This window comes from Paraburkholderia ginsengiterrae (genome assembly GCF_001645125.1).
Classification (GTDB): domain Bacteria; phylum Pseudomonadota; class Gammaproteobacteria; order Burkholderiales; family Burkholderiaceae; genus Paraburkholderia; species Paraburkholderia ginsengiterrae.
This window is the reverse complement of sequence record NZ_LXKA01000335.1, coordinates 1-57,671: the sequence shown is the minus strand read 5'-3', so window position 1 is coordinate 57,671 and position 57,671 is coordinate 1. Positions and strand designations below refer to the sequence as shown.

The following is a 57,671-nucleotide window of genomic DNA, read 5'->3' as shown; positions in this document are numbered from 1 at the left end:
GTGTGCAAGGAGTCGTGCAGGTCGTCGTCGACCCGGATCAACTGCGAGGTCCTGCAGGCCGGGCGCAACTACTGAAGTTTCATGGTTGCATCGTGCACGCTTCGCGCGAGCCATTGATTTTTCGGCGTTTTCTGACCGGGAGTCATACCCAGATCATAGACTGGCCAGAGAATGCTGAATTCGCGGCGATGCGCAACGCGGTTGTCGGAGTGGCGACTGCCCGCAAGACGCTGGTACTTGGCCTATCGATCCAGGACAACAATCTTCAGACACTCTTTGCGCGGGCAAAAGCGGCGCATGCTTGGCCATGGCCGTGTGCGCCTGCAGCCCCGGCGCATATTTTCTGCGAGGACACTATTCAGCAAGGGCAGCGTGACGTACTGCGCGTCGCCTACGGCGAGGCATACAACAAGGATCCCGGCGTTGTTCACGCGGCCACGTTGCTGCGCGCCTGGGGCGAGAAAGTGCTGATCGCACTTGTGCTGCGCCTTCTCGGCGACAAGCTCAACCGATTGATGAGGCTTGCCCTAACTGGCTTGGGAAAGGAAGCAATTGCGGACACGCTTGAGCTTTCGCTAAAAGCATTGCGAGACGACATTTCTGACCTCGCGGTCCCCTCTCCCGGAGGGGCAAATCGGACCGCGTTCGTCAATCATGGCATCGCGCTGTGGTCGCGCATGCTCTCACTATTCCGCGGTGGTACGCCACCTGCCGATCCACACGGCTACGAGACGCTGAGCAATTCGACGCTCAATCTTCTGACGGCCGACCAGAATGCCGTTGCCATGGGGCTGGGACGCCTGGGAGTTGCGTTGTCGCTGCTCCAGTGTGGCCGTACATCTGGCCTCTGGCAGTTGAGTCAACCGGTGTCTGACGCATTGACGTCCGGCGTGATCACGGCTCGCGCGCTTCGTCCGGACGCAGTTGATCGCCAACTCTTCGTCGTAAGGTCGGCTTCGGAAGCGATTGCGCTCCAGAGCAGAGGCGCTTTCGCCAACGACACTACGGTCGTCCTTCACGCGGATGATGTCTGGCATCAGATGGCGGGAAGCGGCGCAAGCGCGCGCCGCGTAAGCACGCCGCCCGGACGGACAGGGCGGGTCGGCGAGACTCATGTTAGTCTCGGTGCGTTACTGGCTCGCTGCGGTGATGCCGCGACGCTGCAGCAGGAATTTTTCACGGAGATGATGCTGTGAACGGCTCGCCACTCGTACAAGCCGTCCAGGAACGGCTCCGCCATGGGGGCTACAGTGATCTGGTTACGCCCTTGAAGGTTGCGGGTGTGGAGTTCTCATTTACCGGCGCAATGCGTGGGCGAGGCGGCAGAGCGCTCGATCTGGTGCTCCTAGTCGACACCACGACGGGAGACTTTGGTGATCGGGACGGTACGCGCGTCCGACACCGGGTGGAAGCGTTGAGCCGCGCGCTCGATATTGCGCGCTCACGCTACGTGGTAACGGTTATCCTCGCAGGCGCCGTGCTAGCCGAAGGTGTTGAAGCGTTGTCTGAGACCTGTCGCGTATTGCAGGTTGACAGTGCATCGCTCGACGATAATGGCAAGCTAGCGAACGAGGCGGCGAAACATCAGCTTGACGATCGTATTCGCGTACTTTTGCCATTGACGCTTCCTGCTCCACTCACAGGAGTGCAGGAAGGTGGCGGCCCATCGATGGAACAGCTCGTTCGCGCGCTTCCGGACGGGACAGACAAGGCTCTTGTCGATGCGGTGATCGTCGCATCAACGGCCGGTGAGAATGCCGTGACGGATGCTGCGGCTCAGATGATCAATGGCGCGTTCAAGTCCGAATCTGGCGAGGAACAACAGTGATGAGTGATCTTCTGCTCAAGGGCCTGGACATCAACAATTTTCGCAGCATTCGTGGGCAGATACATGCGCCGCTCGATGCCAAGGTCGTGCTGGTCCATGGCGAGAACGGTGCAGGTAAGACAAGCTTGCTATCTGCGGTCGAGTTGGCATTAACCGGGCGGGTCCAGTCGCTAGAACGCGCCGACCCAGGTTACGGCAAGCAACTGCTTCATCGTTCAGCGACGGAGGGTAGCGTCCTGCTGCGCACGCGCGGGGAAACCTCGGAGTACAGCTTCGAGGCTGTATTGAACGCCGCCGGTGCACAATCGATCACCGCATTCGACAATCAACGAGCCTCCTTCTTTCGGGAACGCGCGTTTTTGCCACAGTCTCTACTTGGTCAGTTACTGCAGATCTATCAGGATGCAGGCAACGACGCAGCATCACCGTTAGCGCAGTTCGTGGCCAACCTGCTCGGGCTCGATCAGCTCGACGCACTTGAAGCTGGACTGAAGCCGCTGGCGGATGTGCGCAACGTTCGCAAGAATGTGGATGGTTGGCAAGCGGCAGAAAATGAAAGGTCGCGCCTTGATCAGCTGCTATCAGATAAGCGGAAGACGTGTGACGGACTGAATGAGCAAATTCGGGTTGCGTTCGGCGATCTTTCGACGCTTTGTACGGCACTGGGCATTTCCACAACATTGACGGAGGAGGCGCTGAGTGAGGTCTCCTCGGCCTTTGCCGATGGCAAGGACGCGGAAGCGTTTGCTCGGCTGACAGATCAGCAGCGAAGACTGGCCTCAATTCAACGTGAAATCGATGCCGCGCAAAGTGCGATCAAGTCCCAGGCTGCAACGCCAACAGGCGCAGACGAATCCAGAAGGGCTTTTGAAAAGTGGGAGTCTGAATATGGAGAGCGGGTTAGCACACTTCGTGAGCGCGTCGAAGCGCTGCTACCCGATGTTTCACTTCCCAGCGAGCCCGAACAGTTCGCAGAAGCGGCGATTGTCCGCCTTGGTGCTGAGCAGAAGTTGCTTTCGGAGCGCACACTGCAGGCGCGGGCCGACATTTCCCGGCACGCAGTAGCTCAGGATGAGCGTAATGTCGCGCTGCGCCAGCGCAGCACAATCGACGAAGAAGTCGCCCGTCTGTCGAGCAATGCGGGTAGTCTGGGCTCGGCACTGGCTGAACTGACAGCCTTTATCTTGGACGAGACTTGTCCGGTCTGCGATCGAAACTTTAGCGAAGTGAGCAATATTCCGCTCAGTGCTCACGTCCACGACAAGGTTCGGACATTGTCGTCATCGGCAGAGCGGTTGCTTATCCTTGGTCGCACCCGTAGCGAAGCGCAGATTACGGTCGAGCGGCTAAACCGGGAAATTGAAGCGATTGCTGCGCGCAGGCTCGACGAGCAAGCACTGGCGGAACTCGACCGACGACTCGCCGCTGTTGGAACACTGAACGATGAACTCGGGAGAAATATTGACGCACTCCGCGAAGGCGGTCGATTGCGTGCAGCGGACGTTTCTGCGCGGCGCGCAGTGAGCGCGGCGCAGGCACACCACGTGTCGCTAGCGGCCGCGCGCGACACATTGAGCGAGTTCGCACTTTCAATTGCCGCTCCTGCACTTGAGGACGGTGAGTCCTTCGAGGCGGCCGCTGCGCGGCTGACGACGCTTCTCTCGTCCGAGGCAGCGCGTCTCGAGGAACGGCTTTCACTTCGGCGTAGGGGCGCGGACCATATCGCTGCCGTTCGTTCGGCAGTCGTACGCCGTAAGGACCTGGAACAGGGAATCGCAGCTGACTCTAAGGCGAAGCAGCACGCCGAGCATGCCCTCGCAAGGGCGCAGACTCTTCGTGAACAGGGTAATGTGATCAGAGCCGCTGTTGACAAGGTTCGGTCTGCCATCATCCGGCGTGAATTCAACGACCGGCTCAACCGGGTGTGGCGAGACCTGTTCGTGCGTTTGGCACCGGCTGAGCCTTTCGTGCCCGCATTTCGGATCCCGGAATCGTCTACGCAGAGGCTCCAGCCCAAACTCATAACGGAGCATCGGGACGGTGGGGATGCCGGCGGAACGCCAGGGGCGATGCTGAGCGCCGGAAATCTGAATACTGCGGCACTCACCCTGTTCATCGCACTGCACTTATCGGTGCCACGGGAACTACCTTGGCTAATTCTGGATGATCCCGTGCAGTCGATGGATGACGTTCACATCGCCCAGTTCGCGGCGTTGTTAAGGACTCTATCGAAGGAACACGGCCGCCAGGTCATGATTGCAGTCCATGATCGCCAGCTGTTCGAGTATTTGAAACTTGAGCTTAGCCCGGCCTTCCCAGAAGACAGTCTGCTCACGCTTGAGTTGTCTCGAGGTCCACGCAGGGACAGTGTTTGTATCTCGACACGGTTCTCGTTCAGGCAAGAAACGGCTGTTCTTGCCGCCGCATGATGCGGTCCGGTAGCGACGATGTCACTTTCAAGAGTAATGACGTCGCCTCAGCTACCGCATGCGAGCTGGCAGCAAATTGGATCGATGACACAGATGTGACGGCGTGCAAGACCGCGAGGGGGCAGTTCCCCTACTGAAGGACACCAACTTCTCGCTTGAGCGTAGAGGGCGGCGAACCGAACCGTTTGTCGCAGTGATTAAAATGAAATGGAGCTCGCTTGGCTAATATCACCGCTCTCGATCTTGAGAACGCATTAACTGGCGATCCGGAGACACTCGATATTCATCTCTCGCTCGTGGAACGAGATGTGACCATTGACGGACATCTGGTCAAGATCCATTGCCATTGTCTATCGGTCGATGCGAACGGCCGAGTTCAACCACGCAGGCTTGCGGAATTCATGCGCAACGCTGTAGTGGACTACGCGATACCTCGTTCAAAGCTCGCCCAAGCAAAGGCGCGGGATCAAAAGTACAACAGTACCGAGGCTGTCACGGAGCTGGTTGAACGTGCGAAGCGTTCATTCACAGATCTGGCGAAAACCGGAGAGGGTGGCGAGATGTTGTTGTTTTTGTTGGCCGAACGATTCTTGAAACTACCCCAGATTCTTTGCAAGATGGATCTGAAGACCGACACACGTATGCATTATCAGGGCGCGGACGGCGTATATGCGGGTGTGACGCCAGAAGGTACGCTGAAGCTTTTTTGGGGTGAATCGAAAGTTTATGATGAGGCGGCCGCGGCGATCCGTGACTGTTTGAGCTCCCTTGCCCCATTTTTAATTGAGCCTGAACATGAGGACGCGGAACGCGAGCGCGATCTACTACTTCTGAGCGACAAGGCTGACCTCAGCAATCCTGATATTACGAATGCGCTGCGCAAGTATTTTGATAAGTCATCACCGATGTCGAAGCGGGTTAAGTATTGCGGCGTGGCTCTGGTTGGATTTGACGCTCCGTTTTATCCGAAGGAGGGCGTGAGTGCAGTCGCGGATGAGATTGTCAACGCGTCTCGCGCAGCGCTGGCTGGCTGGCGGAAAAACATTGGGAAGCGCTTGAAGATCGAGAAGCTCGATCAGGTCGAAATCGAGATTTTCTGCGTCCCTTTGCCATCAGCCGATGGATTTCGGGAAGCGTTCCTGAAAACGATGGGGATCACAGAATAATGAGCCTGGCTGACCTTAATTCATGGCTTTTGAAAGAAGGTGTACGACCCGATCTTGACACCATCACGCGCCTCACGGTGCGTGGCGAACTAGACAATTTGGTTCTTGACGACGCCAATGAGGACGTCACCGCAATTGACTGGCCTCGATTGCTTTTCGCCGGCAGTATTCTGGCTCGTTCTGAACAGAGGCTCGATCAGGAGGCTGCTCTTCGGATCGCGACCGCTGCCGTTTCGCTCACAGACGATCAAGCAATAAAAGACACTGGCGCCGTTCTTCTAGGGAAGCTTTCTAATTTTCGAGCCATTACGCTAGCGATCAAACGAGAGCTCTTGGCGTCCGGGCTAGATGAGCGGCTCGGCATCGCGCTCCGCATAGAGTCGGATCGGCGGCAAATGGATCGATCGGTCCTAGTCGAGTCTAGTGGCGCGTGGTTGCAGGTAAACGACTTCCAACAACGCTTTTGGAACTATGCGAAAGGCAAAAGCTGGCTCTCGGCGTCTGCACCGACGGCCTCCGGCAAGACATTTCTAGTGCTCCAATGGCTTATCGACCAAGCGATCGCAGGTGATACCCGAGTCGTCGTCTATCTCGCCCCGACCCGTGCATTGGTCTCCGAGATCGAGACGAGCTTGAACGAATTGCTTGCTGGTGTCGAGGGCGTCGTAGTGTCATCACTGCCGTTGGCAGGAAAATATAAAGCCGCTCGCGCAGGAAATACCCGTGTAATTCTTGTATTCACGCAAGAGCGCCTTCACCTTCTCACCAACGTGCTCAATGAGGAGTTTATTGTCGACTTACTAGTAGTGGATGAAGCACACAAGATTGGGGATAGTCAGCGCGGCGTGGTCCTCCAAGACGCCGTCGAACGCGTCACCCGATGCAACATAAAGCTGAAGGCGGTCTTCATCAGCCCTGCGACGCAAAACCCAGGGGAGCTTCTCACGGATGCACCAGAAGGTGTCGATACTGTAACCGTCGACAGCGACTCTTCGACGGTGCTTCAGAACTTGTTGGTCGCGGTGCAAGTGCCGCGAAAATCTAAATTGTGGAAGCTTAGTCTTCGACAGCCGGACTCCTCGCTTTCGATCGGGACTCTCCAACTCCCTAGCAAGCCGGATGGCATAAAGAAGCGACTCGCTTTCATCGCCGCAGCTATTGGGGAACGAGGTGGCACGCTCGTATACACAAATGGCGCGGGCGAGGCAGAGGAAGTCGCTGATCTGATCAGTCAGCTTTTGCCTGCATCCGCGCCGGTCGATCCAGAACTCACACATCTCTCTGAGCTTGCACGAAAGGGGGTGCATCATGAGTTCCGACTGGCTCCGCTCGTTGAGCAAGGGGTCGCGTTTCATTACGGAAACATGCCGTCGTTACTCCGAATGGAAATTGAGCGACTCTTTCGGTCCGGAAAGATCCGTTTCCTCGTGTGCACCTCGACCCTGATTGAGGGGGTGAACTTGTCATGCCGCACAATCGTGGTTCGTGGGCCGCGAAAGGGCAAGGGTCATCCGATGGAGCCTCACGATTTCTGGAACTTGGCAGGTCGCGCGGGTCGATGGGGAGATGAGTTCCAAGGAAACATCGTCTGTATAGATCCTGAGGACCCGCAGGCGTGGCCTCAAGGCGTGCCCAATCGTGCGCGGTATCCGATTAAGCGCGAAACCGACGCCGTGCTGGAGCTCGGAGACGGTATGGCCGATTATCTGAAGAGACGCGGTTCATCCGATTTGACTAGCATGAGCGATGCCGATCAGTTTGAGCGGGTCGGCGCCTATCTATTGACTACTTACATGCGCCTCGGGTCGGTGTCAGTTGCTAGTCTCGCGAAGCGCCACAATGACATAACGATCAAGAAGCTTGACGATGCACTTGGTGCCTTAACCCCAGAGATCGAAATCGATGTGGCACTAGCCGCACGGCATCCTGGCGTGAGCGCAATCGGCCTTCAACGGCTGCTTGATTTTTTTCGTGCATATGCTGGTGATGTCGAAAACTTGCTACCGGCAGAAGTGGCAAGCAATGACAGCTACGACCGGTTCATCACTATCATGAACCGGATCAATGAGCAGCTATTCCCCGCTTTTGTACCGGAGTCACGCTTACGGCTTTACGCGCTGATCGTTGTGAAGTGGCTAAGCGGTTACTCTCTCGCCAGAACGATTCAGGACAGCATAGAATGGCATCGTGAAAACAATCGCCCATTCAAACTGCCTGAATTGATTCGCGGGACGATGGAACTTGTGGAGCAGATCGCGCGATTTAAAGCGCCGAAATACCTTTCGGCTTACATGGATGTGCTACATGTGCATCTTCGGCAGATCAACCGCGAAGATCTGATTGAAAATGAATTAGATATCGGAACCCAGCTTGAATTCGGCGTTTCCTCGAAAACTCTCCTTTCGCTCATGGAGCTCGGCCTTTCCCGGATGAGCGCAGTGGCTTTATATGAGAAGATTGCGCGCGATGACCTCAGTACAGACGGCTGCACGGCGTGGATCGTCGAGCGGGCAAATCGGCTGCGAGATATGGACATCCCGGCGATCATCGTGCGCGAGGTACGAGAACGTCTCAAGCTGCCTGACGAGGCCGCTAAATAACGATTCTCTCGATATTTGAGGAATGCATGCCAGCGAAGCCCATAACACTTGGTCCGATGTCCTTTGCGAAGAAGGGGGACGCCGCCGCGTTTTTGAAGGCGATGCTCAATCGCTATGACGTGGGTGACCGTGTTAGTGCAGCAGACTCGGTCATTCTGCGAGCCGTGGTAGAACGCCACCCCAACGCCGTCGAGAAGATTGGGAGCGGCATTGCCAATTTCAGCGTCCGTAGCGCAGATTTTGGTAGTAAATGTTTTTGGGTGAATCGAACCGACGGGAGCACGGAAAAATTTTCGATCTCAAGCATTTATGGAGGCTGAGTTAGTGCTGGCATGTCAGGCGTAGAAGAATTCGCTTACTGTCGCCGAAAAATCCACTCGAAGAAGTTCCCTCGGCTTCGGACTCGGCGATTTCATCGTAAGGGCGGAACAGCCGCAGAAAGCCGATGCGATTCAGCAAGACCTCGCGACGATGCTCAGCTAGGGAAGCGTCAGTGCGATGGATTCTCGCAACGCGGTCTATCCGATGACGGTCGCGTGCCCGCCACAGTGCCGGCGAGAGCGCCGCCTTATGGCACGAGTGTAGCGATCGGCAATCTCGTGACTACCCGTTGCCAGTGAGCCAGATTGCGTCCAACAATCCCGCTGGTCAGTTGAGTCGAAGCGCGCGGTGGCCCGATGGTGGCGCCACATTAACCAGCGCCGATACGTGAATGTCGGAAACGAGGCGTAGAGCAGCCTCGTCATCGTCGACTTCTGAGCGTCTGCAAAGGCCGACGATTTGTCATACCCGGTGCCCAAAAGAGCTGCCGTTGACGTTATGCGTGCTTGAAGGGCGGTTCAGGGTGGATCAGCTATGTTGGCGTATTTGACGCGCTCGAGCGGCCGGGCCATTAGGACAGTCCTGAGCACGTCGCATCAACGCGGCTGGCGAGCATTTGCGAGGTTTTGAGAGTGACAACGAACACTGAAGAGCTGGTAGTGGCGCTGAATGCAGCGCTGGTAGACTAGAATCAACGACTCTATTCAGCGATATCGGCAGGCATCGCCCGGTTACGTCAAGCTGAAAAATCGATTCAACCTTGCGCTGCGACCGGCCAACAGACCGCGGACTGCCGTCGCCACGCAGGGAGCAGGCTTGATCGTCAGTGTCATTCTTTGCTCGTCTTCGATTGTTCGGGCTGCGGGTCATGTCCGTGTTGCGTCGGCGCCCTCGTGCACGCATCCGGAGGCGTCACGGAAGTCACGTCGTTGCAGCAGCACGCATAGACCGGAAACCCGTATGAATTCGTGCGGATTATGGTCGTTGGTCCGTGCAACTGACACACCGCGTTCGCGTTCATGTCGCCTCCCGAAACTCATGGTCAATCGCTTATATCGTACACGCTGCGCGTCAATTCGGTATGGGCCAAGGACCAATGTGCCGCTGAGATGCAGCCAAATCGGCGCGCCAGCGCTATCTGCATCTAAGCCGTCCGCCGCATCGACAGGCCAGCCAAGTTTTTCCGAGACGGCGACTCGTGTGCTTGGGCTTGGGCTATCAGCTTTTGGCCCAGATTCAGGGGGGGCACGTGCGAGTGATCAACATCGAGTTTAGCCCTCCGCGTGACCGTGTAGGCGCAACGGAGCCCGGTCGGAAAACTCGATTGGTTGTCGAAAACAAAGACTGACGACCCACTCGCTTTGCCGAGGTTTCAGAATCCCGCAAAAGCTCACCGTTCGGAAGGGTCTTACGAGATTGAAATGCAACTAACGGTCTGACGCAATTACGTACGCTGCAACGTCAAATCCGGCTTTCCAGACTACGCGGCGCGGCAATCTGGCTTACTTATCTCAGAAAGGCCGGCCGCCTACTAGGCCCCGAGAAGGACTCGTCCGCATGCAAAGAACCGGCCCTTTTCAAGGCGTAAGTTTGTCCCCAGCATCGAACGCCAAGCTCGATGGTCACGGCAGCGTACGGAGCTGTCGCCGATCGGGTTATGAAATCGTTTGCGTTCCGTGTCGGCGGAACAGTTTTGTGAACAATACGCAGTGGAGGACCTGTTCTCTCGCTAATATCGGCGCTTCGCCGAGCCCGACATTACCGGAAAAAGTTCATGCAGACCAGCCTTAGAGCAATATACTTAGGTAAGCTAACGATTTGACATAAAAGAAATTAGCAACATTTGAACGGTCGTGCGTTTTTATGTGTTTATCAGACGCACGTCCACACGACGGTCAGCGTCAGCCAACGGTCAGTTACCGGGTCAGGAAGTCGTCGACGGTCAGCCGCAGCGGCGCGTCCGGCCGCGCAAGCAACTTTCTTTGTGCGACCGCGACGATGCGGTTGCGGCCGTTTTCAAATGTCTTGAGTGTGCGTGCCGCGTCGGCGTCGGGCGGCAGCCAGAAGTGTTCTTCGAGCGCGGCACGCGCGACCGCCCCTTCGACGTCGCGGCCGCGGGCCGACAGCATGAAAACCACGGCGCGTCCGTCCGGCGAGACGGCGGGCGCGCGATCAAGAACTTCCATGACACACCTCGACTATATCGTTCGCGGTCTTTGTATTTGTACTGCGCCGCGTAGCGATAAATTTACCAGAAGTCACAAGCCCGTCGATCACCAATGAAGTAACGGTCCGGCACGCCGCCGCCGCTCGTGGTTGCTTATCAACGTAACGCATTACCTGGATCTTCATCGCCCTGGACCCAGGTTGCCAAGCGGGTTTTTGTTCCCCGGCATGGGCGCTTGAAACCGACAATAGACAAGTGGGCTGCAAAAAACAGCGCACGATTTGAACTAAAACTTTCACGAAAAGTGATCACTTTAATTATGTCAAATCGAGGCGTGAGTCAGGTATCTATATCAAGACCGGCAGGCGCGCGAGCCATTCGACTTTCACGGTGAAGCACACCCACTCGCCGGCCCAGACCCGGACGAAGTTATGGATCAGGCCGCTCACGCCGCGTGGACTGGCCCACGGCGATCGAGTACCAGTTGCCGGGTCCCGTGATGGAACCGATAAACGTCGGATACATGCCTAGCATGTCTAAGTCTTCTCCCCGTATCTATTCTGTGTTCCGGCGGTCCAACGGTGACCGTCGCCACTCAGTTCGTTGTCGCGCTTGCCGGAGAATGGACCTCGAAGACCGCAATCGCGTGCCGCTGGGCGACGACCTGCTCCCCCAGCGAGAACGCCGCTTGCGCTGCCTGCTCGACGACGGCGGCATTGTGGCGGATCACCTGATCCATGCGGCTCACCGCCTCGTTGACCTGCCCGATCCCGCTGCGCTGCGTTTCCGAATTTTCGAAGATGCTGTCGTTGATTTCGACCACGCGCTGGATCGCAAGCCGCACGTCCCCCATGGCATGCGCCACCCGGTCGGCATGTGCGGAGCCACCCGAAATGGACTCCACCGAGTCGCGCACCAGCACCTTGATTTCCTTCGCCGCGCTGGCCGCCCGCTGTGCGAGGCAGCGCACCTCTCCGGCGACGACGGCAAACCCGCGGCCGTGCTCGCCAGCACGCGCGGCCTCGACGGCGGCATTCAGCGCGAGGATATTGGTCTGAAACGCTATCCCCTCGATCAGGGCTGTGATTTCCACGATTTTCGCCGAGCTGGCGGAAATTACGCCCATCGTGCCGCGCATCTGCTCGACGGCCGCCACGCTCGTATCGGCCGCGAGCGACGTCGCATTGGCAAACTCCGCGGCCTGGCGAACGTGATCCGCATTGCGTTGAACCGACAGGATCAGCTCGCTCAGGCTCGCCGCAGTCTCTTCGAGCGACTCGGCCTGTCGCCTTGCGCCGGAGGACAAATCCGCGCTGCCTTCGGCTATCTGGATCGATGCGTACTGGATCGCATCACTCGATCCCTTGATCGTATGCACCGTCCCTGCGAGGTGCCGGTCCATCGTTTGCAGCGCATCGAGCAACTGGGCGAACTCTCCATGCAGGCTCATGCCCTCGGCGTTGCCCAAACGGCCTTCGGCGATTTGCCGTGCAACGTCGAGCGCAGCCTTAAGCGGCGTCGTAATCGCCCAAAGCAGCCAGGCCGAAGCAGCCGTGGCTACGACAATGCCAAGTCCGATTGCACCTAGCACGGTCCATCGCAACGCATCGAACGTCGCGTTGCCGCCCTCCGCCAATTGCCGCGCCTGCATGGCGCTCAGTGCAACGTCGCGGCCGATTGCGTCGGACAATGCATCGCCGGTTTCCGTCAGCTCGTCAATCGAATAGGCCGCCATGTCCTGATTGCCGGAACGAAGCACCGCGACGATATCGTCCGATTGCGTCCGGAAGGCGGCCAATACCATCACTACCCGGTCGGCCAATCGGCGCTCATCCGCCGTCGCGATCTTCGCGGGATAGTAGTCGTGCCAGGCCGCATCGAGCTTCTTTTGCTCTTTGCCGATATCGGCCACGAGTTCCTCGGCCTTGTCCTGTTCATGCAGCGCCTGGATGTAGCGCATCTGCAGACGGATCTTGAGCGCCGCCGCCTGCATCGAGGCGAGATCCTCGATCGGCACGGTACTCGCCGAGTACATGCTGCCCATATCGGTGCTGAGCCTCGCCAGACCGCGAAGGCCCATCATGCCGATCGCCACCATCAGCGCGACGCAGACACCAAGCGTCAGCATGACCTTGAACCGGATCGTCCCCGCAAAAGCTCCCATACAGCCAGCCCTCTTATATTTGGATGACGAAATATAATGTCTTATCGGCTGGCCGCTTGCTACCACCGGTCACCCACTGATGCTTCAGAGATCGTCGACACGCGCCATTGCTTCAGGCTTTCTTGTTATACGCGCTGCACCAGCCCTTGCCTGCGACCTGCTTTCCCCCGAACATCGGGCAAGGCGCGAACGCGTCGCCTGGCTTGCCCTGATAGAACGTGCAGTTGCCGCAAACCTGGCCAACGGCATACTTCGCGTATTCGCCTTGTCAACTTTGGTTGCATCGGATTTGTAGCCGAGTGCCTGCGCCGTAGCGTCGGTGTCGGACACTTTCGGAGAATCGGCGAATGCAAGACGCGTGAGCGCCAGACTCGAAGCCACACCGGCGGTCGTGATCATAAAAGTACGGCGGGACTTTTTCATATAAGTAATCCTTTTTGTGGGATTGGCGTGCCGGTAAGGCACAGTAATATCAAATACGAATGGCTTATGAAGGAACCGTAGTTGTCGAGCGCGTCACCGTGTTCAGGCTTTCAGTGCTGCAAAGATCTCGCGCAACATCGCCTTCGCATCGCCGAACAACATGCGGTTGTTGTCCCTGTAGAAGAGCGGGTTTTCCACGCCAGCATATCCGGAGGCCATGCTGCGCTTCATCACGATCGACGTCTTCGCCTTCCAGACCTCCAGTACCGGCATACCGGCGATCGGGCTCGCCGGATCCTCCTGCGCCGCGGGGTTCACAATGTCGTTCGCGCCGATGACCATCGAAACGTCCGCCTCGGCGAAATCGGCGTTGATTTCGTCCATCTCCAGCACGATGTTGTAGGGCACCTTCGCTTCGGCCAGCAGTACGTTCATATGACCCGGCATGCGGCCGGCCACCGGGTGAATCGCGAAGCGAACGTCTACGCCCTTTTCGCGCAGCACACTGGTGAGTTCGTACACCGTGTGCTGGGCCTGCGCCACGGCCATGCCGTAGCCGGGCACGATGATCACGCTCTTCGCGTCGCGCAGCAGCTCGGCGGTTTCGGCAGAGTTCACCGACACTACCTCGCCGGCCGGCTGCGCGCCGCCGCCGCCCGCTGCCGGCGCGCCGCTGGCGGTACCGAATCCGCCGGCGATCACGTTAATGAAGTTGCGGTTCATCGCGCGGCACATGATGTACGAGAGAATCGCGCCCGACGAGCCCACCAGCGCGCCGATCACGATCAGCAGGTCGTTGCCGAGCATGAAGCCGGTGGCCGCCGCCGCCCAGCCCGAGTAGCTGTTGAGCATCGACACCACCACGGGCATGTCGGCACCGCCGATCGCCATCACCATGTGCATGCCGAACAGCAGTGAGATCGCTGTCATCACGAGGAGCGGCGGCATGCCATCCTGGATGCTGCCCGCATGAAGGAATGCCCGGCCGGACACGATCACCACCAACAGCGCTGCCAGGTTGAGCCAGTGCCGCGCCGGCAGCAACAGCGGCTTGCCGCCGACCTTGCCCGAGAGCTTGCCGAACGCGATGATCGAGCCCGCGAATGTCACCGCACCGATCAGAATGCCTATGTAAATTTCGACTTCGTGGATGGCCTTCTCGGACCCGGTGAAGTGGACCGAGGTGTCGACGTAGCTTGCAAAGCCCACTAAGCAGGCCGCCATGCCGACCAGGCTGTGCATCAGCGCCACGAGCTCAGGCATCTGCGTCATCTGCACCCTTCTCGCAGCGACAATCCCAACGGCGCCGCCAACGACCAGCGCGCCGACGATATACGGAATGCCCCCAGACGAAACGCGCGGCCCGAGTATGGTGGCCAGCACGGCAACGGTCATGCCGACCATGCCGAGCAGATTGCCGCGGCGCGCGGTCTCAGGATTAGCGAGGCCGCCAAGGCTAAGGATGAAGAGCATCGCCGCGCCGATATAGGAGACGGTAGTCAGGTTGGAAGTCATTGTTGTCGTCCCCTTATTTGCGGAACATCGCCAGCATGCGCCGCGTCACTGCGAAGCCGCCGAACATGTTGACGGCCGTGAGCGTCAGCGCGCCCACCGCCAGGCCGAGGATCAGCCCCGACGGTCGGTCTGCCATGCCGGGCTCGCCCAGTGGTGGCGCGACCTGCACCAACGCACCGATGACGATGATTGACGAGATCGCGTTGGTCACGCTCATCAGCGGCGTGTGCAGCGACGGTGTGACGTTCCAGACCACCATGTAGCCGACGAAGCAGGCCAGCACGAACACCGTGAAGTGCGAGAGGAACGTGGCCGGCGCGTACAGCCCCACCATCAGGAAGGCCAGCGCCCCGATGCCGAAGGCGATGGCCAGCGACTTCGCCGACATCGGTTCGCCGCTGCCGTGGCCCTTCTTCGGCGCGACTGCCGCCGCAGCAGCGGCGGGCTGGGGTGCGGGTGCTACGGCCGGCTGCCTGATCGGCGGCGGCGGCCAGGTAATGCTGCCTTCCTTGATGACCGTGAGGCCGCGGATGGCGTCGTCATCAAAATCGACGTTGATCGTGCCGTCCTTGGTCTTGCACAGTTCCTCGACTACGCGCAGCAGGTTGTTGCCATACAACGTGGACGACTGCCGCGCCAGACGCGAAGCAAGATCGGTGTAGCCGACGATGGTCACGCCGTGGTGCACCACCGCTTCTCCGGGCACGGTCAGCTCGCAGTTGCCGCCTTGCTCGGCCGCCATGTCCACGATGACGCTGCCAGGCTTCATCGTCCGCACCATTTCGGACGTGATGAGCTTCGGAGCCGGCTTGCCGGGAATCAGCGCCGTGGTGATGATGATGTCCGCGTCTCTCGCCTGCTGCGCGTACATCGCCCGCTGCGCCTGCTGGAAGCCCTCGCTCATAACCCTGGCGTAGCCGCCGCCGCCCGAGCCTTCCTCGTCGTAGTCCACCTTGACGAATTCGCCTCCCAGGGACTTGACCTGGTCGGCCACCTCGGCGCGCGTGTCGTTGGCGCGCACGATCGCGCCGAGACTAGCCGCGGTGCCGATCGCGGCCAGGCCCGCTACGCCCGCGCCGGCGATGAAGACCTTCGCAGGCGGGACCTTGCCGGCGGCGGTGACCTGACCGTTCAGGAAGCGGCCGAACGCATGCGCGGCCTCGATCACCGCGCGATAGCCGCTGATGCCGGCCATCGAGGTGAGCGCGTCCATCTTCTGCGCGCGCGAGAGCGTGCGCGGCAGCGAGTCGATGGCCAATACCGTGGCCCGTTTCGCGGCCAGTTGCTGCATCAGCTCGGGGTTCTGGGCAGGCCAGACAAAGCCAATCAGCATGCCGCCCTCGCGCATCGACGCGACTTCGTCGCTGCTCGGAGCGCGAACCTTGAGGACGATGTCGCTGCAAGCCCAGAGTTCGGAGGCCGATGCGATGACCTCGGCACCGGCCGCTCGGTAGGCGTCATCGTCAAAGTTCGCTGCGGCGCCTGCGCTGCTTTGCACGGCTACCATGAACCCGAGCTTGATCAGTTTCTCGACCACCTCGGGTACGGTCGCTACGCGCCGCTCTCCAGTGTCAAGTTCCAGAGGAATGCCAATCAGTAATGTCATAGGGCAAGTTGATTCGTCATACTGGTATCGGATGTCGCAAGGATTGCAGGCCTGACGGCAATGGCGAAGTCATGCCAGCCGCGTAGTCGCTCAGTCGTCCGCGCAGAACATCGTCGGTGTGATATTGGTGAAGTTCTTCACGTCGCCAACGACCTCAGCGGTTTTTGCCGACGAAAGGGCCATATTGATCCCGTCCTGATCGCTGAATCGCAGTATCGCTACGCATGAGAAGGGTTGCGGATCCGGCGATGGGAACAGGACCTCGGCTGATTGCAGACCAAACTCACTCCATGCTGAGCGGACAAGTGGAGCATGAGTCGAAAGGTAGTACTCGCGGTCAAACGTCCCGCCTTCTGTGCTCGGGTAACTCACGATCAGGGTAGTCATATTCAGTCCCGTGTTGAGATGCAGTTGAGAGTTGCGTTAGGTGGATGCGCCAGCGCCTTGCATTCGGGCCGGCATCGCTCGCGCGCGGCGCAGCATCTGCCAGCCGAACAACAACATCCATAGCGGCAGAACCAGTACGATGACCATCTCGCTGGCATTCGAAAACGCGTCGAGATCCGGAAACAAGCCGAGCAGGAAGAAGACCCCGAAAGCCCAGCCGACGATCTTGAGCAGAATCGATCCCTTCCATCCCTCCTTCTTGAGCACGTTGGCGGCAATTGGCGTCCAGAAGAGCACGAGCGGGCCCTCAATCCACCAGAGGCCGTTTTGTGTCCCGTTGGCTATCGCAGTCCATACTGCCGCCGCGGCGTTTCTCGTGGCATCGTCGCCGCCCGCGTAAAGATGGGCCAGCGGATGAAGGATCGCAAACTGCACGACAGCACCAGTCACGCCAACCATGACGTACAACACGACGGCCATCGCCACCATGTTGCCGAGCGCACCCAGCTCTTCGCGAAATACGTGCACAAAGTATCCGCCAATGACCAGGAAGGGCAGATAGAAGCCACATGTGTCTGCGACCATGCACCAGCGAAACACGTCGCGGGTATCCGGCGGCAACGCCAGCATCGATGCACCGTGCAGCACCATATCCGCATCCGGGCCCGTCACCACGAATGACAAGCCGACATTCGCGTACGCCAGAATTCCGCCGATGATTGCGCTCCAGGCCGTGAAGCGCATGACCCTATGCGAGGTTTGATTCATCATTGATCTCCGGGAAAGGTCAGGTTCGGTAAGGCGTGGGCGAGTTCAGCACGACTCTGCCATTTTTGGCGCGCTCCAGAGCGCAATAGCCGTAATAGACCGCCGGCATGAAGTAGGCCCACGAGCACAAGGCAAGCGTGTAGAAGTTGAAAAAGACGTTTGTTTCTTCGCCCGGTATTTTGTAAAAATCGTAAATGACCGCAATGCCCAGTGAAGTTACCAGAGCCACCCCCACGGCCAGCGCACGGAGCATCTCGCCAATTTCCAGAAGTCTTTTGATGAAGTACACAAGATAGATCGACAGCAGAATCCACATCGTCAGATAGTAGTAAGGCAAAACCCCAGCGATGAATTCCGCTCCCACGAGAGCGAACGTAAGCGCAAACGCGACGACGAATACCGCGACGTCCTGGCGAATCGACGGCTTGTAGCCATGCGTAATCGCCATCAGACCCGCGACGGCGATGATGGGTATGCCGAATCCTCGAGAAAATGCATCGAAGAAGTGCGCTACTTCATAGGAAACGGCATTTCCGGTAGCAAAAAATCCAATGGCGTTCGTCGCCGATGTGCCGACGATCCACATCTCCAGGCCGAGAAGATAATTTCGTTTCCTGACGACCTTCCAGCCGTAGAAAAATGAGCTTAATGCCAGCAAGGCACTGGAGAGCATAAGAATTGCAGATCTGAGGTCCATGACTAAACTCCCAACTTCCGGTTGCATCTGATTGGTCAATCTTTCTTCGGGTCAAGGCTTGCCAGATAGGTGGCAATAGCCTTGCGGTCTTCGGGCGAAAAACCTGTCGCAAGGTTTTTCATGACGCCTGTGGGTTCGCTGCGAGTGCCGGATGCGAACTCGTCGAACTGCGCGAGCAGATAGTCGTATCCCTGCCCCGCCAAACGCGGAAACTGGTCGTGGCCCGTCAATTGGGCACCGTGACAGGCGACACAGTTGCTCGCGGCCACCAGACGCTGTCCCCTTTCGCGCAATTGCGCATCCGGCTTGAAGTAGTGATTCGCGACCGGGGTCACACTGGCAAAATATTCAGCCAGCGATTTGATCTGCGGATCGCTCATCGTCATCGCGAGGGGCCCCATGTTCGGATTACGGCGCGCCTCACTCGCGAAATTGTGGAGCTGGGTCTCCAGATAGGGTGCCGGCTGCCCGGCGAGACTCGGATACCCCTGATGGAGTGAATTGCCCTTGACGCCGTGGCAGCCCATGCAGACGTCGGTCACATGCGGCCAGGGGCCGCCGTCAGCCAGGTAAGCCGTGGTCGATGCCGTGAGATAGCGCTGCAGCCGGTAAAGACCCAGCAGATCGGAGCCGAAAATGGCCAGTATCAGGGCAATAACCAGAGGAATGCCAATCAATAGTGTTTTCTTCATCGTTACCCTCCTACGCCCGGCGCAGCGCATTAAGCGCCTGAAGCGCGCCCTGATGGCCGGAGCGCACGGCGCCATCCATGTAGCCGGCCCACATATTCGCAGTCTCCGTCCCCGACCAGATCAGCTTGCCGCACGAGGGGCGCAGCGCCTCGCCGTGAGCGCTCCAGAAGCCGGGCGGAATGGCGGAAACGCAGGTCAGGGTCCAGCGATCGACCCGTCCCCAGTCCTGATCGTGGTAAGCGATGGGAGACAGCGCTTCATCGCCCCATGCCTGCGCGTAGAACTGCTTATGCATGGCCATTGCCGCGTCCCGCTCGGACGGGACCATCGCATTCTCAATGAACGCGTTGATGACCCCGATCTCTCCGGCGGGCGGAGAATTGTCGTAGGCCCAGAGAATGGGGCCATTGACCTGGAAGATGCTCCCGTTCATGCCCTTGTCGCGCCAGAACGGACGGCGATAGACCATGGCCGTCTTCCGTGCCGGGGAATTCGCGGGCCAGGCGCGCTGCAGGGCCGCACGCTTTTCCGGCAGTGGCGGATCGAACTGCACCTGATGACACAAAGCCGGATGGATGGCCATGATGACGGTCCGTGCCCGCACTTCTTCATGGTCGGTATGCAGGGTGACGACGTCGCCGTCCCATCCGGAAATCTGGCGGACTGGAGAAGACAGGCGGACCTTATCGCCCAGTTGCTGGGCCATCTTGATGCTGAGGATTTGCGAGCCGCCGATGAAGCGGGTTTCCTGGGCGCTGTGCTTGATGCTGTCGAGTTGCGAATAATCGCAATCCGCCGAATTGACCATCGAAAGGAAGTGCAGCAAGCCCATCTTCGCCGGCGCCGCGCCGCCCGAAAGCGTGATGCTGCCATTCCATGCGACCTGATCTTCAGGCTTGATATTCTGCTTTTCCAGCCAGTCACCGACCGAGAGCTTGTCCAGTTCAGCGACCTTCGGGGACGTCCACGGTGCGCCACAAGGCACGTCGCGCGAGAGTCTGCTGAGCTTGGCGCCAATCGCCCCGTCAGTGCCGAACGTGCCCTTCAGATCGATTGCCACGCGGCCGTTGCCGCCCAGAATGACCGTACTCCCGTCGTAATAGGTCGGGAAAGTCCCGACGCCCAGCTCGCGCGCGAGATCCGCAACGGCGGTCTGGCCGGGCCCGATCCATTGCCCGCCGACTTCCGAAACGTACCCGCGGGGGATGTTGTAGTTGAACGTTCGCCCACCCACGCGATCCCGGGCCTCAAGCACCAGAAAGGACTCGCAGCCCGCGTGGCGCAGGTCGCGCGCGGCGGTCAGTCCGGCCAGCCCCGCTCCTACGATAGCGACGTCGAGAATGCCGTCCGCGCCTGGCGCGGCCTTGGTGACTGCGGCATACGCCTGTTGGGTGCTCATGGCGAGCGTACCCACGGCAGCTGCCGAGGCACCGGCATATTTGAGCCATTGCCTGCGCTGCAGGTTTGCAGCGCCGTCTGGAGAAGATTTTTTTGCCATAGTGCCTCTGTCTACTTGATGAAGGCTCCCGCTCTGAGCGGGTGACCGAAACCGCTGCGCTCAGGCGCCAGTCTCCATATCCGGTCGATACACCGTGCTGCGCAACTTCTTTGAAATCCCTTAAGAATCATTCGCGCCCCTGGCGCGAGACCGCGCGATCCGCTGTTTCAGCGACCCAATATTAGTACATATAGACAAAGATAGGTCAATATACCAATATAGAGATCGAAAAGAATGCAGGGTATTCCCCTGTATCTCAAAAGATGCCTCGCGACATTCCACTTCCCGACGCCTGGCTGGGTACCAAAGCGCCGCGCCATGCAGGGATTCTGACGATCCGCCCAAGTGAGCGGGATTAGCCCGGCATCCGCCCGGACATCACAGCCGCAACTCCAAGTTTGCGTTCAGATTGACGACGCCAGTTCCGGCACGACAGTAAACAGGTCGCCCACCAGGCCGTAGTCGGCCACGCTGAAGATCGGTGCTTCTTCGTCCTTGTTGATCGCGACGATGACCTTCGAGTCCTTCATGCCGGCCAGATGCTGGATTGCGCCCGAGATGCCGACTGCCACATACAGTTGCGGCGCGACGATCTTGCCGGTCTGACCGACCTGGTAGTCGTTCGGCACGTAGCCAGCATCGACTGCTGCGCGCGAGGCGCCGAGCGCGGCATTGAGCTTGTCGGCCAGCGGCTCCAGAACCTTCGTGTAGTTCTCGCCGCTGCCCAGACCCCGGCCACCCGAGACGATGATCTTCGCGCTCGTGAGTTCTGGACGGTCGAGCTTCGTCACTACACGGCCGACGAACTGCGTGAGGCCGCTGTCTGTTGCCGCTTCGAGTTTCTCGACACCTGCGCTGCCGCCTTCGGATGCTACGGCGTCGAAAGCGGTCGTGCGGACTGTGATGACCTTGACCCGATCGGACGACTGAACCGTTGCGATCACATTGCCGGCGTAGATCGGACGCTCGAACGTATCGGGCGCATCCACGGCGGTAATGTCGCTGATCTGTGCAACGTCGAGCTTCGCGGCAATGCGCGGCGTGACGTTTCTGCCCGCTGCCGTTGCCGCAGCCAGGATGTGCGAGTAGTTCTGCGCGATGCTCAGCACCGTCGCTTCGACGTTCTCTGCAAGACCCTGTTCGAGTTGCGGCGCGTCGGCGAGCAGCACCTTCGCAACGCCGGCGATCTTCGCTGCTGCGTCCGCTGCGGCCTGAGCGTTGTGGCCCGCGACCAGCACGTGAACGTCGCCGCCAATTTTCTGTGCTGCAGCGACCGTGTTCAGCGTCGCGGCCTTGATCGACTGATTGTCGTGTTCGGCTATTACCAGATTCACCAGATTCGTCATTTTCGTCTCGCTCCTTACAGCACCTTGGCTTCCGTCTTCAGCTTCTCGACCAGCGTCTTCACGTCCGGCACCTTCACGCCTGCGCTGCGCTTGGGCGGCTCGGCAACCTTCAGCGTCTTCAGACGCGGCGTGACGTCCACGCCCAGGTCTTCCGGCTTGAGCGTTTCGAGCGGCTTCTTCTTCGCCTTCATGATGTTCGGCAGCGTGACGTAGCGCGGCTCGTTCAGGCGCAAGTCCGTCGTGACCACCGCGGGCAGCGTCAGCGAGAGCGTTTCCGCGCCGCCATCCACTTCACGCGACACGGTAGCCTTGCCGTCGGCCACCACAACCTTCGAGGCAAACGTCGCTTGCGGCAGGTTCGCCAGCGCGGCGAGCATCTGGCCGGTCTGGTTCGAATCGTCGTCGATGGCCTGCTTGCCGAGGATCACGAGCTGCGGCTGTTCCTTGTCGACCAGCGCCTTCAGGAGCTTCGCGACAGCCAAAGGCTGCAATTCAACTGCGGACTCCACGAGCACCGCACGGTCCGCGCCGATCGCGAGCGCAGTACGCAACGTTTCCTGTGCCTGCGGAACGCCACACGAAACTGCGATCACCTCAGTGGCCACGCCTGCCTCCTTCAACCGCACCGCTTCCTCCACGGCGATCTCGTCGAACGGATTCATCGACATCTTCACGTTGACGATGTCGACGCCCGTGCCATCGGATTTCACGCTGACCTTGACGTTGGCATCCACGACCCGCTTTACAGCGACCACCAATTTCATTGCTGCTCCTCGTTCAGTCCATTTGTGCTATTTACGCTCGTCGGCGGAATGATCGCTTTCGCCTTCCACACTTGTTCCACGCGGATAAAGTTTTCCCGATTGCGCGCCCTCGTTGACGCACTGCGCGGATAATCAACCCAGCGTGGCGGAAGCATGCCCTCCTCCCCGGCCTGCAGGAGCTCGGCCCGGACTTGTGCCCGGGTCTTACCCAGCGCCTGGCTGACTTCCGTGCCCGGGCGCCCGTCCGCACGAGCCGCATCGGTCTGCGCACTTGACTCGTCGGGCGCTCCACTTGAAACGGACACGAATTGCGGAGTCGATTGTTCCTGCGGGCGAATGCCGCCGCCGCTCGCGTGAGCAGAAACGGGGATGGACGTCAGCACAACCGCGAGTGCCGAACGGCTCGATATCGCAGCAGCTTTCATGTCGTACTCCTGATAGACAAACGGATTCGAACCCAGATTAGCGGCACTGCACACACAGTAGCCGCTATTCGACAGCTTCATTCGGGTACCATGGAGCCCCAACGCCGGGCCAATATATCGGCGTCGACGGGCTGGTTACTCTTTCGTCCACCCGTTCTGATAGAGCTTCCCTGCCAGCACGCCCAAACGCAACGTAAGGTGATAGTTCTCGCCGTCTTCGATCAGTGCGGAGCGCACATCGCGGAACAGCTTCTCGATCGGGAATTCGCGGGTGGTACCGTTGCCGCCGAAGAGCTGGAACGCCTCGTGCGTGATCTTCATCGCTTCTTCAGTCACGCTGACCTTGGCCTGTGCCGTAGCGTATGGATGGCTCTTTGGAGACAGACGTGAGAATGCGAGGCTGCGTCGCGCAATCGCACGCGCCATCTCCAGCCGCCGCAACATGTCGCCCACGCGCAGTTGCGTCATCTGGTGATCGATCAACAGCGCCCCGCCTTGCTTGCGCTCGTGGCAATAACCCAGCGCGAGTTCGAACGCAGCGCGGGCTACGCCCACGAACACCTGGCACATGTGCGTGCCGGCGAACGACCAGGTTGAGGCCAGATTGCCGAGATAATCATCCTGCAGCGCAATGGCGAAACGCTTGGGCACCTTTACATTGTCGAAGTAGATCTCGCCTTGCGGCAGCGAGCGCTGGCCAATCTTGTCGAGCGGTTTGCCGCGCGAAACACCCGGCAGATCGAGCGGAAGGATCATGCCGATCCCGTTCGTGAACGCACTTCGTTCCCCGTTGCCATAGAAGCCATCGCCATAATCCGCCGCCATGTATGCGAGCGCCACCTGCGCGACCGAGCCGTTCGAGATCCACGCGGAACTCTGCCCGTTGATGACGATTTCGTCTGCGCCCACCTTTGCCGTGAGATTACCCACCGGCTGTTTGCCGCCCGCGCTGATCTCGTCGCGGTAGAGAATCGCGGCATCGGTGCCGCGGTCGGGCTGCGTATTCATCCAGCAACCAATCTTGCCGGTGCACATGTCGATCAGTTCCTGATTACCGATCGACTGTGCCATCATCAACGGAGCGGGCGCCACGCCGATCGAAACGGCAAGCCCCGCATCACCCCAGCCGAGCTCTTCGCCGATCAGCGATTCGATGCGCACCGCCATGTCTGGCGGAAGTTGCGCAAGCAGTTGCGGATCGAGGCCCAGCTTTGCACTCTCCATCATGGCGCCCCAGTACGGGGACCCAGGCGCGATCACTTCCTCCGGCGTCATGCGGTCCAGTTCGCGACCGACGGGCTTCAGCACGTCGCGTGCGAAACGGTGAACCGTCTCCTGGATCGCACGTTCCTCCTCCCCCATCGGCGTTTCGAAACCAGTCAAGCCTGCCAGAGGCAACCCCACGGACTTGTGCAGTCGAATCATTTCAGTACTCCTCTCCTGGACATATGTCGACCGGACTGCCCCGCAACCCAGCCGCCTCATTAATAGATCACCATAACAAACATAGGTAACAATACAAAACATGAGGTGAAAAAAAAAGACAGGGTATTCCCCCGTCCTTTTTCTTCGCCGGCAGAGTGCCGGGGCTGCTAGGCCGTCTCGGCATCCACCGTCTTCCCCCATACCAGGTTACGCGCGGTCTCAAGGAACATCGCCTCAAACCCTCGCATGTACGCGCGCTTGCCGCGCGCGGTGCCCAGATGGATGGTCATGCCGTCCACCATCGAAATGAGCAGCACAGCGATATGGGTACTCTCGGCCGCCCCACGCTCCGGATTCGCGGCGCGAATGAGCTTGGCAAGTTCGTTCGTCAAGGTGTCGTACCATTCGTCCCGCATCTGCGCGCACTCCGGGTCGGTAGACGCAAACGAAAAGAAATGCCACCACAGTGGTATGTTCTTCGAGTCCTTCGCGTCCTGCACTGACTGATCGAGAATGGCTTCGATTGTCGCACGCGGCGAGGCGTTGCTCTGGAGCGCCTGTTTCAGAACATCGATATACGTGTCGATCACCGGCGCCATCACCGCCCGCACGACGTCAGGCCGCGTCGGGAAGTAGTATTGGAGATTGCTGACACTGATTCCCGCTTTCAGCGCGACGGCACGCAGCGAGAAATCCATGGGACCATTCTCGAGCAAGAGCTTCCTTGCGACACGAATGATGGCATTGCGCGTACGTACGCCCTGGGCCCGCAGGCCGTCGGGTGCGGTTCCCGTGGAAGGTGCTGCGCTCGACGTGCGCCGCCTACGGGTGCTTGGCTCTTTTGTCACTGTCATCGCTTTCCGCCTTGAGTGAGACGCCTCGCCGGGGAGAGGCAATGCGGTCACACGAACCGCTTCCTAGGTAAACATGACTATATCTTACACCAGGCTGAAACTCCATCTACACGGGGGACATGCTGCAGCGGTCATCCCCGCTCCTCATCTCCTTCAACCGCGGTAGCCGATCACTGAGGCGCTCGCACAGTGCCCCAATTAGGCCTCGTCGAGGCTTGTTCGCCGGAAGCGTCCCATACCTTGACGCGCGTCACGCCCGCAGCGCTTGCGCGGCGCGCGCGTTGCTGTTCACGCGGTCGTCGAGCGCATTCACCACCCCCAGCGCCCCGTTCATAACACACCATCGCAACGGCTCGGGCAGCGTCGATGGCGTCTTGTGATCCAGCGCGGAAAGGAGCGGATTTTCGGTCCCGCGAATCCGCCCGGCAATCATGTTGCCCACCATGGATTGGGCAGCCACGCCATGTCCGGAGCACCCGGCACTGTAGAAGATGTTCCGATGCGCCCCCGTGGCTCCGACAGCCGGCAGCGCATCATTGGCCAAGCTGATATAGCCACTCCAGCATGCCCGCAGCGCGATGCCCTTGAGGGACGGGAAGCGGTCATGCAGAGCCGTGCGCAGTTCGCGATACGACTCATAGTCGGGCACGTTCGGCGTTTTTGAGCCGTATGGATAATGGATTCGCTTCGTCGTCACGACGAGCGTGTTGTTGACGGTCAGGCGGTGGCTTTCCATGGTCCAGTGTGCCGTCACGATGCCTTCGCGTCGCGGCCAACCCAACGCCTTGCGCTGGGTGTCGGAGAGCGGTTCGGTCTCGATCGCCGAGACCCGTAGCGGTACAACCTTGTCCGCGAGCAGGCCGAGCTGCGGCGTATAGGCGTTGGTGGCCAGCATCAGCGCCGGCGCGCTCGCGCTGCCGCGCGGGGTTTGCACCTTGATGACCGGCCCCTCGGTGTAAGACAGCAGCGGCGTATTCTCGTAGATCTTCACGCCTGCTCGCAACGCCGCGCGCCTGAGCCCCATCACGTATTTGCCGGGGTGGAGCGTGCCGCCGCGCGACACGTAATTGCCGAATAAAAACGCCGGCGGAATGCCACGCGCACGCATCTCGGCCTGGTCGAGAAACTCCGACTGAAAGCCCAACCCGGCGCCGGTTCGCATGTCCTCGCGCACCTTCTCCTCTTGTGCGGGATCAATGCCCGCACGGATAATGCCGGTCTGGTTGTAGTCGCAGTCGATCTCGTACTCTCTGAGCTTCCCCTCCACGAAGGGAACGGCGTCCTCGTAGTAGCGGACGATCTCCTTCCCTTTCTCGTTACCCACGCTCTTGAGAAAAAGATCGTATTCGAGCGCGAGCGCGCCGGCCAGATAGCCCGCGTTGCGTCCACTCGCGCCAAAGCCGGCGAACTCGCGCTCGAGCACGACCACTTTCGCTCCGTGCCTGACCAGCTCCAGCGCAGCCGAAAGCCCGGCAAAACCGGCACCGACGATGACCACATCCGCATTCACGTCGCCCACTAGTTCCGGCCGCAAGTCGTCTGGTCTTTCCACCCAGCCGCCAAGTGTGCGGTACTTCTCCATGTCAGCAGTCAATTTGGCCTCCTCCACGGGGCCAGCCGATTCGACGCGCGAGCATTGCGTAGCCGCCACGGCCGGCGCGACTACGGCTGCCGCCGCTGCGCCCTTCAGGAACGTGCGGCGGCTCACTCCCGAACGCGAACCGTCCTGTTGTTCCACCTGTGTTTCCGTCGTCTCGCTCATTCCTGCTCCATCAAGTCTTGCTCAGAATGTGGACGGCAAGCGCCGCCTCTTCGATGCCCTGAAATCCACCGCCGTTCTCCTGAATCGCATGACGCGCGCCGGGTACCTGACGCGCGCCCGCTTCTCCACGCAGTTGCGTCACCAGTTCGTAGAGTTGACCGATTCCCGTCGCGCCCAGTGGATGCCCCTTCGATTCGAGTCCACCGGACGTGTTGATGGGAATGCGCCCGCCGAGGGTGAACTCGCCGCGCTCTGCAGCAGGACCGCCCTGGCCGGGCGGAACCAGTTGCAGGTTTTCGGCCTGGATGATTTCTCCCATCGCCGACGCATCGTGCACCTCGGCGACATCCATGTCCTCGGGGCCGAGGCCTGCCTGTTCATAGGCCTGCAGCGCCGCGAGGCGGCCGATGTTCTGTTCCGGCTCGTCGATACCCCGATGAGTGAAGCTGCGGATCACGCTTGCCGCAACGCGAATGCAACGCTTGCGGTCGGCGCCGATGCGCCGCAGTCCCTCTTCGGTGCAGAGGATCGCTGCGGCCGCACCGTCTGAAACCGGCGCACACATGGGCAGCGTGATCGGATACGTGATCGGCGGCGCTGCGAGCACTTCGTCGATCGTGAACGGCTGGCGAAACTGCGAGTACGGGTTGTGCACCGAATGCAGGTGGTTCTTCGACGAAACCGCCGCGATCTGGCGCTGCGTGGTGCCGTAGGTCTTCATGTGATACCGGCACAGCGCGGCATAGACCGACATGAAGCGGCTATAGGGCCGATCGGACTCCGATCCAGGCGGCGGCTCGATGCCTTCACCGAGCTTCATCAGGCTGGCGAAGTTCTCTTCGACGCGCGACACATCCCAGCCCGCTTCGAACAGGGCAAATGATTTCGCTTTGTCCGGGACGTTCATCTTCTCTGCGCCGAGCGCGAGCGCGACATCGCAAGCACCCGACCTGAGGGCATGACCTGCGAGATGCACTGCGGTGCTACCCGAAGCGCAGGCGTTTTCGACGTTGTAGACCGGGATGCCGTCAATCCCGATCTTGCTGAATACGACCTGCCCCGGAATCGACAACTGGCCTTGCAGCTGCCCGTTGGTGATACCCGCATAGAAAGCCGCGCCGATCACCCCGCCATCGCAACCCGCATCCTTCAATGCTCCGCGTAGCGCCTCGCCCGCGAGATCGTCAATGCTGCGCTCGAAGTGCCGGCCGAACACGGTCATCGCAATGCCGGCGATGTAAATGTCGCTCATGGTGTTTTATCTCAATGTGACTGACTCAGATCCGGCGGGCTTGACCCTGCCAGTACTGCTCCCGTAGATCCTTCTTCAGCACCTTGCCGGCTGTGCTGCGAGGCAGTGCCGCGATGAAGTCGACGCTCTTCGGTGCCTTGACCGAGCCGAGTTTCTCCTTGCACAACGCCACGAGCTCTTCGGCACTGACGCTCTGACCCGCGTTGAGCTCCACCACCGCCTTCACGGCCTCGCCCCACTTTTCGTCGGGCACGCCGATCACCGCGCAATCCTGCACCGCGGGGTGCGCCCAAATCACCTGCTCGACTTCGCTCGGATAGACGTTGAAGCCACCACTGATGATCATGTCCTTCTTACGGTCAGTGATATGCAGATACCCTTCAGCGTCCAGATGACCGATATCGCCCGTGTGCAGCCAGCCGTCCACGACTGTCTCCGCTGTCTTGTCGGGCGCCTTGTAGTAACCCTTCATCACGAGGTCGCCGCGCACGCAGATTTCACCGGTTTCGCCTTGCGGCAGGATCTCGCCGCGATCGCTCATGATCTCGACGCGCACGAGCGGATTGGGGCGGCCAACCGAGGAGAGACGCTCTTGCGGCGCAAGCTTGCCGTCCACGAAGTGCTCGGCCGGCGTGAGATAGGAGATCGACGCAGGGGCTTCCGTCTGGCCGTAGCCGCCCGCCATGACCGGACCGAACACCTCGATTGCGCGCTTGAGCTTCTCCACCGACATCGGCGCCGCGCCATACAGAAAGCACTTGAGCGACGAAAAATCCTGGTCCTCGATGCCGGGGATATCGAGCAGGCGGTAGATCACCGTCGGCGGCAGAAAGAACTCCGTGACCCGGTGCCTCGCGATCGCCGCGAGAAGACGTGCCGGCTCCGGCTTCGGCAGCACGACCACCGTACCGCCGCGCGCGGTGCAAGGCAGCGACAGCATCCCCGCGGTATGGGTCATGGGCGCCGCGGCGAGATTCACGGGACGCTCCACGCCATACGGAAACGCCATCATGAACTGCGCGAAGTAGGTCTGAAACGCGCGATGCGTGTTCATCACGCCCTTGGGCAAACCGGTCGTTCCGCCCGTGCCCGAAAGCGTCACGATGTCGTCCATGTCGTAATCGACGCGCGGCTCGGACGCGGGCTGCGCCGCGCTCCACTTCTCGAGCGACGGTGCCCATGGCAGATCGGCATCGATACAGATCCAGAGCCTGACTTTCGGCAGGCTGGGACGCAGCGCCTCGATCGCCGGTGCGAACGCCTGATGAAAGAACAGCGCTTCGCAGTCAAATGCCTCGAGGAGGTACTGGTTCTCCTGCGGCGCGCTGCGCCCGTTCACCGGAATCCATACCACGCCCGCACGCCACAGCCCCAGCGTGCAGGTCCATGCCGTGACGTCGTTGTCGGCCCAGACCGCTGCCTTCGCTTCCTTTTCGAAGCCGGCGGCAAGCAGCCCGTTGGCGATGCGGCACGACAGCGTGTGCACATCATCGAACGAATAGCTGCGCTCGTCCTGGATGTAGGCGATGCCGTTGGGGTTGATGCGCCAACCGCGATCGAAGAAGTCAATGATTGCCATGTCCCATGTTTCCCTGAATCTGTCCTCAATCTGCTCGTTCGCGGCGCTTACAGCTGAGCGACGGTCGCGCGCGCGAGCCCGCGCTGCTCGAGGAACCCGAGCAGATAGCGATGCCCGAAAGCCTTCGAGCCGGATGCAAACCCGACCTTGGCGGTGTCGCCGTCGAGAAGCTTGGCGACGCCGGCGGCATGAATGGCTCCGGTGGCGATGTACGGCGTGATGCCGTGCAGGGTCGCGCGTACCGCTGCAAGTTGACCGCGGCCGATCGCGAAGTCGACAGTGCGATGAAGCGACGTGCGCTCGCGCGGTGGCATTGACGGAGTCACGGAATCGACAAGCTGCTTGAGCACCGCGTCCTGCTGCTCGCGCGGCAGGTGCGCGTATTCCGCATCCCACTTCTGACCGAGTCCATGCACCATCTGCATCGCGTTGTTGTCGTAGAAACCCACGCACGAGATACAGCTGCGCACGCGCGCATCGTGCTCGAAATACACCGGCAGCGACGTACCGCCCCACGGCAGAGCAAACACGGGCTGAAGGAAATCGGGAGAAGCGATGTTGAACGAAGCGTGCCTGTCATGTGGCACCAGCTTCTTTTCCCACAGATAGGACGATTCCTGGCGATAGCCTTCGAAGATGGTCGCAGTGGAGCCCACGCTCACACCAGCGCCGGCGCCGCGCGGGCCGCGCGTGAGCGTGGCCGTCTCCAGCGCGTCTATACCGGGCGTTTCGAGTGCCAGTTCGGCGGCGATTTCGGCGAACGTGTACATGTAGGCATTCGAGGGCGACACCAGCAGCCCGGCCTGCCGGAACTGCTCGCCAAACTGCTCGCGAACCTGGCGGATAAAGTGCTGCTCGCCAGTAGTGTCGAGGTAGTGGCAGCCAGCCTTGAGCGCCGCTTCCACAGCGGTGAGGCCGAAGTTGAAGAACGGCCCGACCGTGTTGCACACGACCTTTGCACCGCGAAAGGCGTTCACGAGCGAATCCACGCTGTGCTCGGCTTCGATGACTTCGTAGTTCGCCGATTCGAGGCGCACGACACGCTGCGCCATCATGTCCTGCGTGCGCTTCGCATTACGTGCGACCGCCGTAAAGGGAATGTCCTGGTCGATGAGCCAGTCCATGATCAACATGCCGGTATAACCGCTTGCGCCATAAACGACGACGGAATGCTTTGCCATGCTTGTCTCCTGAAACTTGATTGGTCGAATGTCGAGTCGGCTAAATGCCCGGATTGTCTTCGGCGGCTGGCGAACCCCGCCGTCGGACGATACTGCGATAATGCACGCCAATTTGATAGAACACAATACAAAACATAGTTCATGATACCAAATACGTAAAGCTAAAAAAGACAGGGTATTTCCTGTCTCTTCCCGATTCCTGCCGCGCTACGCCAATGCGGCTATTGCACGCCTGCGGGGCTGCCCCCAGGCCTCAGGCCCGCGAGGTAGCTGGCTACCGCGTGGATGTCTTCGCCGGACAATGCGGCCGCCATCCCGTTCATTGCGCCGCTCGGGTCACGACGTTCGCCCGCCTTGAACGCAGCAAGCTGCTTCGCAAGATAGACTTCGCCCTGGCCCGCCAGACGCGGCACCGGACCCTGGCCCATGAACGACGCCCCGTGACAGGCCTGGCAGCTTTTCGCCGCTACGAGCGCCATGCCCTGCTTTTCGAGCGCTGTCTGGGCGTGCACCGCTTCGCTTTGGGACGGCGTCTGCCGCGCGAAATAGGCAGCCAGCGACTTGATCTGCTCGTCCGTAAGCCCCCTCGCAATCGCCCCCATGTAGGGGTTGGGTCGTTGCCCTCCGGCAAACGCGTGCAACTGGGCAACGAGATAAGCCTCGGGTTGTCCGGACAGCGCCGGATACCAGGCGTTGACGGACTGGCCGTGCGCACCGTGGCAGAAGACACAGGTCTCCTGCGGCTGCGGCCAGGGGCCGCCGTTGACCACCTCCGTCTTGTCGATTTCGCTCATCGATTTTTCGAAATGCATGCCGTCGAGGTATTCGCGCCCGTAGAGCGCTCCCACACCCACGACGCCTGCCAGCACGGCGACTGCGCTTACGATCCATGCCCGTTTCATTCACGCCACCTCGCCGCGTTGAGTGAAACCGGCCAGCGCCTGCAAGGCTGCGCGGTGACCCGAACGCACGGCGCCATCCATCGCGCCGGCCCAGATGTCGGCGGTTTCGGTCCCTGACCAGATCAGGCGGCCCACTTCGGGATGCAGATATTTGCCCCACTTCGTCCAGAAGCCCGGTGGCATGGGATTGATGCAATGCAGGGTCCATGGATCGACCCGACCCCAGTCGTAGTCGTGGAATTGCGTCGGATGCAGCGCGCGGTCGCCGAATGCCTTCGCAAACGTGGCCGAAAGCGTTCTTTCCGCCGTCGTGGGATCGTTGGGCAACATCCCCGGCGCGACGAACGCGGCGATCACGCCGAGCGACGCATCGGGGGGCGAGTTGTCGTACGCCATGAAAACCGGGCCGCCGACCTGGAAGATCGTTCCGCAGTAACCGGCGTCGCGCCAGAACGGTTTGTCGTAGACGTGGACCGTCTTGCGCATGGGGGCGTTTGTGGGCCAGTTCTGCTGGAGTTGCGCCCGCCCGCCGGGCAGCGGCGGATCGAAAACAACCAGATTGCACAGGGCAGGATTCATCGCCACGATCACGCGGCGCGCCCTGACCACGCCCTGATCGGTATACAGTTCGACCACTTCGCGATCCCACCCTGAGATCTTGCGTACCGGCGAGGACAGCCTGACCTTGTCGCCGAGTTGTTTGGCCATCTTGATACTCAGACGTTGCGAGCCGCCGACGATGCGCGTTTCCTGCGCGCCGCCCTTGAACGCTTCGAGTTGCGTATAGTTGCAGCTTGCACTGTTGATCATCGATAGGTAGTGCAGCAGACCGAGTTGTGCTGGCGCACCGCCCGTGGTCAGCTTCGCGGCTAATGCGAGAAAGTAGCCGTCCTCGTATTTCACGCCCTGCTGCAACAGCCACTCGCCGTAAGAAAGCTTGTCCAGTTCCGCCAGATGCGGTGCTTTCCAGGGCGCGCCGGACGGCACGCCGCGCGACAGTTCGGCAAGCCGGTTGCCGATCGTATCGTCACCCCCAGTGCCGCCATGAAAATCCTGAGCCACGGTAGCGCCCTGCGCCATCACGACGGTCTTGCCCGTGTACCAGCTCGGAAACGTATCGATCTCGAGTTGACGTGCCAGATCAAAGATCGCGGTCTGGCCAGGACCGATCCACTGCCCTCCGGCTTCGGATACGACGCCGTGTCCGAGGTCATGGTTATAGGTTCGTCCACCGACGCGGTTGCGTGCATCAAGCACGACGAACGAATCGCATCCGGCCAGCTTGAGGTCACGGCCCGCGGTCAATCCGGCAAGACCCGCGCCGATGATTGCGACGTCCAGAATGTCGCCGTTCATGGGCTTCGTCGCGGTCGTTGCGGCGGCCTGTGCCAGCGACACGCCGCCAGTCGCGAGTGACGCCGCGCCCATTGCCGTAAAGCGAAGCAGCTGGCGCCGCGTCTGTGTATCCGGCTTACGTTTCCGATCCATCTTCGATGCCCAATTCAGTTTCATTGTTTCTCCCCTTTCTTCCCAGCTACTAAGGAGAACGTTCTAACAAGGTAGCGAACGGCTTGTCTCAAGGGGCCGTCAGCACCCCGTCCTGCGAAAACAGCACCGGTTTGCCGGCGCCATCGATCAATGCAGCGGTAAGCGTCGCGCGATCGTCGCGCTGATGAACCTCGAACGACGTGCTGCCCTCGTGTTGCCGGAACACAAGGCCATCGAGCCCGACGCCCATCAGTCCGTCTCGAGTCGCCACCAGATCGGTGATCGAACTCTTCGTGCCCGCGCTCAGCGCCGCCCATGTCGCCCCGCCGTCGCTGCTCTGGTACAGGCTGCCCAGCAGCCCGCCCACCACGATGCGCCCGTCGGGCAGCGCCACGCCCGTCCACAGCGTGCCCTTGCTGCCCGTCGCCAGATAGGTCCAGTTCGCACCGCCATCCGTGGACTTCAGCACCAGGCCCTGTTCCGAGTCGATGTAAAGCGCGCCCTGGTGGTCGGCAAAAATGTGGTACAGGTTGCGGTCCGCTCGGCCAGCCCCCGGTGGCTTCGGCAAAGTCACCTTCTCCCACGTCTTGCCACCGTCGTGCGTGGCGAGCATCAGCGACCACAGGCCCACTGCAATGCCGTCCTGCGAATTAGTGAAGAGCACGGAGAACAGCGGCTGGTCCACCGAGAGATCCATGCGCTGCTTCTGCCAGGTCTCGCCGCCGTCGCGCGTCGCGAGAATCACGCCCCACTGGCCAACCGCCCAGCCGTGCTGCGCGTCAGCAAACGTGACTGACGAGAGTGTTGCCGAAACTACCACCTGGTTCGCCTGGCGCCACGTCTTTCCTTCGTCATCCGAAAGGATGATGACACCGTGCTCGCCTACCGCGACGATGCGTGAACCGGCGCGCGCCGCGTCCATTAACATCATGTGCGCCGGCGCAGCCCACGCATGTGGGGGTTTTGCAGCCCAGTCCGCTACGGTTCCCGGCGGCAAGGCCCAGACCACCGCACTCGCACACAACGCGGCACAGGCAACAAGCATTTTGATCATGACTGCGTCTCCCATGTTCAGTGACTGAAGAGTCCGGGCGCGCGCGCCGGTTTGCGGCGCGGGAACCAGCGCTCAAGCACCGAGGCCAGTGCCGGCAGCGCCGTCATCGCCATCAGCAGGTTCACGAGGAACATGAACGCCAGCAGCTTGCCCATATCGGCCTGGAACTTTAGCGCCGAGAAGCTCCACGTCGCCACGCCGATCGCCAGCGTAATCGCCGTAAAGATCGTCGCCACGCCCACTTCCAGCATCGCGTGCTGCACGGCCTTCACAATGGTTTGTCCACCCGCCAGATGCACCTGCAGCCGGTTGTAGATATAGAACGCGTAGTCCACGCCAATGCCCACCGCCAGCACCATGACGGGCAGCGTGGCCACTGTGAGCCCGATCTGCAGTTCCTTCATGAACCAGTAGCCGATGAAGGTCGCCACCGAAAGCGGCAGGCAGCAGGCCAGCATCGCGCGCCAGTCGCGGTAGGCGAGGAACACCAGTATCAGGATCGCCGCGTAGACATAGAGCATCATCGGCAGCTCGCTGGCCGCCACCTCCTCGTTGGTCGCGGCGAGTACGCCCGCATTGCCCGCCGCAAGACGCACCGTAATACCCGGGAACGGATGCGTTGCGCGATACGTCTTCACGTCGTCCAGAATCCGGCTGACCGTCGTAGCTTTGTGGTCGGTGAGGAACAGATGCACCGCCGTCATGCTGCAATCGGCCTTCATGAAACCCTTCACGCGCCCCACGTCCACCGACACCGCACCGTAGTTCCCGGGGTCGATCGGCACGACGCTCATCTTCGGATAGTCTTCGTTGTAGCCCTGGTTGTAGCGGCGCAGCATGCCCGAATACGACTGAACTGACACCACTCCAGGCTCGGTGCCCATTGCGCTCGTGAGGTCTTCCTCATACAGGCCGACTGCCGGGTTGTCGCAGCCCTTTTGCGCCGACTCGATCGCGACCGTGAGCCAGTCGAGGCCGATGTCGTAGTTCGAAGCGATCGACGTGGCGTCACGGTTGAAACGCGCATCTGCACGCAGTTCCGGCGCGCCCGGCTGCAGCGTGCCGATCACGCGGTCGCGGCTTTGCCAGGCGGCCAGCGCGAACACCACGAGCGTGAGCGCCACAGTGACACCCGCATACTTCGGCTGGGCGATGCGCGCGAGCCCGCGCAGCCATGCGGAGCGCCGTTCGCTGCGCTTGAGGGCACTGTCCGCGTAGGTCTTCCTGAAGTTGAAGCACGAAGCCGCGACCGGCAGCAGCACGAGGTTCGTCACGATCTTGTAGGCCACACCGAGCGAGGCCGTGATGGCAAGTTCCCGCACCATCGGAATCGGAATCAGCAGCAGCGTGATGAACGATACAAAGGCGGTGATCAGTGCGAGTACGCCTGGAATCAGCAGACCGCTGAAGCTATGGCGCGCCGCGTCGAACGAGCTGTTGCCGTGCGCAATCTCGCGCACAATGAAATTGACCTGCTGCACGCCATGTGAGACGCCAATCGCAAAGACCAGAAACGGCACCAGTACGGCGAGTGGATCCAGTCCGAAGCCCAGCAGCTTCAGCGTGCCGAACTGCCAGACGAGCGATGTCAGCGAACATGAAATCAGCAGCACCGTGAAGCGCACCGAATGGCAGTACCAGTAAACTGCAAGCGCCGTGAGCAGCAGTGCGATGCCGCAGAAGCCGAGCACGGCCGTAGCACCATCGGCGATATCGCCGATCTGCTTGGCGAAGCCGATGATCTGGATTTCATAGCCCGCGTCTTCGAATGGCTTGCGGATCTGCGCTTCGAGCAGGTGGTTGAACGCCACGTAATCGAGCACCTTGCCGTTCCGGTCACGCTCATTGAGCTCGGCAGTAATCATGGCGCTGTCTTCGTCATGTGAAACGAGCGTGCCGACATAACCGCCGAGCGTCGTCGCACGGCGGATCTTCGCGACGACGTCGGGCGTGAGCTGGTCAGGCGTAATCGTGCCGGAGATGATCGGCTCGGCACGGAAACCCTCATCGGTGATCTCGTTCACGTAGGCGTTCGGCGTCCACAGCGACTGCACGCCGATGCGGTCGACGTTCGGTAGATACGTCACCGCCTGGGTCACTCTGTAGAGGCGCGTGAGCCCTTCGTTGGTCCAGATCGAGCCCTTGCGTGCCCGCACAACCACGGTGATCCGGTTCGCACCGAGCAGGTCGGCGCGGTACTTCTGGAAGGTCTGGATGTATTCGTGGCCGATCGGCATCTGCTTCTCGAAGCCCGCGTCCATGCGAAGTTGCACGGCGAAAAAAGCCGCGATAGCGGTGAACAGACCGATGCTCACGAGCACGGCCACGCGGTAACCGAAGAACACCCTCTCCAGCGTTTTGACCAGGCGATTTAACACGGCAATTTCCCTTCAGATGATTCAATGGCGTACGGAACGGGCCATCAGAAGTTCCGCGTGACGAACATCCCGACGAAGTTGCGGTCTGCGTAGGGATTGCCCACGGTGTTGTGTCCGTCCCAGAACAGCGTGTAATTGATGCCCGCCTGCCAGACGGTTGGGTTCTGGTTGAACAGCACGTAGAGGTTCAGCGACTTCGCGCCCTGCAGGTAATTCGCGCCGAGCGTCGGCGTATAGCCGTAGAGTCCGTCAGCGAACGTCACGCCGGGCGTCACCTGCCAGCCATGAATCAGCGTGCCATCGTAGGTCCAGTTGAAATCGACGGTCGCGCCCACGGAACTCGAGGTGCCCTGTGCCATGCCAATCGGGTAGCCAAGACCAGAGTTGTTGTTCAGCCACGGCAGGTAGCCCGCCTGGGGTACCTGCGTGACGGTCTGGCCGTTGACCGTGCGCGTAATGCCGTGCGTGCTCAGGCCAGGGTAGTAGATCCAGGTGAGCTCCCAGGTCAGGGCCGCTGCGTCCGCGCCGATTAGCTTGAGGAACGGGTACTCGCTGCGCGTGAGCGCGAGCAGCCCGTTGATGTCGTACTGGAACTTCTTCTCGTCCGCCCATTGCTGGCAATTCGCGCCGGCGACGCCGTTGGTGTTCAGGTCGAGCGGGCCACCCGCGCCATAGCAGCTCGACAGCGCCACGGCATCGTGCGGGCGATACGAGAGCTCGGTGCCGATCGCCCAGTTGCCGATGCCGAAGTTCGCGCTGGCGCCGAAGAGCTGACGGTTCTGCAGATACGACCAGTTCAGCGTCCCGTTCGCCAGCGACGAGAGTACCGGCGACTTGTCGGTGTAGTTCTCGTAATAGACGCCGAAGTTCGCATCGAAGGAGCGCGGTGAGTAGTTGAACTTCACGCCGAACTGCGGCTTATACTTCGAGGGTGCCTGCCAGTTGACAGGCAGGCCGATGTCGTTAAAGGGCGGGCCGGCAAACGCACCGTTGACGAGGCCGGTGTTGATCCCGTTGAGCACATTCTGGTTACCGCTGCTGGCCCCCGCGATCGTACCGGCGCTAGGGCCCGCCACATTCAGATTCGTGGTGTTAACCGTGTACGGGTCCGTTCCACGGCCCAGGCTGTTCGAGATGGACCAGTACGAGCCCACTGGTGGATAGCGATTTCCGTTCCACTGAAACTGGTAGTAATCCTCAGTGCTGAAGCCATGAGAAAGATCGGCGGCAAAACTGATCATCGGTGCCGGCAGCAATGCCTGTTTTAGTTGCGAACCGGGGATCAGCAGCTTCTGCACGTCGAGCGAATTGGTGGCGTTGATGCCGCCCTGCGCGAACATGCTCTCGCCCCAGTTGATCACCTGGTTGCCGAGACGCACGTGTGCGTTCTGCCCGTTGATCGTGAAATCCTTCTCGCCCCACAGGTCAAGCAACTGCGCGTTGTAGACGACCTGTGCCGCAGCGGTGCTCGACAGCGGCGTCCTGTTCGTGTCGCCGGCGAGGAAGTCGTACATGCCGGTGCCGCGGATCATGAACTTGAGCCCTTCACTCGGCATCTTGAAGAGCAGTTCGCTCGTCGCGCTGATGTAGGTGCTGAAGGGCTGCCCCTTGCGGTAATTCAGGTCGCCGTCGTCGCCCACGCCCCACTGGTTGACGTTGGCGGCCGCCCCGCAACCGAATGAGTTCGGATCGCCTGTGAGCGAGCAGCTCGGGCTTTTGGTTCGGATGCCCGCGCCCGCCGTGAGGTTGGTCACCCATGAGCCCGTGAGATCGTTCAGGCCCGTCGAAAATTCGTAACCGTATGCACTCGTTGCCGCTGTGCCGAACATGGCCAACGAGGCCGCAACGTATCTTCCGATGATCTTCGTTTTCATGAGTCTCCCCTGCCGTCACCCTCGATGCCGACACACGCCAGCGGCGCGCGTCGGTCCCCTGCACCTGCGCCGAACCTCAGCGCTCGCTCACCGATCTCAACGATTCAGCCGTGAAGAAATCGGTCTTGAAACGCGGGTTGCTGACCTGCTCGTACCAGTGAAGGTCCTTGCCCTGGCCAATCGACGACGCGTCGAACACGTAGCGTCCACTGTTGAGGTCGTACTGCGCCATCGGCTCGTTATCGCAGGTGCCACCCAGCTCCCACACCGGGATCGGATAGCTCTCGCGCACCTTCCAGAGCTTGCCCTGCGCGTCATAGTCCTCGCCTACAAGCGCGAGCCAGCTATCCTCGTCCAGGTAGTAAACCTTCTTGGACGCGACGTGACGCGCCGTGGGTTTGAGCGTCGCCTCGACCACCCAGACGCGGTGCACCTCGTAGCGACGATGGTCGGACGCAATGCCATTGAGCGTGGCGACGTCATGCAGCTTGTCCTTGAAGTTGTACATGCCGAAATCGTCGTACGGAACGATCATTTCCTTCTTGCCCACAAGCTTCCAGTTGAAGCGGTCGATGGAGCCGTTGAACATGTTGGATTCGTCGATCAGGTACTGATTCTCGAAGCCGATCAGCGGCGCATCATGCGTATAGGCCGGCATACGCCTCACGCGGCGCTGGCCCGGAAAGTAGTAGTACGTCTCAGAATCCTTGTCGAAATACTGACGCTGCACGAAGGCCTGTCCGGCCAGCGCAGCCGGTGAATCGACCGAGAAGTAGGCGCCCAGGTTGAACTGGTCGACGTCCTGCGGTGTGGTCTTGCCTTCCTTGCCGGCCGGGAAAAAGAACGACTGGGGACCGATTGCGTCGATCCAGTCACTGCTGCCGGGGCGCGGGGCAATGGACGTGACAACCGGCGACCACTCGACGCCCTCGCCGCGATAACGCGTCTCGTAGTTGAGGATCGCTTCGGCGCCGTTCTTCGGCTGCGGGAAGGCCACGCCGGGGAGCACTGCGGCCTGCACCGTCTCGCCATCCGAAGCGAGTTTCGCCGTCGTGAGATTTGCCTTCGAATTCTGCTCGGCAAAATCAGGCAACTGGCACTCGCGATGCGACGGATAGACGTCCATTCGATAGCCCTTCAGTTGCTTGACGAGCTGGATCAGCCCAGGGGAAAGCTTGTCGGCATATTTGTCGACGTTCGATGCATCGATCGTGTACAGGGGCTTTTCATTCTTGTGCTTCCAGAAGTCGCCGCGAATCTTGCCCCACTCCCAACCGGCCGGCGTCGCTTCCCGGCCGGCAAACGCCGGCACGAGCCCGTCCTTGCTGGCCGAGCGCTCCGCGCCTACCGACGTGAGATCGTCGGCAACGGCGGCCCCGGCCACGAGCAGTAAGGCTGCCGCAATGGCCGACAAGGCTCCAATAGTGTGCTTTCTCATCATGACTCTCCTTCCGATTTCAATCTAATTCGCAATACGAAGTGTCAGATTCAATCCTGACGCATCGAGACCAAACCGCTCAACCCTCGCCGCACCCTGCCACGGCCACCGCCCGAATCTCGATGCACAACTCGGGTAATGCCAGTTGTGTTACGCCAACCGCCGTCCACAAGGGAAAGCACGCCGGGAAGTAGGTGTCCTTGACCGCCGAAAAGGCCTCGATTTCGCCGCGCAGATCTGTATGGAACGTGGTCAGCTCCACCACATCAGAAAGGCTCGCGCCCGCCGTCTCGAGCACGGCCTTCAGGGACTCGAAGGCGATACGGGCCTGCGCCGACATTCCTTCGCCGGCTTTCATATCCGGACCGATGCCGACCTGGCCGGAGACCCAGATCGTGTCCCCCACGCGGGTCGCGGGTGAGAAATGGTAGGCGTCGTAGAACGCCTGGAACGGCGGCGGGATGATTGATTGCCGCGTAGTGGACATTGTCATGATGGTGGCCCCTTTGGTCAGATGAGTTGACGGAAACACGGTGCGCGAAACGGATCCCCTTCTCTCAACGCGGCAAGTTCTTCAACGAACAACACACCAGCCGGCGTGAAGCCCGAGAGGCTCGGTTGCGGCAGCGGGCTGAAAACCGCGTCGTCGCCGAAGAAGCGCAGCACGAGCGTGTGGCGATCCGGAAACGCGGTGTCCACCGCGCCGCCACCGTGTAGCACCCCCGGATGCAGCAGCAGGACGTCGCCGGGCTCTGTCGCCCAGGAAATGATTTCGTAAGCAGACGGGCTAACGCGGCGCTCAGCCTCGATATTCGGCAGGCGTGGCCAGACATCGTCGCCATGCAGAGGATCAGTCGGATCTTCAGCATTTTGAAAGGTCGTGCCGTCGTGCCGCGGGCCTCGATGCGATCCCCGCACAATCTCGAGCGCATTCTGTTTGGGTATGGCCTCGAAACTGATCCAGGCATTGCCGAAGTGCATGCCCTCCCATGGCAGGTAGGAAGTGTCCTGATGCCACGGCGAGCGCCCGCTCCTGCCCCCACTTTTGAGGAACAGTTCCTCCGCGAAATACCAGACGTTGTCTGAGCCCCAGAGATCCGCGAACAGTCGGCCGAACGGCAGCTCTCCAGCGAGCTCGTCCAGACGCCCCTTCGCATACGGATTGGCGTTGTCGTTGTGCGTCTTGTGCACTGTGCCGTCGAAGAGGCTGCAGGCCATAGGCCCGGGGTTCTCGATACCCCAGTCGAAGACCTGTCGGCACCGGGCCAACTGTTGCTCGCTGAGAAGGCCCTTGACCAGAACGGCGCCGTCCTCTGCGAACGCCTTGCGCGTGGCTTCCTCCATAGCTGAACTCCTGAATCGTCAACAGGCGACCCGGTTGCAAACGCTTCCTGCGGCGCCTTCGTAGAAAATACTACCAAAGTTAGGTCATAATACAAAAATAAGAAAAAGAAAAAAGACAGGGAATTCCCTGTGTTCTGCGGGTTACGGCCAATGGCGAAGTATCAAACGTGCCCCAGATCCTGCCAGACCAGTTCGCCCGGGCGGCCTTCGCGAACGGATTCGCGTTTCGGCCGTGAGTCTTGTGCGCCGTGCCTTCAAGAAGCAGGCAGCCATGGGTCCAGCTTTTCCATCTTCTGGTCGTAAATCAGGAAGCGCCGGGCCAGCTACTGCTCGCCAGGAAGATCCATGGCCAGATGACACCTTCCTCGTCGAATGCCTCGCATGCCTTCATCGATCGTTGAACCCTTGAAACGTCGTTGTGTGCTCCGGTTGCAATCGCTCCCAGAATAGTCATAGGAAATGGTACCGAAATTAGGTCAGAAAGAAAAACATTGTGCAAGAGGAAAAGAGAGGGTATTCCCGCTCTTCCCATGGTTACTCACTAGCCTGCCAGCCCCACGACAACTCCCGGGAAGCGGTTCCGGCACCCGCAAGCAGCTTGAGCGCTCGAGACCGCCTTTTCAGGCGCGAAGCCAGTGGACACGCCGCCAAAGTTTTTCTTGACGTCGTTGGTATGTTTACCTATCTTAGTCATCATGTACTATCTATTGGTAGCGACGTGCTGCAGGCGAACGAGTTTGCAACTCGCCGCCTTGGCATCGGAGGACATGAAAGCCGGCATGGAGCGGCCTTTGTTGTAAAACCGGCGCCCATTAATGGTGGAAAAAGTAGGAGACGATGATGTCCAGAATTCTCAGCAATTGGATTTATGTGGGCAGCAATGCATACGACGAATACACGTTCGTGCCATGGCTGAACAGGAACGTCTACCGGCGGACCGTAGATTTTAATAAGGTATGCTTACTGTAGCGTCGACGATTCGTTGGCATTGAAGGAAAATTGTGATGGGTATCGAAAAGACTTCGAGCGACCCGGGCATGGCTGGTCGAGCTGGATGAACAAATCAAACGTGAAGAATGCAAGAGCGTGGACAGGTGCCTGCGGCTCACCAACGCTATGCCAACAGCATTCGCGAGTTGGTTGCGAGCGAAACGTGCGCAGCTTGCATTGATCGGGCGCTCGAGCGTCTGGCTTGACGACTCTGCTGTTTTCGCTGCGGAAGGTCTGGGCAGATTGTTTAATTTCTTAAAGACTGAATTGGACAGTACACGATACTCCGATTTTCTACTTTGTTGTTTTCATCTATTCGTCGTCGTGTCGTTCCATGGAAGACCGATTGAACCGATCGTGACCATGGAATATTGAGGAACATAGACCATGTTCACGAACCTGAGCGAAGATTCAATTGGGTGGCTACACACTCTTGCTCGCCGCCTGCGCGACATCGTCCTCTCGGCTATTGTGGTTTTCTGCTCGCTAACGGGGCTGTGTTATGGCGCCGTTGCGCCGGCTTGGCCGACGTCGGCTGAAGCGGTCCACCTGCCGCTAGAGGAAGCACCCACAGCAGAGGAAATCGCAGCTGTTGTGAGTTCTCGTTTTCATATAGGATTACACGACGCCTTGGGAATCGGTCACGCGGTGCTAACTGCGGCAAGGCGTTACACAATCTCGCCGTTGTTATTGCTTGCAGTGATCGCAGTCGAATCTAGTTTCGACCGATTTGCGATAAGTGTTGTTGGCGCCAAGGGACTCATGCAAGTACTTCCATCTCAACACAGAGACCGTGTCCTTCGCACATCCGATTTGACCGACCCGCGCACCAACGTCCATATCGGGTCCGCGATTCTCCGAGACTACATAAGGGCGTCAGGTGGAGACCTCGAGGGCGCGCTATGTCGCTATAGCGGGGGCGCCAAGGGCTATGCACGACGGGTTGCCGATCGCTTGAGCATGATGAAAACGGCATTTGGTCTGTAGACGCAGCCTTGTTTGGATTCGGTTGTGAGGTAGTGCCTGGACGCATCGACCATGTTCCATGGTTATGGCTGCGAGGCTTTGTGCGCGCGCGTCAACCGATCGATGACACTGCGCGCATAACGCTTGTCGTCGATGATCGCGATGCGTCCGCGAGCATGGACAATCATGTAATTTCAGGTCGGCACCCGCTCGTGCAGTTCATGCTTGCCCGGATACCAGTTCGGCGACATGCAGGCTTCGCCCGGCATGAAAGACCACAAGCACCTCGTCGCCATTCTCGACTTCCCGGCATACGTGGCTCGCCCGCGCGACGCACGCGCAGTACGCCCTGACCTCCCTCTCCCATCGCTAGTTCGAAAGGAATGTGTTGGCGTCGAGTCCGCTTTTCCCATACGCGACTAACGTGCCAAACGGATGTTGGGCAATGCCATCACAGGCCGGTGTTGATGCAAGTTAAGCGATGCTCGTGCAGCCAGAACTTCCATGGGGTTTGAAGCCCGTCTCTAAGCATTAAGGCGCAGTGCCGAACTGCTCATCGAAAGCCCGAACAGTTGTGTGTACCGAATTCGCATGTACAAGGAGGGGTAATGGCGAGCTTGCCAGTTCCGAATCCGACACTGGTCATTGCTGGCATCGACGTGGCGAAAGCCACTTTGGACATAGCAGTTGGTGTGACATCCACTCCGTTGACTCTTCCGAATGATCATGTCGGCTTTGACTCCATGCTTGAGAAGTTTGCAGGTCACCACGTCGCGCTGGAGGCGAAGGGGGCCGGGAGATGTCTCCCGAAGGGCTGCGCGATGATCTGCTGGGAAACAGCATGGCGCACGCGGTCTTGAACGGCGCACCGTCGGTGCCATCGCGACACGAAGGCTCCTTTCAGGAGCAGGTGCTGGATGCACTGCACCTGATTGACGAATTTATCGTCGAACTGACGCGGGTGAGAACGATTCTTGATCCGCTCGAAGCGTTGTACCCGGACGATGCGTTCGGCGAAGATTGAGTGTGTGTGGGCGAAACGCTTGCAGGGGTAATCGCGGGACTCAAATGACTCTGAGCGCCTCGGGCGATGTAAGAGCCGCGTTTACTGTGGCTCTCGGAATGTGCCCACACTTCCTGGGTCGTTTCAGGCCGATGCAGGTGGCAAAATCAGCCAAGTCTTAAGGGCACCCCGGATGGCGGCCGAAGCTCGGCCGCCATCCGTGACCGGTGCGCCGAAACGGGAGACGACGGCGCGGCTGCCGTGCCGCCTGCGCGGCTCGCAGCTGGCATGCGCCGGGCGCTTTGCAAACAACCGCGCACGCAGCGCCGCCGCCTGCGCCGTCGCCGTACCTGATGCCGACGTGGGTCTTGCCGGACCGTGTTGTTAGCTGGTGGCCTTCGTTCCACTCACGTCTGTCTCCCTCCTTTCGAGACGCAGATAGGTGTCTGCCGCTACCAGCCCGAACACGATGTGGGCAATGAGGCTCATCCAGCCTCTGGCGTCTGCGAACCACGGAAACAACCGGGTCATGCCGTAGAAGTTGACCAGGTACACGGCGACGCCGAATAAAGCCCCCACCAGCGAGGCCATTCCGATGCTCGAATCAAAGCTGAACGGCGCCATGATCACCGCCAGAATGAGCGCGAAGACGATCGATAGCGCAAAGTGGACGACGAGCGCCACCAGCATGATGCCCGGGTCAAACGTGGCAGGTCGGGCAAGCGCATCACGTCCCAGGGCGATTGCCGCGATCATTTGCGGTGGTCCCCATAGGCTCTGCCCCGTGACCCACATGGCTACGAGCTCGAGCACCAGGAAAACCACGCCAGCGACACACCCGCCGATCACGGCCGCGCGCCAGTCAGGCGTACGGCGAGTGAAATGGTGCGAATGAATGTGAAGTTCCATAGCGACCTCCTTACAGTAAAACAGCTCACCTGTGCCGCTCGCGCGAGCCATCCTGGACGAAATTGGCGCGCCTGCTCCCTGATTCATATATTTCAGGTTCCCGACAGCGTGCCTCGTCGCGCAGCTTCCGCCTTCCACGTCCGTTTCGCACGAAAACCTACTGCTGCTGCTCGATCATCAGATAGCGAACGACCAGCGCCGGATCGACGATTTCCAGAATGAGACGGCGCAGAATGCGATTGCGCATGTGCTCCTCATCCAGCAGCCATGGACCGCCGACGTCGCTCAGATGACGGGAAATCGCGTCGCGCATGGCGTCGCCTTCCGAAGGCGCGTCCAGCCGCACCGCCAGCAGCCCGGCGATTACGTCATCAAGCTCAATGCTCAAAGGCGTGGAATCAATCGTCAAATTCAGCTTCATGTTCACCCAAAATGGAAATCGTGTCCGCCGTAACAGCGAACGGCGCGGACCGGCTATTACGAGATGTCCGTGTATCGGTTCGTCCAAGCCTGGAATCGAGCCGAAGCATGGCATTGCTGCGGCTTACCGCTTCGTCTTCACCTCCTTGAACTCGGCATCGACCACGTCCTCCTCCCTTGTTCCGCCACCGGCCTCTTGACTGGCCGAGCCCTCTGAGCCACTGGCTGCCTGCGACTGCACGTCGGCATACAGCTTTTCGCCGAGCTTCTGCGAGGCCGTGGCGAGCGCATGCACCCGGGCGTCGATCTCGGCCTTGTCGGATCCCTTGAGCGCTCCCTCGAGCTCCTTGATCGCGGCTTCGATCTTTTCCTTCTCACCCGCCTCCAGCTTGTCGCCGTACTCGGTGAGCGCCTTCTTCGTGCTATGCACCAGGGCATCGCCATGGTTACGCGCGTCAACCAGCTCACGCATCCGGTGATCTTCAGCGGCGTGGGCCTCGGCATCCCTCACCATCTTCTGTATTTCCTCCTCGGACAGACCTGAATTGGCCTTGATGGTGATGCGGCTTTCCTTGCCGGTCGCCTTGTCTTTGGCCGACACGTGCAGGATGCCATTCGCGTCGATGTCGAACGTCACCTCGATCTGCGGCACGCCGCGCGGCGATGGTGGGATGCCTTCGAGGCTGAACTCGCCCAGCAGCTTGTTGCCCGTGACCATCTCGCGCTCGCCCTGGTAGACCTTGACCGTCACGGCAGGCTGGTTGTCGTCGGCGGTGGAGAAAATCTCCGAGAATTTGGTCGGGATGGTGGTGTTTTTCTCGATCATCCTGGTCATCACGCCGCCCTGTGTTTCGATGCCGAGCGACAGCGGGGTGACGTCGAGCAGCAGCACGTCCTTGCGCTCACCTGCGAGCACCGCGCCCTGGATGGCCGCGCCCGCCGCCACAGCTTCGTCAGGATTGACGTCCTTGCGCGGCTCGCGGCCGAAAAACGCCCGAACCTTGTCCTGCACCCTGGGCATGCGGGTCATCCCGCCTACCAGAATCACGTCATCGATCCTGTCCACTGCCACGCCGGCGTCCTTCATTGCGATGCGGCATGGCTCCATCGAGCGTTCGATCAGATCTTCCACCAGTGCTTCGAGCTTGGCCCGCGTGAGCTTCAGCGTGAGATGCCTGGGTCCGCTCGCGTCGGCCGTGATATACGGCAGATTGATTTCGGTCTGCTGGGTCGACGACAGCTCGATCTTCGCCTTTTCGGCCGCTTCCTTCAGGCGCTGCAGTGCGAGCACGTCCTTCGACAGGTCGACGCCTTGCTCCTTCTTGAACTCGCCGATGATGTAGTCGATGATGCGCTGGTCGAAGTCCTCGCCGCCGAGGAACGTGTCGCCGTTGGTCGAGAGCACTTCGAACTGCTTCTCGCCCTGCACGTCGGCGATCTCGATGATGGAAATGTCAAAGGTGCCACCGCCGAGGTCGAACACGGCGATCTTGCGGTCACGGTTTTCCTGTTTGTCCAGGCCGAACGCGAGCGCCGCCGCGGTCGGCTCGTTGATGATCCGCCTCACTTCAAGGCCGGCAATACGGCCGGCATCCTTCGTGGCCTGGCGCTGGCTGTCATTGAAATAGGCGGGCACCGTGACGACGGCTTCGGCGACAGGTTCGCGGAGGTATTCCTCGGCGGTCTTCTTCATCTTGCGCAGCACCTCCGCCGATACCTGCGGCGGGGCAAGCTTCTTGTCCTGCGCCTCGACCCACGCATCACCATTGTCGGCCCTGAAAATTCGGAAAGGCATCAGGCCGATGTCCTTCTGCACTTCCTTCTCTTCGAAGCGGCGGCCGATCAGCCGCTTGACGGCAAACAGCGTGTTCTTCGGATTGGTCACAGCCTGGCGCTTCGCCGGTGCGCCGACGAGCACTTCGTCCGCGTCCATGTACGCGACGATCGACGGCGTGGTGCGCGCACCTTCCGAATTTTCGATTACCTTGACCTGATTGCCTTCCATCAGCGCCACGCAAGAGTTCGTAGTGCCGAGGTCGATGCCGATGATCTTGCCCATGGTGTTCACTCGCTCGAACTGTTTTGGGGAAGGTCCCGTGAATCCCGCTCCGTTACGCCGTCATCCCACCGCGCAGTGTCAATGCTCCATGTCGGGCGGCGATACGGCGGGGCGGCCCTCTTCTTTCGGCAACTCCGCCACCACCACGTCCGTAGTGAGGATCAGCCCGGCGACCGACGCGGCATTCTGCAGGGTCGTGCGCGTCACTTTCGTCGGATCGACCACCCCCATCTTCACCAGGTCGCCATAGGTATCGGAGGCCGCGTTCCAGCCGAAGTTGCCGGAGTGCACCAGCACACGATTGAGCACGACCGAGGACTCTTCGCCCGCGTTCAACGCGATCTGGCGCAGCGGTTCCTCCAGCGCGCGCAGCACGATCCTGATGCCGGCATCCTGGTCGGGGTTGGCGCCCCGTAGTTCCTTGAGCGCCGCGCGAGCACGCAACAGCGCAACGCCGCCGCCCGGCACGATGCCTTCCTCGACGGCCGCACGCGTGGCGTGCAGCGCATCCTCCACGCGCGCCTTCCGCTCCTTCATTTCGACTTCGGTGGCCGCGCCTACCTTGATGACCGCGACGCCCCCGGACAGCTTCGCGATGCGCTCCTGCAACTTCTCCCGGTCAAAGTCGCTCGTCGTCTCTTCGATCTGACGCCGGATCGTCTGAATGCGTCCGTCGATCGTCTTGCGCTCGCCCGCGCCGTCGATGATCGTGGTGGCCTCCTTCTCGACCTCCACCCGCTTGGCCCGTCCGAGGTCTTCCAGCGCCACCTTCTCGAGCTGCTTGCCGGTTTCCTCCGAAATCACTAGGCCGCCGGTCAGCGTCGCGATGTCTTCCAGCATCGCCTTGCGGCGATCGCCGAAGCCCGGCGCCTTCACCGCCACCGTCTTGAGGATGCCGCGCAGCGAGTTCACCACGAGCGTGGTCAGAGCCTCACCCTCGACGTCCTCGGCGATGATCAGCAACGGCTTGCCCGCCTTGGCGACCGCTTCCAGCCCGGGCAGCAGGTCGTGGATGCTTGGGATCTTCCTGTCATGCACGAGAATGTACGGTTCATCGAGCACGGCGAGCTGCTTCTCTGGATCGGTAATGAAATACGGCGAAAGCCAGCCGCGATCGAACTGCATGCCTTCGACTACCTCCAGCTCGCTCTGCAGCGACTTGCCTTCTTCAAGGATGATCGCGCCGTCCTTGCCGACCTTTCCCATCGCTTCGGCGATAATCTGGCCAATCTCCTCATCCGCATTCGCCGAGATGGTGCCGACCTGGGTGATTTCCTTGCTGGTCGTCACGGCTTTCGAGAGCTTCCTGAGCTCCTCGACGATGACCGCCGCGGCCTGGTCGATGCCGCGCTTCAGGTCCATCGGATTCAGGCCGGCAGCGACGTACTTCATGCCTTCCCGCACCATGACCTGGGCCAGCACGGTGGCGGTGGTCGTGCCATCACCGGCGACATCGGAGGTCTTCGCGGCGACCTGCCTGACCATCTGCGCGCCCATGTTCTCGAACCTGTCGCGCAGTTCGATCTGCTTCGCCACGGTCACGCCGTCCTTGGTGACCGTCGGTGCGCCGAACGATCGCTCGAGCACGACGTTGCGTCCCCGTGGACCGAGCGTGACCTTGACCGCGTCGGCAAGCAGATTGACGCCCGTCAGAATGCGGTGGCGGGCGAGATTGTGAAACCAGACGTCCTTGGCTGCCATTTTCCGGTTCCTCCCGACATGTCAGACAAAATGCAACACCGTGCGATGGCGCCGCCATCGATCTCCTCATGAAGCGGAATCCGCGGTCGCCACCGCCAGTAGGTCAGCTTCGCGCATGACCAGCAGCTCTTCGCCTTCGACCTTGATGGCGGTGCCGGCATACTTGCCGAACAGCACGCGGTCGCCCACCTTGACGTCCGGTTCGCAACGGCGGCCATCCTCGAGCCGCGTGCCGGGGCCGACGGCAATCACTTCTCCGTGGTCGGGTTTTTCGGCCGCCGTATCGGGGATGACGATGCCTGCTGCGGTCCTGCGCTCCTGTTCCTGCCGCCTGACCACGACCCGATCATGCAAAGGACAGATTTTCATGGTTGGCTCCGTATCGTCAGATATGGGGATTCGGTTGCATGCCGAATCGACTGCATGGCGATTCCGCGCGGGGTGCTCAGCCAGCTGTCAACGCGGAGCGCCTGATCACCGATCTTCCGCGGGCTGACCAGGTCCCCTGGCCGGGGGCAACAGACGCACCTTTTGCACGTCCCGACGCCCGGCGCGTCCGCGGCGCACCGGCCTCGGACGCCGGCGTGCATGCGATGGGATCGCTGGCCGGAAAGGTTTCCCGCAGCGCCTCGTCGAGCAGCGCATCTGTGTCGGCGATGCCCGAGTGTGGCGTCCTGATTGTCTTCATCATTCACCTCCATGCCGAGTACGCGGGCGCATCGCCCCGCGTTGCGTCATCGAACTCCCGGGTCAGCCGGGACGCCGGTGGCGGCATGCCCGCCATGATGTAGTCTCCGGCCACGCCTGCGTCCCGCGGCGTGAGTCGCAGCTCGCCGAGTCGAGCCTTGAGAAACGCGTCGGCATCCACGAGCCAGTGCTCGAGTTCCTGCTCGCTGGTGCCGAGCACCTGAGCAGCAGAGGCTCGGGGCACGGCTTCCATCCGGCACAGCACCAGCGCCTGGCGCCACGACGTCGGCATGTCTGCAACAAGCGCCGCCACGAGTCGACGCGTTTCCTTTGCGCTCAATTCCTCTTCGGGCGTGCCGTCGGCCGCCGACATCACGTCCTCGAGTCGCAGCACTTCGTCGGGTTGCCAGTATTCGAACAGGATCTCGTCATCGTCTTCGTGCGGCTCGCGCAACTGAACCGGCGGTCTGCCTTCCAGGGAGATCCAGCGGCCCTCGTCGGTCTGCCGGCGGCTCACGTCCTCGGCGAGCAAGTCGAGCGCGATCTGGTAGAGCCACTGTCTCGGCTCGAGCTTGCGTGGACGCCGCGCGAGTCTTTCGCAGGCGCGGGCCAGCGTCTCGTCGACGACCTCATCCACGGCGGGGTCCCCAGGTGCGAGGTCGCCGCGCGCCTGCAGGTAGGCGAGTTCGCGCTCCACGAAGCGCTTGAGCTCCGGCAGCAATGGGCGCACGAGCTCGCTGAACAGCGCTAGCCCGGCTGCGACCGGACCGGCCGCCGCGCCTTTGAGCCGCCGCAACCCGGCGCGGCGCTCCTTGCGGCGCCAGTTGTCCTCGTGACGCAGGTGGGCGCTGTGGCGCTCGAGTTGCCGCTCCAGTTCCACGAAGGACAGTTCGAGGGCTTTTTCGAGTTCGGGCGACTCGTCCGAGCAGGCGAGCGTGGCACTCGGCAATCCGAGCCGGAGCCTTGCCCGGTAGAGACTGCGATGGCCGCTTCGTTCGAGGGTCGCACGCAACCGGACGAGTTCGGCGGGGAAGTGTGACAGGTGCGGCTGGAGGTGTCGGCCGAGGAGATTGCCAACCAATCGTTCCAGGTCGGGGCGGGCAAGCTCCGAAATGTTCCGGTAACTGATCGCCGTTTTCATGACAGTCCTGCACGTCTTCCAGTGGCCGCCGCATCGGAGGCGGCCGTCACTCCCTCAGGGGCGGGCGCGCGATCGCCGGCGGGACCACCGGCCCGACGCTTGCGCTGCGAGGCTCACCGTATCCGGTGAGGTTTCGCTTCGCACCCCTGACTCTGCCCGCTCGCTGTGTTTCCCAGACACTCGTCATCCGACGTCACGGGCATACGCCATTTGCCCTTCATCGCTATCCGGGCTGGCAACACAAAATATAAAAACAGTGGCGAAAAAATCAAGGGCCGCGATGCATTGCTGGACGTCGCAGGCGACTGCGAGGACATCCGCCCGAGCGGGCGGATTGAAGGCGCAGAAAATGGACACCGCGCACGGGTCGTGCATGCGCCTTCGAAGCTCTCCTGTCGGGTCAGTAGATCGGAAACACGAAGTCCGGCGTCGGTGCAAACTGGATTCCGGAATCCGGACAGGTGATGCGCCCTCTCACCGCAACCCGCTGGTTCAGATATGGCAACAGCAGCAAGTGTTCGGTGGTGCCGGCCTGACCGAGCAGGATGTCGGTCACAACCTTGTCGCTGCACGGTGAAGCGGCCGGGCGATCCAGCCGGATCGTCGTATAGTCTCCCGGCGCGAACTGCCCGTTGCCCCGCTGGATCGTGCCGGCGATCCAGATGTCCTGCTGGATTGGCAATGCCCGCGGCAGTGGCGCAATAGCAACCACCGCTGCAGGGAAGGCGCCCGCGGCCAGGGCGGTCGCGGCGAGTAACCCGTGTGATCGTATTTTCATGGTGATGCTCCCATTCCGCGACAGACGCCGCCGCGTCCGCACTCGCCGGCAGGAGACGAGAGCCGGCGCCTGCCGGACGGCGGGACGCAGGCTCGATCATTGGATCGGCGGTGCTACACCAATCTTCTCTGACAACATCCGCTCGTAGACACCAAAGTGCAGATCGACCTCCTTCTGCGTAACATGTGTGACCGTGATGTTGATCTGGTCAGGTAACAGGCCCAGCACGACCGCCACCGCGGCTTCAAGTTGCGGTGCACAAACCTTGTCTTCCACCATCGTCGTGCCGACCAGCACGTCGTAGGTCTTTTCCTGCCGACAGACGACCTCGACGAGTCGCGCCCGTGCGCTCATGTTGTTGTCGATCGCGAGCCTGACGACCTCCACCACGGTGCGCATCGTCTCGGTCGGAAAGCCCTTCGTCGAGCGCAGCCGGATACGATGCCTGCCCAGCGTAAGCCAGTCCGTGTCGAATTCCATGACGTCCTCCATATGCAGTTCCGAGCCGCTGCGATGATAGGTTCCAGCGCCGAAATTTCAAGTGCAAAAATCTGCCGACGCCCCTTGAAATTTTCTGCAGAGTTCCTATCTTAAGTTTCGCTCAGGCAGCCGCGCGGATCGCTTCATTCCGTGCGCTGCGTGTTTCGATTTGTTTGTCAGCAGTCTGGCAGGCGAACTGGAGCGCGTAGGCCCGTTCGCCTCCCGGCTGCACTCAAGGAGGATACGATCATGAGCGATCTTTACTTCGGAACCGACCTCTTCGGCGAGTTTGACCGCCTGCAGCAGCAGATGGCGCAACTCTTCGGCGGTTTCCCGTCCAGCATCCGCGCCGGCCGTTTCGGCGCGTTTCCTCAGATCAACATCGGTGCGACCGACGAGTCGATCGAGATTGTCGCCTTCGCCCCAGGGATCAACGCCACCGAACTCGACGTATCGGTCGACAAGGGCCTGCTGACCATCAGCGGCGAACGCAAATCGACACAACCTGACACTGGCAGCGAGACGCGCACCTATGCGCAGGAGCGCTTTGCCGGCATCTTCCGGCGCGTCATCGAGCTGCCGGAGACCGCCGATCCCGATAAGGTCCAGGCGCGCTACGAAAATGGCTGCCTGTCGATCAGCATCGGCAAGCGCGAATCGTCCAAGCCGCGCGCCATCACTGTCCAGTAATCCGAGGAGCCGATCATGACTGACACGACCCAACTGGCTGAACGCGACCAATCCACATTAGCGCGTCGCGACACTGAACAGCCCACGCGCCGGATCACGCTCACCCCGGCCGTCGACATATACGAGGACCCCCAGGGCGTCACGCTGTGGGCCGATCTGCCCGGCGTGACGAAGGACAAGCTGGACGTCAAAGTTCACGACAGCAGCCTCTCGATCGAGGCCGAGGCGGTGGTGCCGACGCGGGCAAACCTGCGGCTGCAACATGCCGAGGTCCGCGAACCGCACTTCGCCCGGACGTTCACGCTGTCACCGGACTTCGATACGTCAAAGATCGAGGCGAGCATCCAGGACGGGGTGCTGAAGCTGACGATCCCACGCCGCGACGAGGCTCGCCCACGGCGCATTGAAGTCAAGACCAGCTGACCCGTCAGCAACGGCAGGCCAGGAGCATGGGCGGCAGCGATTGCGCTGCCGCCGCCGCGAACCAGGAGCAGGGAGCCCGGTGTCTGATGTCACGAAGGAGTCCTGGAAAGGACATGTGATCCATATCCGCACCATTCCCGTGCGACAGATCGTGACACGCATGTCCACACCGGACGGCTATATCGCCATTGTCCGGATCGACCAGAACGACGAGTTGCTGGCCGACTGGCATCTGCCGCGCTTCAGCGAACGCTGGACTAGCGCGGCCGAAGCGCAGCGCGATGCGGTCGAGTACGCGGTGAAACTGATCGATCGCGGGGTGCTTGGGGCAATCGAAGCTCAGGGCGCGCTCGCTACCTGATGCGCTGGCCGTCACGCTCAAAACAGATTGAAGCTGAATCGGAGGACGCTATGAATACCGATCTGAAAAAGTGGAACCCCTTCAAGTTCCTTCGCGGAGCTGCCCGCAAGTCCGATGCAGAAGGCCCGGAAAGCCCACCGACAAGCGAACAGTGGCGAGCCTCATGGCCTGACATTCCGCGACTGTTCTCACGCGAACCGTGGCGTGCGGTGGAGGAGTTCTTTCATGACCCGTTTGCAGGCCGTGGCGCGCTCGAACGATGGTTTGGCGACTTCAGTTCATCGCGCTTCCAGCCGCGCATCGACGTCGTCGATGAAGGGCAGGTGCTGCGCGTGACCGCCGAACTGCCCGGAATGGAGCGCGAAGACCTGAATGTGAGCGTCGAGGACGGGGCGATCGTGCTGCGCGGCGAGAAAAAGCAGGATGTGCGCAGCGAGGAAAACGGCTGCTACCGGCTGGAGCGCGCCCATGGAAGCTTCACGCGCACGATCCCGATGCCGGAAAACGCCGACCCCAATCATGCCTTGGCAAAGTTTGACAACGGTGTACTCACGTTGACCGTGCCAAAATCCGAGCCGGCGCGGTCCGCCAGTCGCACGATCGATATCGGCTAGGGCAGGCACGCAAGAAGTGCCATGATGGCGGGCGGATATCGGGCGAGCCGGGCCGTTAGCTCAGCTGGTAGAGCAGCGGACTTTTAATCCGTTGGTCACTGGTTCGACTCCAGTACGGCCCACATCCAACTGCATATGCCGACGCCACTCGACAAATGTACTCCGAGCCTCTGATTGGCTGCGGGGATCGGCTAGAAGGGTTTTGTCGCAATAAGAATGAGAGGATGAAGCAGGCCCAGTATGTATAGCACTACTTATATCGCCAGAAAATAGAACTGCTCGGCAGCGGTTCGCGCAACACCGTGGTCCTGCATCTGCCCCTTCCTGATCATATGCATCACTTCGATACCAGACAGGATGATGCGGGCGCAACGAAAATTCTTGAACCCGAGCATGGGTCGGGTGCGCCGCTTGATCGCGCGGTGGTCCTGCTCGATGATGTTGTTCAGGTACTTCGTCTGGCGGATCTTGATCGGTGTTTCGCGCTCGGCATTGATGGATTCCAGTGCGGCCAGATTGACGCCACTTTTGTCAATCGTCACTGTCTCGGGTTCGCCGTTCTGAACGATCGATTTTTCGAAGTAACGCTTTGCTGCAGCTTTATCCCGATGGGCCCGCAGCAGGAAATCGATGGTGTTGCCGGCCTTGTCGACGGCTCGATACAAATATTTCCACTGGCCCTTGACCTTAATGTAGGTCTCGTCGACGCGCCAGCTCTTGCCGACCGGGCGCTTGTTGCGGCGAAACGCTTTCTCCAGCACCGGCAACAGCTTGAGCGCCCAGCGATGCACGGTTGAATGATCGACCGCGATGCCTCGCTCCGCCATCATTTCTTCCAGGTTCCGCAGGCTTAGCGAATAGGACACGTACCAGCGCACGCACGTCAGGATTACATCAAGCGGGTAATGCAAGCGCTTGAGCACGCGCGCCACTGCTGGATTCAGGCTCTGCGTCATCGATCACATTGTTCGTCTTCACCGCTTGAGCATAGCAGAACGCCTTATTGCGACAAAACCGCACCTCTCGCCGCAACCCATCATCATCGTCTCTCAGGCCGTCACACACGGTCTGCGAGTATTGGAGAAGTTCGTCTCGATCCAACTACCCGGCTCCCAGTATCACGCATGTGCCTTCTTTCATACACGTCCATGCATTGCTAGACTGCCGCAACGTATTCCTTAGTAGGCTAGACGATGAACCAAACAGATCCTAACGCTACGTCTCAAAACATTCTCGTGCTCGGTGCCGGGGAACTCGGGCTCCCGGTGCTGCGCAATCTTGCGCGCCGCGCGAAGGACGTGGACGGTGCGAAGATCAACGTGCTGCTGCGCGCAAGTGCCGTTGAGTCCAATGCACCCGGCAAGCGACATGATATCGGGGAGATCCGAGATCTTGGGATCGAGATCGTCGTAGGCGATCTTGTGAAGAGGTCCATCGATGAGCTCGCCGTAATATTCGCGCGATATGACACGGTAATCGGCTGCGCGGGCTACGCAGCCGGCATCGACACGCCAATGAAGTTGGCGCGGGCTGCCTTGCAGGCGCGAATCCCGAGGTACTTCCCCTGGCAGTTCGGGGTCGATTTTGACGTGATCGGTCGCGGCAGTCCACAGGACATCTTCGACGCACAGTTGGACGTGCGCGAGTTGCTGCGCAGTCAGCACCAGACTGAGTGGGTTATCATCTCGACCGGCATGTTCATGAGCTACCTGTTTGAGCCGGACTTCAGTGTTGTTGACCTGCAAAACGACGCAGTCCACGCCCTGGGCAGCCTCGACACCGCTGTGACGCTGACGACGCCCGATGATATCGGAGCGCTGACTGCCGCGATCGTGTTCGCCAAACCCCGTATCCGGAACGAGATCGTGTATCTAGCCGGCGACACCGTGACTTACGGGGAGGTCGCCGACAAGCTGCAAGCGGCCCTCGGCCGCCCCTTCAGCCGTTCGGAGTGGAGCGTGCAGTATTTGCTGGACGAACTGGCGCGCGACCCGCACGACATGATGCGTAAGTATCGTGCGGCTTTTGCTCAAGGGCGCGGTGTCGCATGGGACAAGAGTGGGACGTTCAATCAACATCGCGCCATTCCGGTCACCGATGTGGCATCGTGGATCAATGCAAACCTTACTTCAGGCCGCAGCGAGTAATCGTGAGTCCGACCAGCCGGGCAAACGGCATCGACGACAGCCCCCCGAACAGAAAGCCCGACCCCAGCGATAGGTGCGGGTTCCCGAACTCCGTACTGACTTCACCCGAATTCTGCTCGGCGAAGTCGGCGTGTGAAAGCAATATGACAGGTGGCGGAAGTTGCTTGTCAGCGGTCGTTGCGCTCGAGATGGCCGAGCAGACCGACGTGTGACTGACGCGGCCGGACGGCCATCGGACGCTGTCCGGCCACGTGCAGCCATTCGCCTGCGCTTTCCTGCGGACATTCACGCGTCGGCTCCGCCTTGGCAACAGACCTTCGCGCACCGACCAACTCCGTCTCGTCGTCGAAACGAGCCGCTCTCGTTCAAAGGTTTTGCGAAGGCTGGGGCGTGGCCCACAGAGCGGCAGCGCAATCGCGCGGAAGCCATGAATGATTTCCCAAGGTCATGAAAAAGCGTCGCCGAACGGGTGAACGCGCGCGAGGTCGGTATACCATGCCAGGCTGCCGGAGAATTCGCACAATTGATGGCGAATTTTCGTTGCGAGCTTCCCTCCCGCGTGAACGGGAGAAAGATATGATCAATCCTGCCGCCGCACGCCTGCTCATTGCGGACAATGACGAACATGGAGCCGAACTCAACATTCTTGTTCAAAAGCGGCGCGACAAAGCCGCAGCTAAACGCTTCTTCAAGCGTGTGCTGCGTTCCAGCCCGGTGCCGCGCGAGATCGTCACCGATCAGTTGCGCAGCCATCCGGCCGCAAAAGCCGAGATTCCAGAACTTGTGAACGTAAAGCACGTGTTCGTCAAAGCTGCAGCGAGACTGAACAACCGGGCCGAAAACAGCCAATGTCAAACGCAATCTCAAGTTGATACAGCGTCGGACGCAAACGCAATTTAAATTTGATACACCTGCGCATACGGTTATTAGCTGAGTGCTGCCTCCTTCGAATTGCGTTTGCGTTTGACGTCGTCC

The 57,671-nt window shown here is 60.5% G+C and carries 48 protein-coding genes, 1 tRNA gene and 5 pseudogenes (1 of these 54 running past the window's edge); 15 read left to right on the top strand and 39 right to left on the bottom strand.

The features are described from left to right. The 6 genes from A6V37_RS26265 to A6V37_RS26240 all read left to right on the top strand — a co-directional run. Positions 1–1,196 carry the 3' portion of an SIR2 family protein gene (locus A6V37_RS26265; protein ID WP_165614456.1) on the top strand. 562 nt of this gene lie to the left of the window's left edge, so the window shows 1,196 of its 1,758 coding nt (coding positions 563–1,758); the start codon falls outside the window, past its left edge; its stop codon occupies positions 1,194–1,196. Next, a complete protein-coding gene (locus A6V37_RS26260; RefSeq protein ID WP_064269547.1) occupies positions 1,193–1,828 on the top strand; it encodes a hypothetical protein in 636 nt (211 codons plus the stop codon). The genes A6V37_RS26265 and A6V37_RS26260 overlap by 4 nt, the downstream gene beginning before the upstream one ends. After that, the gene (locus tag A6V37_RS26255; protein WP_064269546.1) at positions 1,828–4,257 is read left to right on the top strand and encodes an AAA family ATPase; all 2,430 of its coding nucleotides are present in this window, start codon (positions 1,828–1,830) and stop codon (positions 4,255–4,257) included. Before A6V37_RS26260 ends, A6V37_RS26255 begins: the two co-directional genes overlap by 1 nt. 218 nt (positions 4,258–4,475) lie before the next feature. Continuing rightward, a complete protein-coding gene (locus tag A6V37_RS26250; RefSeq protein WP_064269545.1) occupies positions 4,476–5,423 on the top strand; it encodes a HamA C-terminal domain-containing protein in 948 nt (315 codons plus the stop codon). Next, entirely contained in the window at positions 5,423–8,023 is a 2,601-nt protein-coding gene (locus A6V37_RS26245) for a DEAD/DEAH box helicase (protein ID WP_064286464.1), read from the top strand. The genes A6V37_RS26250 and A6V37_RS26245 overlap by 1 nt, the downstream gene beginning before the upstream one ends. A gap of 26 nt (positions 8,024–8,049) precedes the next feature. Further along, the gene (locus tag A6V37_RS26240) at positions 8,050–8,343 is read left to right on the top strand and encodes a DCL family protein (RefSeq protein ID WP_064269543.1); all 294 of its coding nucleotides are present in this window, start codon (positions 8,050–8,052) and stop codon (positions 8,341–8,343) included. Between the two features lie 1,917 nt (positions 8,344–10,260). Here the strand turns inward: A6V37_RS26240 and A6V37_RS26235 are convergent. The 27 genes and pseudogenes from A6V37_RS26235 to A6V37_RS26110 form a co-directional block, all read right to left on the bottom strand. Next, positions 10,261–10,530, bottom strand: a complete 270-nt coding sequence (locus A6V37_RS26235; protein WP_064269542.1) for a DUF1488 family protein — start codon at positions 10,528–10,530, stop codon at positions 10,261–10,263. Between the two features lie 576 nt (positions 10,531–11,106). Next, the gene (locus A6V37_RS26230; protein WP_064269541.1) at positions 11,107–12,675 is read right to left on the bottom strand and encodes a methyl-accepting chemotaxis protein; all 1,569 of its coding nucleotides are present in this window, start codon (positions 12,673–12,675) and stop codon (positions 11,107–11,109) included. A 112-nt stretch (positions 12,676–12,787) separates the two neighbouring features. Further along, positions 12,788–13,098, bottom strand: a pseudogene (locus A6V37_RS39485) (high-potential iron-sulfur protein). 102 nt (positions 13,099–13,200) lie between these two features. Continuing rightward, positions 13,201–14,613 (bottom strand): Re/Si-specific NAD(P)(+) transhydrogenase subunit beta, encoded by a 1,413-nt coding sequence (gene pntB / locus A6V37_RS26225; protein ID WP_064269540.1) that lies wholly within the window; start codon positions 14,611–14,613, stop codon positions 13,201–13,203. A 13-nt stretch (positions 14,614–14,626) separates the two neighbouring features. Next, complete coding sequence (locus A6V37_RS26220; protein ID WP_064269539.1) at positions 14,627–16,219, bottom strand: Re/Si-specific NAD(P)(+) transhydrogenase subunit alpha; 1,593 nt, start codon at positions 16,217–16,219, stop codon at positions 14,627–14,629. A 90-nt stretch (positions 16,220–16,309) separates the two neighbouring features. Next, positions 16,310–16,606 carry an EthD family reductase gene (locus A6V37_RS26215; protein ID WP_064269538.1) on the bottom strand — a complete coding sequence of 99 codons (297 nt, stop codon included), beginning with the start codon at positions 16,604–16,606 and terminating at the stop codon, positions 16,310–16,312. A gap of 36 nt (positions 16,607–16,642) precedes the next feature. Continuing rightward, on the bottom strand, positions 16,643–17,350 hold the full coding sequence (locus A6V37_RS26210) for a hypothetical protein (protein WP_242665850.1): 708 nt from the start codon (positions 17,348–17,350) through the stop codon (positions 16,643–16,645). 43 nt (positions 17,351–17,393) lie between these two features. Continuing rightward, positions 17,394–18,071, bottom strand: coding sequence for a hypothetical protein (locus tag A6V37_RS26205; protein ID WP_064269536.1), 678 nt, complete (start codon positions 18,069–18,071; stop codon positions 17,394–17,396). Positions 18,072–18,106: 35 nt separating this feature from the next. Beyond that, positions 18,107–18,763 (bottom strand): c-type cytochrome, encoded by a 657-nt coding sequence (locus tag A6V37_RS26200; protein WP_064269535.1) that lies wholly within the window; start codon positions 18,761–18,763, stop codon positions 18,107–18,109. Between the two features lie 10 nt (positions 18,764–18,773). Continuing rightward, positions 18,774–20,261 carry a flavin monoamine oxidase family protein gene (locus tag A6V37_RS26195; protein ID WP_064269534.1) on the bottom strand — a complete coding sequence of 496 codons (1,488 nt, stop codon included), beginning with the start codon at positions 20,259–20,261 and terminating at the stop codon, positions 18,774–18,776. A gap of 404 nt (positions 20,262–20,665) precedes the next feature. Further along, entirely contained in the window at positions 20,666–21,598 is a 933-nt protein-coding gene (locus A6V37_RS26190; RefSeq protein WP_064269552.1) for an electron transfer flavoprotein subunit alpha/FixB family protein, read from the bottom strand. Positions 21,599–21,621: 23 nt separating this feature from the next. Continuing rightward, entirely contained in the window at positions 21,622–22,371 is a 750-nt protein-coding gene (locus tag A6V37_RS26185) for an electron transfer flavoprotein subunit beta/FixA family protein (protein WP_064269533.1), read from the bottom strand. Further along, complete coding sequence (locus A6V37_RS26180; RefSeq protein ID WP_064269532.1) at positions 22,368–22,796, bottom strand: DUF4148 domain-containing protein; 429 nt, start codon at positions 22,794–22,796, stop codon at positions 22,368–22,370. The genes A6V37_RS26185 and A6V37_RS26180 overlap by 4 nt, the downstream gene beginning before the upstream one ends. Before the next feature lie 135 nt (positions 22,797–22,931). After that, positions 22,932–24,221: an acyl-CoA dehydrogenase family protein gene (locus A6V37_RS26175; protein ID WP_064269531.1), complete on the bottom strand. Its 1,290-nt coding sequence runs from the start codon at positions 24,219–24,221 to the stop codon at positions 22,932–22,934. Positions 24,222–24,388: 167 nt separating this feature from the next. Beyond that, the gene (locus tag A6V37_RS26170; protein ID WP_064269530.1) at positions 24,389–25,075 is read right to left on the bottom strand and encodes a TetR/AcrR family transcriptional regulator; all 687 of its coding nucleotides are present in this window, start codon (positions 25,073–25,075) and stop codon (positions 24,389–24,391) included. Positions 25,076–25,325: 250 nt separating this feature from the next. Continuing rightward, positions 25,326–26,783, bottom strand: coding sequence for an NAD(P)/FAD-dependent oxidoreductase (locus A6V37_RS26165; RefSeq protein ID WP_242665848.1), 1,458 nt, complete (start codon positions 26,781–26,783; stop codon positions 25,326–25,328). A gap of 64 nt (positions 26,784–26,847) precedes the next feature. Continuing rightward, positions 26,848–28,089, bottom strand: coding sequence for a thiolase family protein (locus tag A6V37_RS26160; RefSeq protein ID WP_064286463.1), 1,242 nt, complete (start codon positions 28,087–28,089; stop codon positions 26,848–26,850). A 25-nt stretch (positions 28,090–28,114) separates the two neighbouring features. Continuing rightward, a complete protein-coding gene (locus A6V37_RS26155; RefSeq protein ID WP_064269528.1) occupies positions 28,115–29,668 on the bottom strand; it encodes a class I adenylate-forming enzyme family protein in 1,554 nt (517 codons plus the stop codon). 47 nt (positions 29,669–29,715) lie between these two features. Continuing rightward, entirely contained in the window at positions 29,716–30,849 is a 1,134-nt protein-coding gene (locus A6V37_RS26150; RefSeq protein WP_064286462.1) for a saccharopine dehydrogenase family protein, read from the bottom strand. 221 nt (positions 30,850–31,070) lie between these two features. Further along, on the bottom strand, positions 31,071–31,751 hold the full coding sequence (locus A6V37_RS26145; protein WP_064269526.1) for a c-type cytochrome: 681 nt from the start codon (positions 31,749–31,751) through the stop codon (positions 31,071–31,073). Then, positions 31,752–33,239, bottom strand: coding sequence for a flavin monoamine oxidase family protein (locus A6V37_RS26140; protein ID WP_064269550.1), 1,488 nt, complete (start codon positions 33,237–33,239; stop codon positions 31,752–31,754). 88 nt (positions 33,240–33,327) lie between these two features. Continuing rightward, positions 33,328–34,293 (bottom strand): WD40/YVTN/BNR-like repeat-containing protein, encoded by a 966-nt coding sequence (locus tag A6V37_RS26135; protein ID WP_064269549.1) that lies wholly within the window; start codon positions 34,291–34,293, stop codon positions 33,328–33,330. Positions 34,294–34,310: 17 nt separating this feature from the next. After that, positions 34,311–36,671: an efflux RND transporter permease subunit gene (locus A6V37_RS26130; RefSeq protein ID WP_064269525.1), complete on the bottom strand. Its 2,361-nt coding sequence runs from the start codon at positions 36,669–36,671 to the stop codon at positions 34,311–34,313. 44 nt (positions 36,672–36,715) lie between these two features. Next, a complete protein-coding gene (locus A6V37_RS26125; RefSeq protein WP_064269524.1) occupies positions 36,716–38,545 on the bottom strand; it encodes a DUF1302 domain-containing protein in 1,830 nt (609 codons plus the stop codon). A gap of 76 nt (positions 38,546–38,621) precedes the next feature. Continuing rightward, the gene (locus A6V37_RS26120) at positions 38,622–39,986 is read right to left on the bottom strand and encodes a DUF1329 domain-containing protein (protein WP_064269523.1); all 1,365 of its coding nucleotides are present in this window, start codon (positions 39,984–39,986) and stop codon (positions 38,622–38,624) included. A gap of 76 nt (positions 39,987–40,062) precedes the next feature. Beyond that, on the bottom strand, positions 40,063–40,476 hold the full coding sequence (locus A6V37_RS26115) for a RidA family protein (protein ID WP_064269522.1): 414 nt from the start codon (positions 40,474–40,476) through the stop codon (positions 40,063–40,065). 17 nt (positions 40,477–40,493) lie between these two features. After that, on the bottom strand, positions 40,494–41,327 hold the full coding sequence (locus tag A6V37_RS26110; RefSeq protein ID WP_064269521.1) for a phytanoyl-CoA dioxygenase family protein: 834 nt from the start codon (positions 41,325–41,327) through the stop codon (positions 40,494–40,496). Positions 41,328–42,704: 1,377 nt separating this feature from the next. On the opposite strand from A6V37_RS26110, the gene A6V37_RS26105 reads away from it, so the two are divergent. Next, a complete protein-coding gene (locus A6V37_RS26105) occupies positions 42,705–43,304 on the top strand; it encodes a lytic transglycosylase domain-containing protein (RefSeq protein WP_064269520.1) in 600 nt (199 codons plus the stop codon). Between the two features lie 65 nt (positions 43,305–43,369). Here A6V37_RS26105 and A6V37_RS42535 read toward each other — a convergent pair. Further along, positions 43,370–43,730 (bottom strand): annotated as a pseudogene (locus A6V37_RS42535) (FMN-binding negative transcriptional regulator); the annotation flags it as partial. A 358-nt stretch (positions 43,731–44,088) separates the two neighbouring features. On the opposite strand from A6V37_RS42535, the pseudogene A6V37_RS26100 reads away from it, so the two are divergent. After that, positions 44,089–44,307: pseudogene (locus A6V37_RS26100) on the top strand (transposase); the annotation flags it as partial. A 363-nt stretch (positions 44,308–44,670) separates the two neighbouring features. On the opposite strand, the gene A6V37_RS26090 reads toward A6V37_RS26100, so the two are convergent. From A6V37_RS26090 to A6V37_RS26045, 8 genes are all read right to left on the bottom strand, one after another. Further along, complete coding sequence (locus A6V37_RS26090; RefSeq protein ID WP_064269519.1) at positions 44,671–45,195, bottom strand: hypothetical protein; 525 nt, start codon at positions 45,193–45,195, stop codon at positions 44,671–44,673. Between the two features lie 157 nt (positions 45,196–45,352). Beyond that, entirely contained in the window at positions 45,353–45,616 is a 264-nt protein-coding gene (locus A6V37_RS26085; RefSeq protein ID WP_064269518.1) for a hypothetical protein, read from the bottom strand. Positions 45,617–45,739: 123 nt separating this feature from the next. Then, on the bottom strand, positions 45,740–47,674 hold the full coding sequence (gene dnaK, locus A6V37_RS26080; protein WP_064286460.1) for a molecular chaperone DnaK: 1,935 nt from the start codon (positions 47,672–47,674) through the stop codon (positions 45,740–45,742). A gap of 78 nt (positions 47,675–47,752) precedes the next feature. Further along, positions 47,753–49,375 (bottom strand): chaperonin GroEL, encoded by a 1,623-nt coding sequence (gene groL / locus A6V37_RS26075; RefSeq protein WP_064269516.1) that lies wholly within the window; start codon positions 49,373–49,375, stop codon positions 47,753–47,755. A gap of 66 nt (positions 49,376–49,441) precedes the next feature. Next, entirely contained in the window at positions 49,442–49,744 is a 303-nt protein-coding gene (locus A6V37_RS26070; protein ID WP_064269515.1) for a co-chaperone GroES, read from the bottom strand. Between the two features lie 322 nt (positions 49,745–50,066). Next, positions 50,067–51,203: a hypothetical protein gene (locus tag A6V37_RS26060; RefSeq protein ID WP_064269513.1), complete on the bottom strand. Its 1,137-nt coding sequence runs from the start codon at positions 51,201–51,203 to the stop codon at positions 50,067–50,069. 400 nt (positions 51,204–51,603) lie between these two features. Continuing rightward, entirely contained in the window at positions 51,604–51,981 is a 378-nt protein-coding gene (locus A6V37_RS26050) for a hypothetical protein (RefSeq protein WP_064269511.1), read from the bottom strand. Positions 51,982–52,077: 96 nt separating this feature from the next. After that, on the bottom strand, positions 52,078–52,461 hold the full coding sequence (locus A6V37_RS26045) for a hypothetical protein (protein ID WP_064269510.1): 384 nt from the start codon (positions 52,459–52,461) through the stop codon (positions 52,078–52,080). A gap of 249 nt (positions 52,462–52,710) precedes the next feature. Here A6V37_RS26045 and A6V37_RS26040 point away from each other — a divergent pair, with 249 nt between their 5' ends. The 5 genes from A6V37_RS26040 (at position 52,711) to A6V37_RS26020 (ending at position 54,671) form a co-directional block, all read left to right on the top strand. Continuing rightward, entirely contained in the window at positions 52,711–53,151 is a 441-nt protein-coding gene (locus A6V37_RS26040; RefSeq protein ID WP_064269509.1) for an Hsp20/alpha crystallin family protein, read from the top strand. A gap of 15 nt (positions 53,152–53,166) precedes the next feature. Further along, positions 53,167–53,574: an Hsp20/alpha crystallin family protein gene (locus A6V37_RS26035; RefSeq protein WP_064269508.1), complete on the top strand. Its 408-nt coding sequence runs from the start codon at positions 53,167–53,169 to the stop codon at positions 53,572–53,574. A gap of 79 nt (positions 53,575–53,653) precedes the next feature. Then, on the top strand, positions 53,654–53,935 hold the full coding sequence (locus A6V37_RS26030; RefSeq protein ID WP_064269507.1) for a DUF6566 family protein: 282 nt from the start codon (positions 53,654–53,656) through the stop codon (positions 53,933–53,935). A gap of 50 nt (positions 53,936–53,985) precedes the next feature. Continuing rightward, positions 53,986–54,549 carry an Hsp20/alpha crystallin family protein gene (locus A6V37_RS26025; RefSeq protein WP_064286459.1) on the top strand — a complete coding sequence of 188 codons (564 nt, stop codon included), beginning with the start codon at positions 53,986–53,988 and terminating at the stop codon, positions 54,547–54,549. Positions 54,550–54,598: 49 nt separating this feature from the next. After that, a tRNA-Lys gene (locus A6V37_RS26020) sits at positions 54,599–54,671 on the top strand. Positions 54,672–54,803: 132 nt separating this feature from the next. Here the strand turns inward: A6V37_RS26020 and A6V37_RS26015 are convergent. Continuing rightward, complete coding sequence (locus A6V37_RS26015) at positions 54,804–55,505, bottom strand: IS6 family transposase (RefSeq protein WP_064269505.1); 702 nt, start codon at positions 55,503–55,505, stop codon at positions 54,804–54,806. 61 nt (positions 55,506–55,566) lie between these two features. Further along, positions 55,567–55,650, bottom strand: a pseudogene (locus A6V37_RS43055) (winged helix-turn-helix transcriptional regulator); the annotation flags it as partial. Between the two features lie 92 nt (positions 55,651–55,742). Between A6V37_RS43055 and A6V37_RS26010 the strand changes: the two are divergent. Next, complete coding sequence (locus tag A6V37_RS26010; RefSeq protein WP_064269504.1) at positions 55,743–56,696, top strand: aromatic alcohol reductase; 954 nt, start codon at positions 55,743–55,745, stop codon at positions 56,694–56,696. Here the strand turns inward: A6V37_RS26010 and A6V37_RS41520 are convergent. Continuing rightward, positions 56,674–56,985, bottom strand: a complete 312-nt coding sequence (locus tag A6V37_RS41520; protein ID WP_167361450.1) for a hypothetical protein — start codon at positions 56,983–56,985, stop codon at positions 56,674–56,676. The genes A6V37_RS26010 and A6V37_RS41520 overlap by 23 nt on opposite strands. A 329-nt stretch (positions 56,986–57,314) precedes the next feature. Between A6V37_RS41520 and A6V37_RS26005 the strand changes: the two are divergent. Beyond that, a pseudogene (locus A6V37_RS26005) lies at positions 57,315–57,563 on the top strand (DDE-type integrase/transposase/recombinase); the annotation flags it as partial. Positions 57,564–57,671: the final 108 nt, after the last annotated feature.

Coding starts and splice junctions, on each gene's coding strand:
- A6V37_RS26060 (WP_064269513.1), bottom strand. CDS start 51,203: ATGAAAACGGCGATCAGTTACCGGAACATTTCGGAGCTTGCCCGCCCC.
- A6V37_RS26025 (WP_064286459.1), top strand. CDS start 53,986: ATGAATACCGATCTGAAAAAGTGGAACCCCTTCAAGTTCCTTCGCGGA.
- A6V37_RS26070 (WP_064269515.1), bottom strand. CDS start 49,744: ATGAAAATCTGTCCTTTGCATGATCGGGTCGTGGTCAGGCGGCAGGAA.
- A6V37_RS26200 (WP_064269535.1), bottom strand. CDS start 18,763: ATGAAGAAAACACTATTGATTGGCATTCCTCTGGTTATTGCCCTGATA.
- A6V37_RS26155 (WP_064269528.1), bottom strand. CDS start 29,668: ATGGCAATCATTGACTTCTTCGATCGCGGTTGGCGCATCAACCCCAAC.
- A6V37_RS26195 (WP_064269534.1), bottom strand. CDS start 20,261: ATGGCAAAAAAATCTTCTCCAGACGGCGCTGCAAACCTGCAGCGCAGG.
- A6V37_RS26140 (WP_064269550.1), bottom strand. CDS start 33,239: ATGGATCGGAAACGTAAGCCGGATACACAGACGCGGCGCCAGCTGCTT.
- A6V37_RS26235 (WP_064269542.1), bottom strand. CDS start 10,530: ATGGAAGTTCTTGATCGCGCGCCCGCCGTCTCGCCGGACGGACGCGCC.
- A6V37_RS26215 (WP_064269538.1), bottom strand. CDS start 16,606: ATGACTACCCTGATCGTGAGTTACCCGAGCACAGAAGGCGGGACGTTT.
- A6V37_RS26105 (WP_064269520.1), top strand. CDS start 42,705: ATGTTCACGAACCTGAGCGAAGATTCAATTGGGTGGCTACACACTCTT.
- groL (WP_064269516.1), bottom strand. CDS start 49,375: ATGGCAGCCAAGGACGTCTGGTTTCACAATCTCGCCCGCCACCGCATT.
- A6V37_RS26150 (WP_064286462.1), bottom strand. CDS start 30,849: ATGGCAAAGCATTCCGTCGTCGTTTATGGCGCAAGCGGTTATACCGGC.
- A6V37_RS26085 (WP_064269518.1), bottom strand. CDS start 45,616: ATGAAGCTGAATTTGACGATTGATTCCACGCCTTTGAGCATTGAGCTT.
- A6V37_RS26135 (WP_064269549.1), bottom strand. CDS start 34,293: ATGATCAAAATGCTTGTTGCCTGTGCCGCGTTGTGTGCGAGTGCGGTG.
- A6V37_RS26230 (WP_064269541.1), bottom strand. CDS start 12,675: ATGGGAGCTTTTGCGGGGACGATCCGGTTCAAGGTCATGCTGACGCTT.
- A6V37_RS26040 (WP_064269509.1), top strand. CDS start 52,711: ATGAGCGATCTTTACTTCGGAACCGACCTCTTCGGCGAGTTTGACCGC.
- A6V37_RS26015 (WP_064269505.1), bottom strand. CDS start 55,505: ATGACGCAGAGCCTGAATCCAGCAGTGGCGCGCGTGCTCAAGCGCTTG.
- A6V37_RS26175 (WP_064269531.1), bottom strand. CDS start 24,221: ATGATTCGACTGCACAAGTCCGTGGGGTTGCCTCTGGCAGGCTTGACT.
- A6V37_RS26185 (WP_064269533.1), bottom strand. CDS start 22,371: ATGAAATTGGTGGTCGCTGTAAAGCGGGTCGTGGATGCCAACGTCAAG.
- A6V37_RS26170 (WP_064269530.1), bottom strand. CDS start 25,075: ATGACAGTGACAAAAGAGCCAAGCACCCGTAGGCGGCGCACGTCGAGC.
- A6V37_RS26115 (WP_064269522.1), bottom strand. CDS start 40,476: ATGACAATGTCCACTACGCGGCAATCAATCATCCCGCCGCCGTTCCAG.
- A6V37_RS26210 (WP_242665850.1), bottom strand. CDS start 17,350: ATGCGCTTCACGGCCTGGAGCGCAATCATCGGCGGAATTCTGGCGTAC.
- A6V37_RS26120 (WP_064269523.1), bottom strand. CDS start 39,986: ATGATGAGAAAGCACACTATTGGAGCCTTGTCGGCCATTGCGGCAGCC.
- A6V37_RS26240 (WP_064269543.1), top strand. CDS start 8,050: ATGCCAGCGAAGCCCATAACACTTGGTCCGATGTCCTTTGCGAAGAAG.
- pntB (WP_064269540.1), bottom strand. CDS start 14,613: ATGACTTCCAACCTGACTACCGTCTCCTATATCGGCGCGGCGATGCTC.
- A6V37_RS26160 (WP_064286463.1), bottom strand. CDS start 28,089: ATGAGCGACATTTACATCGCCGGCATTGCGATGACCGTGTTCGGCCGG.
- A6V37_RS26010 (WP_064269504.1), top strand. CDS start 55,743: ATGAACCAAACAGATCCTAACGCTACGTCTCAAAACATTCTCGTGCTC.
- A6V37_RS26090 (WP_064269519.1), bottom strand. CDS start 45,195: ATGGAACTTCACATTCATTCGCACCATTTCACTCGCCGTACGCCTGAC.
- A6V37_RS26050 (WP_064269511.1), bottom strand. CDS start 51,981: ATGAAAATACGATCACACGGGTTACTCGCCGCGACCGCCCTGGCCGCG.
- A6V37_RS26110 (WP_064269521.1), bottom strand. CDS start 41,327: ATGGAGGAAGCCACGCGCAAGGCGTTCGCAGAGGACGGCGCCGTTCTG.
- A6V37_RS26145 (WP_064269526.1), bottom strand. CDS start 31,751: ATGAAACGGGCATGGATCGTAAGCGCAGTCGCCGTGCTGGCAGGCGTC.
- A6V37_RS26245 (WP_064286464.1), top strand. CDS start 5,423: ATGAGCCTGGCTGACCTTAATTCATGGCTTTTGAAAGAAGGTGTACGA.
- A6V37_RS26220 (WP_064269539.1), bottom strand. CDS start 16,219: ATGACATTACTGATTGGCATTCCTCTGGAACTTGACACTGGAGAGCGG.
- A6V37_RS26180 (WP_064269532.1), bottom strand. CDS start 22,796: ATGAAAGCTGCTGCGATATCGAGCCGTTCGGCACTCGCGGTTGTGCTG.
- A6V37_RS26255 (WP_064269546.1), top strand. CDS start 1,828: ATGAGTGATCTTCTGCTCAAGGGCCTGGACATCAACAATTTTCGCAGC.
- A6V37_RS26045 (WP_064269510.1), bottom strand. CDS start 52,461: ATGGAATTCGACACGGACTGGCTTACGCTGGGCAGGCATCGTATCCGG.
- dnaK (WP_064286460.1), bottom strand. CDS start 47,674: ATGGGCAAGATCATCGGCATCGACCTCGGCACTACGAACTCTTGCGTG.
- A6V37_RS26035 (WP_064269508.1), top strand. CDS start 53,167: ATGACTGACACGACCCAACTGGCTGAACGCGACCAATCCACATTAGCG.
- A6V37_RS26205 (WP_064269536.1), bottom strand. CDS start 18,071: ATGGACCTCAGATCTGCAATTCTTATGCTCTCCAGTGCCTTGCTGGCA.
- A6V37_RS26125 (WP_064269524.1), bottom strand. CDS start 38,545: ATGAAAACGAAGATCATCGGAAGATACGTTGCGGCCTCGTTGGCCATG.